The organism is Nguyenibacter vanlangensis (assembly GCF_038719015.1).
GTDB lineage: Bacteria > Pseudomonadota > Alphaproteobacteria > Acetobacterales > Acetobacteraceae > Gluconacetobacter > Gluconacetobacter vanlangensis.
Genome location: NZ_CP152276.1, coordinates 3,712,223 through 3,769,423 on the forward strand (window position 1 = coordinate 3,712,223; position 57,201 = coordinate 3,769,423).

A 57,201-nucleotide genomic window follows, 5' to 3' on the forward strand; every position below is an offset into this window, starting at 1 on the left:
AGGTGAGGAGGCCGATCAGGATCGCCGTCCGGCGGCGAGTGCCGGACGGGGCTTTCAAGGGCGGGGCCTTCAAGACTGCGTGCGCGGGCGAACGTTTCGCGTGGCGTTGCCTTGGGATGCGTGTCCCTGTGATCCCGGGATGCAGGTTGAGGGGATGGGTCATGGTGACGGCAGTTAATGCCGGGCGAATGAAATATTCAACATGCTATAATAAAAAGCATATGCAATTTTATTTGCTTTATCTGCCCTATGGAGCATCTGCCGCTGTGGAGCGGCGTGACCGTCCGGTGACCTGCCGGGGCTCGCATGTCGCGGAGGCGCGGGGTTGGTCCGGTCATCGCGGCACGGTCGTCATTGCTGTGGGACCGGCCTCCTGGCCATGCCGTGCGGGCTGGCCGGCGCGTCGCCGAACCACCGAGAAGCCGCCAGCGTTAGTCCGGCTTCGTCGGCTTCGCCTTCGTTGATCCAGGCGACGATGCCATCGGGCCGGACAAGCAAGGCGCTGATTCCCAGCCGATCGGCGGCATTGCATCCGATATAGGATAAGCGGCTCCGCCAACGATCGGCCATGGCGGCAAGTGATGGCCGGGCCTCGAAATCGAGGAGCAGTCCCGTGCCGGTACGCAGACGCTCGCCGACGGTCGTCCCATCCATCAGCCTGAACTCCGGGACACTGGTGCCGATCAGGGGATGGGCGCCGCCGAGGTCATATCCGAGCGACACGCCTGACACCCGCCCCGCGAAGTAAGTCGCGCCGTCGCGCGTTGCGATCAGGTCGCGCATGATGGCTTCGATCGCGCGCGCGCTCGGGGATGGCCGCATGATCGCCACTTGCGCGCGTGACCAGTCGAGGACCTGCGCTCCGACCGGGTGGCGTTCGCCGGCGTAGCTGTCGAGAAGTCCTAAGGGCGCGTCGCCACGGATCGTGGCCGCGAGCTTCCACCCGAGGTTCATCGCATCGCCAATGCCCAGGTTGAGGCCCTGGCCGCCCAATGGTGAGTGGATATGCGCGGCATCGCCTGCGAGCAGGACACGACCCTGGCGATAGGTTGTCGCCTGATATGCGCGGTCGGTCCAAGTGGTCACGAGGGTAATGTCCGCCAGCGCGACGTTGGTGCCGGAGATGCGACGCAACACCGCTTCCAAATGATCCGGCCCGATGTCCGCCGACCGGTGGGATGCACCGCCGTCGAAATCCACCATCGTGACGATGCCGGCCGGCGAATACGTGTACATACCCGTTGGCGTGTAATGCCTACCCGGCTGAAGTGCCTGGGGATCAACGAGCCGGGCGCCGATCGTATAGCCGGTGAACTCGGGCTCTGTTCCGACGAAACCGAAGCCTGCCAGCTTGCGGACAGAGCTGCGGCCGCCATCGCATCCGACGAGCCAGCGTCCCCGGAACGCCCCGCCGCGCGTATGGACGATTACATGATCCTCGCTCTGATCGATCGTCTCGAGTCTCGTCCCACGGCGGATCGCGACGCCGAGTGCGACGGCGCGTGTAGACAGAACGGTTTCCAGCGCTTCCGTTTCTCCCATCATGCCGAGGGCGGAAGAACCGGGCAGGCGATAGGGCCATTTCGCCGTGTCGATATCGCCATTATAGAATGGGATCCCGGCGAAATGCCCCGCCAGCTTGCGTTGCGGATTACCAGCGAAGTGCGTCGGCGCTTCCGCCTGCATCTTCTTGCGCAGCGTCTCGGTAAGTTCGTCGAGTAGTCCGCGACGATGAAGGGCGTCCAGCGTAGGCACGGACAGGCCGCGCATTCCGAACGGCAGTCGTTTTACGACCCCATCGGGTGTCGCCGAAGCCTCCAGTATCAGCACCGACGACCCGGCAAGCCGCAGCTCACAGGCCAGAAACAGGCCGACCGGGCCAGCGCCGGCGATGACGACATCGTAAAGCGCATCGTGAAGACCAGGCATGGGAAGCTCCTTGATCGACGTTCGATCGGAGCGTTTCCCAACATGAGATCCACACGAACGAACGCCCCGCGCCCATGGGGCACGTGGTTTTCGTCGCGGGGATCGCGGCCGAAGCCGTCGATCAGAGCCTTCGCTGAAGCGAAGGGACCTGGACTACCCACACCAGGTTCTGCCGTTTTTCGACACTTCCAACATAACGGATAAAGGTCTGCCAGCAAGCATCGACATCACCGGACCAGCATGTTTGGCTGGGAACCGTTTCGGCCCGTCTCCAGTTACCATTTCCCGTCATAGAGGCAGCCGTTGTCAAACGAATTGAAGAACTGACCCCTTTGGCGAAGCGAGGAACTGACCCCGTCATGAAGTGGTTGTCTCGGCTTCTCTGATGGACGCTCCGGCCTTCTGCAGAAGGCCGGAGCGTCGTTTCTCCCGCAGACGGTAGCTGTCGCCGCGGATGGTGATCACGGTGGAATGGTGCAGCAGGCGGTCCAGGATGGCGGTGGCCACCACCGGGTCGCCGAAGACCTCGCCCCATTCTCCGACCGAGCGATTGGAGGTCAGCAGGATCGAGCCGCGCTCGTAGCGCCTTGAGACGAGCTGGAAAAACAGATGCGCGGCGTTGGCTTCGAACGGCAGATAGCCCAGTTCGTCGATGATCAGCAGCTTCGGTCGCGATAGGAGCGCCAGTTGCTTGTCCAGCGCGCCGTCCGCATGCGCCTTGGCCAGCATGGCGACCAATGTCGCGGCGGTGACGAACTGCACGCTGTAGTTTCGCCGGATCGCCTCGCGCCCGAGCGCCACGGCCAGATGCGTCTTCCCCGTTCCCGGCGGCCCCAGCAGCAGGATCGTATCGCCGTGCGCGACCCAGCGGCACTCGGCCAGATCGCGGACCTGCCGGGGATCGAGGGACGGCTGGGCGTCGAACTCGAAGCCGTCGAGTTCCCGCACGAACGGGAACTGCGCCATCTTGCTCGCCATGGCGATGCGGCGCTCGTCGCGTCGCGCGATCTCGCGCCCGACCAGGAATGCCAGTGCCTCGCGTAACGTCATGTCCGAGCGCGCCGCCTCGTCGAGCAGCGTGTCCAGCTGGTCGCGGATCGCCGTCAGCTTGAGCCGGTCCAGCATCCCGACCAATGCCGCATGGTCCACGCCCGCCATCACCAGGCCCCTCCCGCGACAGCCTCATATTCGGCCAGCGGCCGGAGCAGGTCGGGCAACGGGGTCGGTAGCCCGGCAAGTGATGGGCCGTTCGCGGCCGGTCCGCCGACCACGCCGGCGAGATGGGAGCGATCGACGATCCGCTGCCGGCGTCCCGCGCAAAGCGGATGATCCGCCACGACCTGCCCGGCATGACGCACGACGACGCGTCCGCCCAGCACCACAATCTGGACGCTCTCGCCGATCAGCCGCCACGGCACGGAGTAGCTGTTGGTGTCCAGGTCGATCGCGCAATCGGCCTGAACCTTGCGCACCAGATCGCGCAACTGGCCGAACGGCGCGCGTCCACCGAGCGGGCGCAGGGCCTCGGCCTCGCCGGCGAAACGCTCCGACGGTGCAACGCCCGTCGTGCCATGCACGCGCCGGTCGGCAATCTCGCGCGTCCATTGGTCAAGATGCGCCTCGAACATCGCCCAGTTCGCGAAACGCCGTCCCGCGACCGCGTTCTTCTTGACGTAGCCGACCCCGCGCTCGTCCTTGCCCTTGGTCCGGGCGCGATACGGCGCGCAGGCACGCGGCGCAAAGCCCCAATACCGCGCAAAGGCGTGCAGCCGCCCATTGAAACGAACCTCCCGCGTCGTCGCGTCGTGATGCTCGACCAGAGCTTTGGCATTATCGAGCAGGATCTCCGCCGGAACCCCGCCGAACCGCAGGAATGCGCCCTCCATGCCCGCGAACCAGTCCGCCTGTCCCTGCCTCAGCGACGCGCGGATATGCAGGCGGCGCGAATAGCCGAGCGTCGCCACGAACAGATACACCCGCAGCCGCTCATCGCCGATCCACACCCGCGTCTCGCCGAAATCGATCTGCAACTGCCGCCCAGGCGGCGTCTCGAAGCGAACCGTCGCCCGCTTCCGGGCCAATAACTCCCGCCGCCACGGCCGGACCTTCAACTCGACCGAGCGAAGCCCAATGACGATCCCATGCTCGCTCGCCAGTTCCTGGCGGATCACGTCGGCATTGCCGTCGTGCCGGAAGAACCGCTCCCGAAGCCAATCGTCCAGACCATCGAACGCCGACCGCCGCTCAGGCTGCCGATACGCGATCGCCCCGCCAGCACGGACATATCGTCGCGCCGTGTTCCGCGAACAGCCAAACTCCCGCGCCAGCCGCTTGGCTCCCCAGCCAAGCCCGTGCAGCCGCATCATCGCGGCAACCTCCTCGGGTTGCAGCATCCCCGTTCCCCGCATCGTTCCAGACAATGCGGAAATCATGCTCTTTTCTTCCGTCATCGGTGCCCCTTTCAAAAACGAAGGGGGGTCAGTTCCTCATTGCGACAGGGGGTCACTTTCTCACTTCGCCTGACACTAGTGTCCCGATTCCGAAATTCGCAAGCGAATTTCGGGATCGAAAGGACACTAGAATCAATATTTTAGTGGCCTGCTGATCCGAGAAATTCTCATAAGAATTTCTCGGGCAGGACACTAGGGTCTGTGGGGATTTAGCGTGAGTTGATGACACCTGCGGCGAGATATATCATCGCCTCGAAGCTCCGGTCGGTTTTGCAGGCTCGCATGGCGATGCGCTTGAACTCCTTGAGTTTGCAGAAGAAGTTCTCGATCAGGTGACGCCATTTGTATATCTCTTCGTCAATGGCGCGCGGGTTCTTGCGCTGTGACCGTTGTGAGATGACGACTTTCGCGCCTCGCTGGTCGAGTTCTTCGATGATCCAGTTGGCATCAAAGGCCTTGTCGCCCAGCAGGGCTTCGAAGTTGATGCCATCGATCAAAGGGGCGACGCCGATCGTGTCGTAGCGGTTCCCCGGTAGCAGTTTGAAGCGAACAAGGTTGCCCAAGGCATCGGTCAGGGCCAGGATCTTGGTCGTTATCCCGCCTTTGGAACGACCAATGGCCTGGCTCTGAGTCCCCCTTTTGCGCCTTGGCCGTGCCGGTGGACCTTGACGATAGTGGCATCAACCATGGCGTATTCCATGTCGGGGTCTCCCGACAAGGCATCAAAAATCCGCTTGAAAACATCGGCTTCGCGCCAATCACGAAACCGGCGGAATGCCGTATTCCAGTTGCCGAATGTGGCAGGAAGGTCCCGCCATGGGCTGCCTGTTCGGACAATCCAAAGAACCGCCTCAATGAATAGCCGGTTGTCGCGGCCACTGCGTCCGGGATCAGACAGCTTACCCAGGCAATGCGGTTCTATCTTCGCCCATTGGGCATCGGTCAGTACTAAGCGATCCATCCAGAGGGTGAATCACATCTCCGCTAAAATAGGAATCCCAAATCCCCACAGACCCTAGACTGGAAAGGAACCCACATGATCCACGGCACCCTGCCGGAAGCACCGGCCGGCTTCGCCCACCGTTTCACGACCGTGAGCGGGTTGCGTTTCCACTTTGTCGAGGGCGGCGTCCAATCCGGGCGCACGATCGTGCTCGTCGCCGGATTCCCCGAGAGCTGGTACGCATGGCGCAAGGTCATGCCCGCTCTGGCTCGGGATTTCCGCGTCGTGGCAGTCGATTTACCGGGCCAGGGTGACAGCGACCGCCCTCTCGATGGCTACGACACTGCGACCGTCGCACGGCGCCTGCATGATTTCGTCGCGCAGCTCGGGCTCGAACGATATTGCCTGGCCGCGCATGATGTCGGCGCCTGGGTCGCCTTTCCCTACGCGCTGATGTTCGGCCGGGAGATCGAGGCGCTGACCCTGATGGATGCCGGGATTCCAGGCATCACGTTGCCCGACATGCTGCCCTCATCCTCCGATAAATCCTGGAAAACCTGGCATTTCGGCTTCCACGCGGTCCCGGATTTGCCGGAAATCCTGCTCGAAGGACGCGAACGGCCATATCTCGAATGGTTCTTCTGGAACAAAACAGCCAACCCGGCCTGTTACGGGCAACAGGAGATCGACGAATATCTGCGCATCTTCTCCGCACCTGGCGGTATGCGCGCCGGGCTCGCCTTCTACCGCGCTGCGGCACGTTCGGCTGAACAGAACCGGGCGCTGGCGGCCGAGCGCCAGCTCGAAATGCCGGTGCTCGGGCTGAGCGCCGATCAAGGCTCGATTCCCGACATCGCGGCCATGATCAGTCCGTTCGGCCGGGACGTCCGCGGGGAGACGATCAGGAATTGCGGCCATTTCCAGCCCGAGGAACAGCCAGAAGCCGTGGCGGACGCATTGGCTCGCTTTTTCGGTGCGATCTGAAGCAAGGGTCGAGCGTGGCAGGAAAGCAAAGCCACTCAACCAATGTTTGTGGCGCGATATCGAACTTTTCGCCCGTTTTCGCGCTCGAAGAAGGATTGAATGCGGATATGTCGCGGGCGTCCATGTTTGGAAAGCAGGCAGGTCCATGCGGACTGCGACTTATCGGGCCGGAACTCCGCCGCATCACAATCCGCACAAGGACAACATGCGAGAGCGACATCGAATGTCCGGATAATATTGCTCATCACGTGGGGAGATAAGAAATGCCCGTTCCCCTTATGACGGTTCGCCAGATCGCCGCGATCTCCGGACTGATCATTGCAACAGCCTGCACTCACCCAACACCGTACCAGCCGGCAACGAAGGCTGGAGAGGGATATACGACGCAACAGATCGAGACAAATCGCTTCAGAATATCCTTCCGGGGCAATGCGGAGACATCACGCCAGACTGTCGATACATATATGTTGTATCGGTGCGCGGAGGTGACTCTGGAAAATGGCTATGATTATTTTGTCATTGTAAACAAGGCCGTCGACAAGAATACAGCCTATGAGAGCTATGGCGACAATCTGGCCTGGGGTTGGCGCGGCGGCTGGGGGTGGCGCCATGGAAGGGGCGGCGTTGGTCCGTGGGGCGGCTCCGGAACAAGCTATTCCCAACCCATCAACAGCTATGATGCGATAGCCGATATCGTCCTCTATCACGGAACCAAGCCGCTCAACGACCTCTATGCCTATGACGCGCGTGAGGTCATGCACGAGATCGGACCGACCGTCATCCACATCGAACCCGCACCGGGCGCTCCAACCTCCCCGGCTCCTTCGTGACGGCAATGCCGATCAAGCCGACCTAAGGCGGTCGCGGGGCCGATGAAATGGCCGGGCCTGACAGTCCGATGATTTTCCCTGCTGCGTCATAGAGAGATGATCGAGGCTCCCCTCGACTGAAACTCCCGCCCGGCGGCGGCAGAGAATCCGGGAAAAGCGGTCCCGCGTTGTCGTGGAAGACTGCGGCGGGGCTCCGTGATGGAGGGACGTGATGATGCTGGCTCCTAAGATCCCCGCAATCTGCGACCTTTCAGTAACGAATGTCTGCAACGCAGCTTGCGACTTCTGCGGTTTTTCGCGGAACAACACGCTGATCGGCCCCAGACGATACGTTGATGCGGAAGACTTCGCACGCGCGCTGCCGATCTTGCACCGACGGGGCATACGGTACGTAACATTCCAGGGTGGCGAGCCTCTTGTGCATCCGGACATCGTTCGCCTCGTATCGGATACGGCCGCATCCGGCATTCGGGCAACTCTCATCACGAATGGTTGGTTTTTGCCTCGATATGTCGACGCCCTGGTTGCGGCTGGACTCACGAATCTGATCGTCTCGATCGACAGCGCCGAGTTTGATGTACATGAGAAAAACCGAGGTCTGGACGGACTTGCCGCGCGTATCGCAGAGGGCATCGCGCGGGCGCGATCTCTTGGCCTGCGGGTCCAGGCCTCTGTTACGGTCAGCCGGCTCGTTCATTACGACAAACTCCCCGAAACCCTGAAGCGGCTCGGGTTCGACGCGGTCGAATTTTCGTATCCGCGTCGCGAGCCATTTGGCTCAACATCCCTGGTGTTTGGCGGGGAATCGAAACTGGTCGACTTCAACCGCGCTGAACTGCTCGATGCCCTTGCGGCAATCGCCAAATTGAAGAAGCATTTCCCGGTTATGAACTCTCAAGCATCGCTCGAAGAAGTCGCACGTTTTGTACGTGGCGAGCCGCAGCGAGTACCCTGTGTCGGCGGCTACAAGTATTTCTACCTCGATTGGAACCTCGACATCTGGCGTTGCGAGGCGTGGAGCCACCCGATGGGCTCAGTCTTCGACCTCGACGGAATTCCGGATCAGCGCGAGCCATGCAATGCTTGTATGATGGCGTGCTACCGGAATGCGAGCATGTTGATGCACGCCGGGGTCGCCGCGTTGGATGCGGCCCATGCTTTGGAGGCGGGTCACGTCCGATCCGCCATAGCAACCCTCTTCCGACGCGAAGTCGCGCAATCCCTCGGATCGATTATGGAGGAAATGCCGCACATACGTCGCTTGGCGGCACGCAAACGCAGAGCAATTGCCGGTCGCGTTGAGGCCCAACCGGGGCTGCGGCGGGGCCGGAGAGGCCGGGTGACGCGGCCCCCCGCCGCAGCCATCGGAGGACCTCCTCACGCCCCGTGACCAGAAGACCGTCCGCGCCAAAATCGGCCTGCCGGAACTGTCGAAGCAACTGGGCAACGCCTCCCGGGCCTGCAAGACGATGGGCGAAGCCGCCGAAGGTTCCGACGATGCATGGCATCGTTGGAATGGTTGCGGAGGGTACCCCGGACGCAGGTCTCCTGTATTCCGGCAAGCAGAGCTTTCTCCGCCGCCTTGCGCCGCTGATTTTCAGGTGCCGGACCGACCGCCTGCGCTGCATGTAAGGTGCCGGCATTGGCTTCCCGTGCGTGCCACCAACATGTGCCACACACTGCCGAAGCCAGAAAGCCCAATGAAATCAAGCACATGGCGGAGAGAGTGGGAGCTTTTTCCCGCCTGTCCGACAACACACTGATTTCATTGCGCTTTTTTTTGACCTGCATTTCAGCCGCAGGCAGGTGTGTGCCACATTTGTGTGCCACAGACCTCAGATTCTAGCAAGCCCGACCCCGATGGCCAACACGTCGTCAAGGCGGTGAACTGTGATGTCACGCCGACCCATCCCCAGCACGCGCACCATACGCCTTATTATCTGCGCATCGCCCATGCGGCGGCATCGCTCCAACGCGTCAACGATTGGTCCGTAGTAAACATCTATTACACCATCAATCCCGGCCCCAGGCTTCGCGACCCAAAGCACAAACTCTCTGTATTCAACCTGCATCGCTAGTCCCTCCTTGGTTGCGACACGAAAAACGTAGTACGACCGCCTCCAGTCCGTCAAACACATCTTCCAAAGATGATTGTTAATTGCAGGGAATATCCAATTTTTATTTATGAAGAACGCCATGACGATTCATGAGAACTTTCATAAATTCATGAAGACTGTCATGAGAATGAGATGGGCGCGCCCATAAACTTGCGCATCCATCACGTTATCGTGAGTGGTCAGATTTCCAGACCCCTCAAGATGTCCGTCTCCGGCTCGAAATCCGGCAGGTCCACTTCGACAGCCCCCCTCTCCTTGGCCGCCAAGGCCGCCGCTTGTCGGGCTTCCTCGGCCTTGGCGCGGCGCTCTGCCTCGATGCGCTCCGCTTCCAACCGGGCTTCGATTTCCGCGAGCTTCATGCGCGCCGGTGCGGTGCTGTCCATCCATGCATCGTGTTCCGCCTGCCGTGCCGCCGCGACCTCGGCGGCCTTGGCCCGGATGGCGTCGGGGGTTGCCATCTGGACCAATTTTTCGCGGATTTCCTCGGCGTCCCTATGGGCGGCCTCATGTGCGCTGGGGTTGCCGGGGTTCTGGCCGATGATGCGGGCCGCGCCCATGCTCGGCTCCCAAGTGATGGGGATGCCGAGGGGGCGCAAGACCACATTCAGGAGTTTGATGGTCAGACCGGCGGCGATGTCGGCGAGTTTGCCGAGGGCCTTACCGTCTGCAATCTTGTCCGATGGAGCGGTGCGCTCGATTGCCGCTTCGGCGCGCTCAAGCTGGGCTTCGGCCTTCTCGCGGGCTTTGTTGACCTGCCCCTGATAGGCGGCGGCGATTGCGTCAGGGTCGCGATTCCGCTCCGACCAGCGTGGCACCCCGATTATGCGGCGTAGGGCTGCGGGGTCGTCGGGCAACGGCAATGCCTTCGGTGCCTGGGGCTCGGGACGGGCGGCAGGAGCCTCGGGAACCTTGGCGGTCTCTGGCCGGGCGGCGCGCTCATGGTAGGGCTTGCGCGCCTCCTGCTTCTGGCACCACTGCACATAATCATGGAGACCATGAGGATATTCATGACCCCTGGCCTTCTCATAGACCTGCCGGAAGGTGACATATGCGGCTTCCGCGCGCTCTTTGCCCTGCGGACTAAGGGCTTCATACCCGCCCTCTTGCCTTGTCCAAGCCGGTGCCTGCCTCTTCTGTGCCTTTGCCATCTCTGCCTCCACGTCTACTTGCTTGACCCTGAGTAGCCGGTGAATTGCTGTGATTTCCACGCCACCCACGGCAGCGACCCACGCCCCAGGTCTGCGGCCAGAGATGAGGTCGATTCCGCAAGCATGAAGCATGCCTTTGAAAGAGAGAGGGTTTTCGTCACTTCTAGCCTGCCATGCCGCCGTTATGGCTGCCTTCACCTGGGGGGTTTTGAGGCCATTACGGCGAAGGATTTGATGCGTATTGGCGCTATAGGCCGCCTTGGGCTCGCCAGCCCCCGGCCCAAACTCCCGCCACCGAACCGCCTCGGCAAACGCCTGGGCTTCGGGCAGATTTTCTTTCTCCATTGCGGCCAACACCGCCCGGTCGTGCTTGCCTTGGGTTATTGGATGGCCCAGGCGGATTTCCGCGAGCCGCCCAAGTTTCTCCTGGCGGGGCTTCATAAAACGGCTGTCGAGCGTGGTGCCGTCCCGGCGGATTTCAGGGACTATCATATGCCAATGGCGTTCGTAGCCCTGGTCGCCTTCCCGGGGCTTGTGATGTTCAACGATGGTCGCGTCAGCGAGATTGAAACCAAACTCGCCCGCGATTGACGCAAAAACCCCATGGGCTTGTTCGCGCGTCGTCGATTCCTCGGGCGAGACTGAAAAATGGCGGTTGCTGTAGGTCCGACCTGCCGCCCGAGCATCTTCGTGGGCGGCCCTGACAGCGTATTTGCCGCCCTGGATTATCTTGATAGATTCATTATCGGTGCCGTGGAACACATGCCTGATGAGGGCATGCGGACCATTACGAGAAGCGACCTTGATTCTAGTCGCGCCGATAATCACCCCGCCGCCCTCCCGGCCTTAGCCGCCTTCTTCCTGCGGGTGCCGCCCACCCGAAGGGGAGCATGGGCATCATTCAGGAAGTCGGTCGCGGTTTTTGCCGCCACCTCGAACGCTTCAAGGGCTGGGGCTGGGTCGGCATGGTCACCTGAATTGAGGCGATGCGCGATTTGGTTGAGGTTATTGCCGCATGCGAATAACTCCCGGCGCAGAAGGCGGAGTTCATCAGCAAGCGCGGCCGGGTGTCTGGTGCCAGCCGAGGCGTCGGCGGCCAGGGCGCGGAGCCATGAAGTGCGAGGAAGTCCGGCGGCCTCTGCGGCTGCGGCCCATCGGTCGAGGTCGGCCCTCGAAGCGCGGATGCGGAATGAGTGAAGTCGAGCGGTGCTGGCCATCGGTCTGCTCCTGTGCCGACATCATACCGTGATGGCGGCAGCTTAGATGGTGGGGGTCCACGGGGGAGGTTTCCTCCCCCTGGCCAGCCTGCTTTTTGGGTCCGCAGGGCCCAAGAAAGCACGCCTGGCTATGTCGCAGACATTATTATGGGCGGATGCAAGCGACGGAGATTCAGTGCGTCAGGAGGTGAGGCAGGATGACGAAGAACACCCCGAATAACCCCCCGGCCCCGGCCAGCATCCACCCCCATTCCAAGAGCGGCCTCAATCTCTCCCGCCTGCGGCGCTTCTCACATTCCGCGTGCGCCCGGCCTTCGTATATTTTTTGGAATACCGCCTGAGCCGACCCCTTCTTTGCGGCGGCCATCTGCAGCCCATGGGCGCGGGCGCTGGCGTAGTGCTCAAATGCCCTTGCCGCTCGCTCGCTATCACTATCGAGATAATCAGAGCCCCAATCGTCCCCGCGCCTCACTTCACGATAAACGATTTCACACTCCGCACGGGAGGCAAGACGGCTCTCGGCGTGGTGCCAGAGTTCGTGAAAAAGAGTTGACTGACTATAGATATGGGGTTTCCCGAATACTGTAATCCGACCGCCCCTCTCTCCATCATGGAAGCCGAGAAAGTCGTTGGGCTGACGGTCGAGCATGAACGCCGGGGCGTCTGGGGCGATGCGGCGGTGATGGTGCCAGAAGTTAAGATAACAGGGCGGCCAGAACCCGCCATCGCGTCGCTCCTGCTCGATTTCAATCTCTTCCTCTTTCATCGTTGCGATATTGACCGCCCGGCGCGTCGCCATATTCCGCCCCCTTCTACTGTGGCCCTCCAAATAATGGCGTCGTGGCTTGCAAGAGACGGTGGGAAAATATGGGGAAACCTATTTTTCGGGAGTTTTCTGCCGTGATAAAAGAACCGACGCCCGGCGCTCACGTAGCCGGGATTATCGAACACATGTTGCCGTTCGCTGCCGTGGGAATCGAGCTATGGCGTATGCTTATCGACAGGCTGATTCAGGATTTCGGAGCGATGCGAGAGGCCGATTTACTAATTATGTCTGCCCGGCCGGAGCGGCTGGACACCCGCCCCGACCGCGACGCGCTTTATCAGAAAGTGCGGGACCGGACGGCGACACTGACGGAAGCCGTCAACAAGGCCGAGGCGATGCCGCGCGGATGGTTCGGCTGGACCACAACGAACAAGCGCAGGCTGTCAGCGGTCAAAAAGGCGGCGGCAGAACTGTCGGCCTGGGACAAAGAGGGAGCTATGAAGCTGCTGACGTCCGAAGCGGCTCGGCTGGAAAACAGGGTCAGACGACAAGACAAAAAGATTGCGGAGTTCGACAAAAAACCGGAAGTCCAAGCGGCCGCCCGCCGCCTTGACGATTACCCCGGTGCAATCCGGATGCTCGAAGGCGTCCGCGAAATCAAGCCTGATAAAGAATTGCACGAAGCAATGCGGCCGGAGATTCGCCAAGATGGCAGTATCCTGCGCGTAGACGCTCCGGCCGCCCTGGCATTGCTCCGGAAAAGAGTCGCGATTGCCGCTGCGCTTCGGGTGGCGGGTTCCGGAAAGTCGGGCGGCGGACCGAAGGAAGTTCCTACGCCTGACCTGCCGGACATCGCGCCAGATGAAGAAGTCAAGCCGGATGACGACCGGCCCGAGCCGGACCCGCTGGCTGGACTGCTGATGTGATGGCGCTGATGGTGCCGGGCGAGGCGAAGCCGACCCCGACACCCCTTGCGAGCCGGAGCCGCACCTTGGCGGCGATGGGCGAGCGGGGTGAACTGGCTTGCATAAGGTGGTGCGATGATTCCAGTGCCCGAAAGAAAGGGGGGCACCACATGTCTATGCTCGAAGTAATCCGGAAAGACCGCTTGCCGTGTCTTCACAGTGGCAGCGACGAAAAACTAGAAAACTCTGTACTCAAGGCTGCTCAAAAAGTCGAGAAAACCGCAACTTTCGACAAAGCTGCGATGCTGGACCTTGAGAAAAATGGCCCAACAAAAAACTTCCGACTCCCTGTATTTGATGCCCCGATTTATTTAGAATTGTGGGCGCACGATGCTGCGGATAACGAATATGCCCTCGGCGTCATGTATCACGATTTGAGATTCGTAATCACCTTCGGCCGTGGCTGGCCAGGGAGCAATCCCGCAATTATCCCCGTCATTTTCGAGATACTGCCTGACGCAGACGGACACGATGTAACTATCAATATAATTTCCGGAAAGACTACCACAGACCGAGACCTGAACCTTGGCAAAAGCGCGGCCCTTGCCTGCCTGCTGGCGCTCGACGCCTATGCACGAAAAGAAGAGGAAAACGTCAATGCGTGACAATCCTGAACTCGCAACCGTGATAATGAACATTCTTAGCGACCGGCCGACCAACATCGACGCAATTCTCAACAGCGGACCAATTGACTGCGAACTCTATATGCGTGCTGGACGGCCACACGTGCGCCGACTGACCGTTGGCAAACTGGACTTGCTGTCACCGGCCACGATGCTGCTGTCAGTGCTGGGTGATGCCAAGCTGGAGGTCCTGATGCCGGCCCCCGCGCTTCGGGCGACCCGTGCCGCCCTGATGGAAACTGGGCGGAGACAAGGGCAGCTTCTTGCGCTTGCGTCAATGCTATCCATGATTCCGACAAGCGATGATTCAGCCACAAGCGGCTCAACCATCATTCTGGACGAGAAGGAGTATACGATATGAGAATGAGGAAGTCGGGTGTGTCGGTGATGGCCGGGGCGGTCGGTGTGATGGCAGTGGCTGCCCCGGCCGATGCGGCGACAAGCGTGGGCGACGTTGCTGGTGGCTGGACATCACAAATGCAGCGGATTGGCCAGTTCCTCGTCGAGTTCTTCTTCATGGGAGGCATCGGCCTGACGGGCTATGGCCTGTGGACGCTGTATCAGGCGTCCAAACCCCAGAGCCAGCAAACTTATAAATCCGCATTCACACAACTCGGCGTAGGCGGTGGTCTCTGCTGCCTGCCGAGCATTACCGGCGTGTCCATCGGTGGCATCTTCAATGGAGGCAGCGGGACGGCGCGCCTACCATCCAGCAACCGACGTTTTCGGGGTGATTCCGCTCGCGGCCCAGCGGGTCGCGTTGTCCAGGCACATGGTTGCAGGTTGTCCACGATTTCCATGGCGAAGCCACGGAGCGAAGCGGAGCATGATATCCTCGGCGGAAGCGCCCTGTGTCGAGCGCAAGGAGCCGAGGATATCATGTGGTAATCGCGGACAACCGGGGGTTAGGCGGCAAGAAGGCCCCCCTGCCGGGCGAGGACACGGTATACGTGCGCCCTGGTGATGCCAGCGGCCCTCGCGATTTCCGTCGCGCCCAGACCCTGCGCTTTGAGATTGAAGACACGCTCAACCATCGGCATGTCAGCCGGTCGGCCTTTGTATTTTCCAGCCCTTTTTGCCTTCGCGATTCCTTCGGCCTGCCGCTCCGCACGGATGGCTGTTTCGAGTTCGGCAAAGACACCCATCATCTGCAAGAACGCTCGGCCCGCAGGGCTGGACGTATCTACCGGCTGCTCCGTAGCCCGTAGAAAGCTGCCCTTCTTCTCCAGTTCTGCAACAATGCTGGTCAGGTCATGAACGGAGCGCGCGAGACGGTCAATGCGGGTCACTAGCAAGATGTCACCGGCACGCATGAACGCGAGAAGGGTCTCAAGTTCCGTCCGGCCCGCCCGGCTTGTCGCCGACACCCGCTCGGAGCGGACCAGTTCCGCCCCGGCATCACGCAACGCCTTCTCCTGGATTTCGGTTGACTGGTCGGTCGTGCTAACTCTCGCGTATCCGTAAATCATGATGTGTATCCTTTGGGTCTAGGCCCTGCGACGGCATGTGTCGCATAAGTAAATTATAACCCACCGGATACACGAATTGCCTCATAAAAGAACAATGTAAGAACATTGTCCAAGGGTATACCCAAAGGAGACAGGTAAATCACGGAGCGATGACCTTCTTTACTGTGCTCGCCCCCCCTGGACGCGGGCTGCGCAATGGGCACCGGGGGTCGGCTTCGCCTCACCCCTGCGCCGGATGGTCGTCAGGCGGCCTGGCTGTAGATTTCGTCGAGGACCGCTTCGGTAAAATGGCGAGTGCGGCGGGGGCGGACAGGCGGGGTCGGCAGGGCGATGACCGTGGCCTGGGCGGATTCCACGGTGACGGTCGGCCTGGCTGGGCGGAGATAGCGGGGCACCAGTGCTGACGCGGGCAGAACGGCGACCTGATTGGCCGGGCCAGGAACATAGAGATTATGCTGAATGCCGCCGACTGCCGGAACTACGGACAGTTCTGGCAGGTGGGCGGTCTCTCTGTCAGTAATCTCGCCCGTCGCCCGGTCAACGCGGACCCAAGATGGCGATTCAGAAGACAGATTTTGAAGGCGTTCTTCCTCATCTTGACCTTTATCATAATTGAGGTCGGCTGGGCTCAGGACAGTTAACCGGGTAATGTGAACAAGGTCAGGACGGCCATCATGCACGGATTCTTCCGGCGTGACTGTCTTCCCGGCGTCAGATGCGGACAACACCCCCTCAAGCTCGGCAAATGTGGTCAGTTCCTTCTCAAGCTCATTCTCAATTCGCTCGACCTGCTCCGGGTCGGCCTCCTGCAACCACGCCGCAATACGGAGCGCGACGGCCGGGTGAGGCGCACCCTTCCGGTCCCACTCCTGCCGTGCATACACAATCTCGTTGCCCGCCTGCGCCCATAGCTCTTCGCACGACCGGTCATACTCATTGTAGTTTCGAACCAACATATGAGGTTCTTTCCATGGCGAGAACCGTGCGCTTGGCAGCGTATAGCCCAGGAGCATGTTGCACGCCGGACCGCCTCCGTCCGCCCGCTCTGGTGCTGGGGTCGGGGCGGCCGGTTCGGGAGCAGGGGTATGGAGCCCGGCAGCAATCTCGCGCTCGTAGTCGTCGTCCAGGCCGTCATCATGGCCGTGCCCAGCGAGTGACGCAGATTTCTCGACAAGAGAGAGTTCGCCGCCCGATATGGCGACTACCTTGCGGCCGCTGGCCTTGATGGCCTTCTGCACCCCCGCGAAATCGTTGTATGCAGAGATTGCGCGCAACCTGCGAGACTGCGCATAGAGCCAGCACAGTTCGTCCCCCGACGCTGTATAGAGGTCTGCTGGCTTAATGGCGTATCGCACATATTTCTTGGCATCGCGAACCTCGCCGCTGCTGTGAACGTGTGCCCCCATGAATTCGTTAGCATACGCCATGAATTCGTCCCACACCACCGCGTCAAAGTCCTCCATCCATGCGGCACTATTTGCATGGATATGGTAGGAAAATTGATTGCTACCATCGCGCTGCTTGCGAGAGTATTCGACGGCAGCAAACTGCAACCGGATGCGCCCGCCGAATTCCTGATTGACTTCACTCGATAGCCTGGAGATTCGGCGCGTAAACGCCTGCCTGGCGCGCCGGAAATCTCCGAATGCCGGGACCGGCTGACCGGCAGTAAATGTAAGGTCCATCGCCCTGCCGACACCCCGGCTCCCAAGGTCGGCCAGATGTAGCTCAAGGACATTTAAAATCGGGTACCGCTGCAATGCCGCCACGATTGGGAGAAATCTATCCTCCCTAAACACGCTTGCGGGCAGCAATTCGATTTGGCGAGTGACCAGACCAATCTTAGTCACCCCGCCATCGGCAGGGTCCGCGAACAGGTCGATGGGGTCGCGGCGCTCGGGGTTCAGCAGCTTTTGCGCAACGTGATGCGACTGGCGGAGCAAGGTTTCTTCGCTCTCTCTGCCCCCCAGCCAGTTCCTGAAATCTACGCGCCTGCCGGTCAACAGGTCTGTTGCCGTATCGTGGTCGTAACGACGAACATGGGCGGGCAGTCGGGGCGCGTCATACCGCTCCGCTCTTCTTTCTGCTCTCTGTCGTCCGTTCCGCTCGGGCACCTGAAACAATCTCCGCCACCACCTGATGACGGAAAGGTTTTGAACAGGCCGGAATGACCTGCTACAGTGCCTCTACGTCACCAATACCCGCCGTCCATGTCGTAAGCCTGCCAGGGCCTCGATGTGCGGCGGGTAAATTCTTTGAATTGTGATGAACGAGAGTCCCGGAATTCAATGTTCTCGTGACGTTCTCCGTGTGACAAAGTGTAACAGTCTGGTCAGCGCCGGTCGAGGTGGTCAAGCGGAATGGGGAACCTGACCTTGCTCACTACTTGCCGCGCCTCTTGAGATGACAATTGCTTGCCGTATCCAGCGCCGACCTCTCCGGTTTCGTGGCCGAAGACCCTGTTGACTACTTCATGGTTCAGGTTGGCCGCGCGGAGCATCTGCCTAAATGAGTGCCGAAGGGAATATGTCACTAGGGCGTCGTCTGTGAGGCCGATATCGTCAAGATAACGATTCAGTCTCTTGGACCATGCATCCGGGGACCGCTTCTCCCGGCCATCATCCATCAACAGCCTCCCGGCCTTTGCCTGGCGCTGGGCATATTCAATGAAGCCCAGCTTGCGAAGCCCAGGGATAATCGGGACCAGGCGGCGGGCGTTCCTCGTCTTCGACCCTGCGTCGATAAGGTCGAGGCAAGGGACGTCATCAAGATATTTCAGAACTGCCGGTGCCGTCGCGATTTCAGCAATGCGTGCGCCAGTATGGGCCATGATGATTAGGAACCATGCATCTGTCCCCCTGGCCATCATAGGTCCAGGCGTGGCCCGTTTGGTGGGGCTCTTGTATCCGGTGAAGAGGGGGCTCTGAAAAAGGGTCTGCAACTCATCAGGCGTGAAAGCCCGCCGGATTTCCTCCGGTAGCTGGCGCTTCTCGGCCTGTGTCGCTCCCCGGATTTTCACATCATCAAAGCCCCGGTCTTCCAGGTATCCGCAGTCACATGCCCACCGGAGGAACACCTTGGCTTCCGTGACCTGACGAAGGATTGTATTCCGTTTGAGAGTGCCGGTCTTGGAGCGGGTGGACGGCTTGTCGCGCAGGAAATCCGCAAAATTCTTAATGTCTCCCTTCGCGATTTCCCGGACAGGCTTCCGCCCTATGACTTCTTCAAGGTGCCGGAAGGTAGTGCCATACCCGATGAGGGTTTTTGGCGCGAAGTCAGGGCGGTCCCGGTAGAACTCTGGAATGAGGTCCGGCCATGGGTCTGCCCGACCCTCCTGTTCCGGCTCAATAGCCCGGATTTCAGCGATGGACGGCGCGACCCTGGCACCGGCCCCCTCCCTGATGGCACGCGCCATCCCCTCGACCTCACCCTGAAGGCGCGCCGCTTTGATGGCTTCAATGATATTGGACTGGTGGTCGTGCCACGACTGGTCCTGGCGGTTCCGCCCGGCCTCAAGGTCGCGGACACCTCGGAGCGCACGAATAAATTGCTCCGTAAACTCTTTCGGCTGGGCGGCCAGTTCGTCCGCGTGGTCCTGCAAGAACTGGCGGAGTTCTGCCAGTGGTCGCTTGTCGTCCTTCACGCCCGCAATGATTTCCAGGGCCTGCCGCCTGATGTCCATGAATATCCCGTTCATTGCCGAGGCCGCCTCTATGGCGCGGGCCTGCGCAATGACTTTATCGGACGTCTTCAGTGACCGGACAACGTGCTGCTTCAGCAGCGGGCGCAGGTCGGCCGGAACCCGAATTTTCAAGTGCCAGACCGACCGTCTGCGCTGCATGTAAGGCGTCGCCATTCTGGCTTCCCGTGTGTGCCACCAACGTGTGCCACACACTGCCGAAGCCAAGAAAAAAGCCCAATGAAATCAAGTGGTTATGGTGCTGGCGGAGAGAGTGGGATTCGAACCCACGGTACGCTATTAACGTACACACGCTTTCCAAGCGTGCGCCTTAAGCCGCTCGGCCATCTCTCCGGCGCACAAACGGGCCCACCTGCCGGGCGGCCCGCCGTATGGGCGCGGAACATAGCAACATTTCCGCCCGGCGCAAGGGGCAAAGCCCCGATGCGCTCCTCCGGCTCCAGGCTTTGCCGGCGGCCTTAATGATCCATCTTCAGCGCGGCCAGGAACGCGCTCTGCGGGATCTCCACCTTGCCGAACTGGCGCATGCGCTTCTTGCCTTCCTTCTGCTTTTCCAGCAGCTTGCGCTTGCGCGAGATGTCGCCGCCATAGCATTTGGCCGTCACGTCCTTCGACATCGCGCCGATCGTCTCGCGCGCGATCACCCGGCTGCCGATCGCCGCCTGGATCGCGATCTTGAACAATTGCCGGGGGATCAGCTCCTTCAGCTTGGCGCAGATCGACCGCCCGCGCGTCTCGGCGGCCGAGCGATGCGCGATAAAGGCCAGCGCATCGACCGGCTCCTGGTTCACCAGGATCGAAATCCGCACCAGGTCGCTCTCTTCATACCCGTCCATCTGGTAATCGAAACTGGCATAGCCGCGCGACACCGATTTCAGCCGGTCGTAGAAATCGAACACCACCTCGTTCAGCGGCAGGCGATACACCGCCATCGCCCGGTTCCCGACATAGGTCAGGTCCTTCTGGATGCCGCGCCGCTCGGTGCACAGTGTCAGCACCGCGCCCAGATACTCGTCCGGCACCATGATGGTCGCGACGATCCACGGCTCCTCGATCTTCTCGATCACCGACCCGTCCGGCATGTCGGCGGGGTTGTGCAGCTCCTCCATCCCGCCATTGGTCCGATACAGGCGATAGACCACCGACGGCGCGGTGGCGATCAGGTCCAGGTTGAACTCGCGGCTCAGCCGCTCCTGGATGATCTCCAGATGCAGCAGCCCCAGGAACCCGCAGCGGAAGCCGAAGCCCAGCGCGGCCGAGGTCTCGGCCTCGTAATGGAACGACGCGTCGTTCAGCCGCAGCTTCGCCAGGCTGTCGCGCAGCTTCTCGAAATCGTCGGCATCGATCGGATACAGCCCGCACCACACGACCGGGATCGACGGCTTGAACCCCGCCAGCGGCGTCTCGGCCGGCCGGCGGTCATCGGTGACCGTATCGCCGATATTGCAATCCGCCACGGTCTTGATCGCCGCGTTGATATAGCCCATTTCGCCGGGCCCCAGATCGTCCACCGGCACCATGCGCGGCGCGAACACCCCCACCTGGTCCACGTGATAGACCGCGCCGTTCGACATCATGCGGATGCGCGACCCCTTGCGCAGGCGCCCTTCCTTGATGCGCACCAGGATGATCACGCCCAGATACGGGTCGTACCAGCTATCGACCAGCAGCGCCTGCAACGGCTTGCTGTCGTCGCCCACCGGCGGCGGCAGGCGGGTGACCAGCGCCTCCAGCACGCCTTCGATGTTCAGGCCGGTCTTGGCCGAAATCTCGACCGCGTCATCGGCCGGAATGCCGATCACCTCCTCGATCTGCGCCTTCACCCGCTCGGGCTCGGCGGCCGGCAGGTCGACCTTGTTCAGCACCGGGACGATCTCGTGGTTGGCGTCGATCGCCTGGTACACGTTGGCCAGGGTCTGCGCCTCGACCCCCTGCGACGCGTCGACCACCAGAAGCGACCCCTCGCACGCCGCCAGCGACCGGCTGACTTCATAGGCGAAGTCGACATGGCCCGGCGTGTCCATCAGGTTCAGCACATAGGTCTTGCCGTCCTTGGCCGGATAGGTCAGGCGCACGGTCTGCGCCTTGATGGTGATGCCCCGCTCGCGCTCCAGCTCCATGTTGTCCAGGACCTGGTTCGTCATCTCGCGCGCGCTCAGCGCCCCACAGGCCTGGATCAGCCGGTCGGCCAGGGTCGACTTGCCATGGTCGATATGCGCGATGATCGAAAAATTGCGGATCAGCGAGAGCGGTGTGTCGGTCATGGGCGGAGACATAGGCCAAAACCCCGGGAAAGTCAGCGGGCCCGCATCGAAATTCTCCGTCCCCGCCCCCTTGGCCCATCCCGTCGGGCCGCCCCGTCGGCACACCACGTTCAGGGTCCCGTCAGCTTCCTGTGATAGAGCCCCTTTCCTGCAGGTGCGGCACGGGGCCGCCGGATCGCGTGGGATGCCGCATGAAGCAGGGCAGGGGACACGACAGGCACGACAGGGACCGGCACAATGGGAATCGGCACGGCGGGACAGCCCCCTCCGTCATGGATCGCGGCAGCGTCCCGCCGGCCCGCACGCTGGGCGCCGCCCTGCTGGCCGTCGCGTGCCTGGCCGCCGCGCCGCCGGCCCACGCCGCCGGCCTGGCCTTCCACGACGCCGTCAGCGCCGCCTGGGCGATCGACCCGATGCGCGCGGAACTGGCGACCAACCGCCAATCCGCCGATGACCGCGCCGATGCCGCGCGATCCTGGTTCCCCGGCGGCCCGGTCGTCTCCGCGCAATATTACGACGACCATTTCATCGGCTCCAATCTCGGCTACACGACCTATCAGGGCAGCATCTCGGTGCCGCTCTGGCTGCCGGGGCAGGGCACCGCCACCCGCCGCGTGGCACAGGCCGACGCCGCCGCCATCCAGGAACGGATGAACGCCGAACACATGGCCGTCGCCGTCCGGGTGCTGGACGCCACCGGCGCGCTGGTCATCGCCCAGCGCCGACAGGCGGTCGCCCTGTCGCTGCTGCAGGCGATGCGGCGCCTGGACGCCGCCACCGCCCACGCCGCGCGGGTCGGCGAATCCCCCCTGTCCGACCGCCAGGCCGTGGCCGCCGAACTGGCCGCCGCCCGTAACGAGGTCGCCCTGGCCCGCGAACAGACCGCCACCGCCGCCGCCGCGCTGCAGGTGCTGCTGGGCCGCGACGGCGTGCCGGACATCCTGTCCTGCGATGCGCGCCTCCTGGCCCGCACGCGCTTCGGCACCCCCCAACTGGTCGAGGACAACGATCCCCGCGTCCGCGCCGCCCGCCGCGCCGTCATGGCGGCCCAGGAAAGCGTGCGCCTCGCCCGCGCCTCCTTCATGCCCAACCCCGAAATCGGCGTCGGCGTGATTCACCAGGGCCAGTACGGCAGCCCGTGGGACGACCAGGTCGGCGTCAACGTCATCATGCCGCTGCCCAGCGCGGCGCGGAACGTGCCGCAGATGGCCGCCGCGCGGGACAGGCTGGCCGCCGCCGGCAGCCAGGAACTGCAGGCCCGCCGCGCGGTGCGCGTCGAACTGGCCCAGGTGCGCGCCCGGCTGGACGCCTCCGCCGCGACGCTGGATGGCGCCCGCGCCGCCGCCGGTGCCCTGAACCGGCGCGCGGATGAAATGGAACGATCCTGGCAGGTAGGAGAAACATCGTTGGTCGAGGCATTGCGGGCGCGACAGGCCGCCTATTCCGCCATCCTCACGCTGAACAGGGCCGAAATCGAATGGCACGCCGCCATCATGCGCGCCGCCATCGCCGCGGGCACCACGCCATGAGAAAACGCCTCGCCGCCCTGCTGCCGGCCACCGCCCTCATCGCGATCCTCGCTCCCGCCCAGGCCAAGACGCCCGCTGCCGATACGCCCGCCGCCGAGACACCCGCCGCCGACGGCCTCGCCCCGGTGACCATCGGCGCCGACGCGCAGAAGAACGAGGGCCTGACCGTCGCCACCGCCCGCGCCGGCACCGTCTCGCGCGTGCTGCCCGCCCTCGCCCGCGTGATGCCGGACGAAACCCGCGTGGTGCATATCCGCCCCGTGGGCTCGGGCAAGGTGCTGGCCGTCCATGTCCTGGCCGGGCAGCGCGTCGCCCGCGATACGGTGCTGGTCGATTACGTCGATCATTCCCTGCACGTCGCCCGTCTCCAGGCGGTGCAGATGCGCGCCGCCCTGAACGCCGCCATCGCGGCGCGCGACGACGCCGCGGCCGCCTATCGCCGCGCCCGAGACCTCGCCGGCGCCACGATCGCCGCCGGCGAGGTCCGCCGCCGCCTCGCGGTGCTGCAGGAGGCGCAGAACACCGTCCTGGCCCGCCAGGCCGACGTCGCGACGATGTCCCACCGGTTCCAGGAGGAATTCAATTCCGTCACCGAACGCGACAACGGCGACGAAACCTCCCAGGACGAAACCTCGTCCCTGATCGCCCCGGTCGACGGCACGGTGCAATCGGTCTCGGTCGCCGTGGCCGGCGATATCGAACCGGGGCAGGACGCCGCGACATTGGTCGATCTGTCCTCGGTCTGGATCGTCTCCGACATCCCGCCCCAGGACGCGGCGCATATCGTGCCCGGCGGACGGCAGGTCACGCGGCTCGGCGACCGGGCGCTGGCCTCGCGCATCGGCTCGGTCGACGGCATGGCCGCCCCGGCCACCGGCCTGGTCCGGGTCATCAGCGCCGTGCCCAATCCCGGCGGCGCGCTGCGGCCGGGCATGATGCTGGACACCGAACTGCAGACCGACGACCGCGCCACCGGCATCGTCATCCCGTCCGAGGCCGTGCAGCAGGTCAATGGCCGCGACGTGGTCTTCATCCGCACCGCCCCCGACATTTTCCGTCCCGTCCCGGTCACCGTGGCGCTGGACAGCGGCGGCAGCGCCGTCGTCACCGCGGGCCTCGCCGCCGGACAGGCCGTGGCCGCCCAGGGCAGCTTCGCCCTGAAATCCAGCCTGCTGCTGGCCGGAACGGGTGGCGGCTGACATGCGCGGATTGCTCGAACGCCTGCAGGCCAGCCGGTTCGTTGTGATCGGCGGCGCGATCGCCATCCTCCTGGCGGCGATCGGCGCCATCCTCGGCCTGCCCGTCGAATCGGTGCCCGACATCTCGCCGCGCCAGGTGCTGGTCTCGGTGGTCGCCCCCGGCCTGGCGACCGAGGAAGTGGAACGCCTGATCACCTTCCCGATCGAGACCAGCATGGCCGGCATCCCGGGCATGAACGACCTGCGCTCGGTCTCGCGCTCGGGCGTGTCGGTGGTCTATGTGCAGTTCGACGACGACACCGACATCGATCTCGACCGCACCCGCGTCAACGAACGCATCCAGCAGGCCCGGTCCCTGATCTCCGTCCCGGGACTGTCGATCAACATGGGCCCGCTCGCCACCGGCATGGGGGAAATCATGCAGGTCCAGATCCGCGGCCCGCGCCTGTCGCTGATGGATCTCAACCGGCTGATGAACTGGGTGGTGGTGCCGCAGCTCAAGCTGGTGCCCGGCGTGGTGGACGTCAACGTCAATGGCGGGGCCGAGGAAACCTACCAGGTCGCCATCGACCAGGCCCGGCTGACCGCCTACGGCCTGTCGGTCAGCGAAATCTATCGCGCGGTGGATGCCAACAACGCGGCATCCGGCGGCGGCTGGATCGAACATCACGCCGAACAGCAGATCGTCGTCGGCCGCGGCCTGATCCGCAGCCTGGACGATTTCGCCGCCCTGCCGGTCCGGCAGAACCCCGACGGCACCGCGATCCGCCTGCGCGATATCGGCCGCGTCGCCATGGGCCCGCGCACCCGCCTGGGCGCCGTCACCCGCGACGGCAAGGGCGAAATCGTCAATGGCGTGGTGCTGATGCGCATGGGCGCCAGCTCCGACGCCACCCTGGCCGGCATCCGCGCGGCGCTGCCCGGCATCGCGCGTTCGCTGCCCGCCGGCGTCACGCTCGACCCCTATTACAGCCGCTCGGACCTGACCGACCGCACCATCGCCACGGTGCGCGACAACCTGATGATGGGCGCCGCGCTGGTCGTGGCGGTGCTGGTGGTGGTGATCGGCGACTGGCGCGCCGCGCTGGTCATCGCCTCGGTCATTCCCTTCGCGCTGGCCTGCGCCATGGCCGGCATGCGGCAATTCGGCATCTCGGCCAACCTGCTCAGCCTGGGCGCGATCGATTTCGGCATGATCGTCGACGGCTCGCTGGTGATCGTCGAAAACCTGATCGCCCACCGCCGGCGCGGCGATACCGCCGACCTGCGCACCCAGGTCGTGTCCTCGGTCATGCAGGTGATCCGTCCCGTCGGCTTCGCGATCCTGGTCATCATCATGGTCTACCTGCCGATCCTGACCCTGCAGGGGATCGAGGGAAAGATGTTCCGCCCGATGGCCCAGACCATCATCATGGCGCTGCTGGCGTCCCTGGCCTACTGCATGGTCTGCGTGCCGGTGATCGCCGCGCTGGCCCTGCGCCACGCCCCCGCCCATGGCGACACGCGCCTGGTGGCGATGCTGCGCCGCCGCTACCGCCCCGTCGTGCTGTGGGGCGAGGCCCATCCCGGCCCTCTGTTCGGCGCCACCTTCGCCGTCTTCCTCCTCTCGGTGTTCCTGGCCACCCGCCTGGGCGGCGAATTCATCCCCCAGTTGGGCGAGGGCGCGCTGGTCGTCACCTCCACCCGCCTGCCCAGCGCCTCGCTGCCCACCGTGCTGCACTCCGTCCAGCGCGAGGAACAGATCCTCAAGCGCTTCCCCGAGGTCGCGACCGTGGTCAGCAACACCGGCACCTCGGCCATCCCCACCGACCCGATGGGCGTCAACGAAACCGACAGCTTCATCTTCCTCAAGGACCCGTCGCAGTGGCGCACCGCCAGCACGCAAGAAGGGCTGGTGACCGCCATCGACAAGGTCCTGCGCGACCAGTTGCCCGACGCCCAGTTCTCCTGGAGCCAGCCGGTGCAGATGCGCATGGACGATCTGCTGTCCGGCGTCCGGACCCAGATCGCGGTCTCGATCTACGGTCCCGACCTCGACATGCTCTCCCGCCTGGGCGACCAGGTGGCCGCGGCGCTGAACGGCGTGCCCGGCGCCGCCGACGTGGCGCCGCAGGGCGACGGCACGCTGCCCTTCATCCATGTCGATGTCGACCGCCGGCGCGCGGCGCAGATGAACGTGCCGCTGTCCGAGATCCTGGACACGGTCGAGGCCGTGGGCGGCCATATCGGCCGGCCCGTCATCGTCGACAACGCCGTGGTCAACACCCAGATCCGCTTCGACCCCGCCCAGGTCGGCTCCCGCGACGCCATCGCCCGCCTGCGCGTCCGCCGGGCGGACGGGCAGGGGACGGTGCTGCTGTCGCAGGTGGCCGACATCGCGGTGGCCGACGGCCCCCCGCGCATCAGCCGCGACCGCATCCAGCGCCGCCTGGTGGTGCAGGCCAATGTGCGCGGGCGCGACCTCAGCTCCTACGTCGCCGCCGCCCAGGCCGCCGTCGCGGCGCGGGTGCATCTCCCCCCCGGCTACCGTATGATCTGGCAGGGCCAGTTCCGCAACCTGCAATCGGCCATGGCCCGGCTCGACATCGTGGTGCCGATCGCGCTGGCGCTGATCTTCGCCCTGCTGGTGGTGGCCCTGGGCGCGGTCCGGCCGGCGTTGCTGGTGTTCGTCAACCTGCCGGTGGCCGCGACCGGGGGCATCCTCATGCTCTGGGCGCGCGGCCTGCCCTTCAGCATCTCGGCGGGCATCGGCTTCATCGCGCTGTTCGGGGTGGCCATCCTCAACGGCGTGGTGCTGGTCAGCTACATCCAGCATCTGCGCGCGCGCGGCATCCCGGTCGCCCGCGCGGCCTTCGAGGCCGCCGAGGAGCGCTTCCGCCCGGTCATCGCCACCGCCCTGGTCGCCAGCCTCGGCTTCTTCCCCATGGCCTTCTCCACCAGCGCGGGGGCCGAGGTCGAACGCCCCCTGGCCAGCGTGGTGATCGGCGGCCTTGTCTCATCGACCCTGTTGACCTTGCTGGTGCTGCCGTCGCTCTATGCACGGGTGATGCGCGACAGAAGCGACGCATGACGCGGACGGACATCCGTCCGCGCGGGCAAGGAGGGCATCGGTGCGGATCCTGATCGTCGAGGACGAAGCCGCCCTGGGCTCGGCGGTGCGGGACCGGCTCCGCCGCGCCGGCCACGCCGTGGACTGGTTCACCACGCTGGACGATTCCCGCGCCGCGCTCTCCGCCGCCGCCTATGATTTCCTGCTGCTCGATCTCGGCCTGCCCGACGGCAGCGGCCGCGACCTGCTGCGGCAGGTCCGGCGCGGCGGCTCGGCCATGGCCATCCTGATCACCACCGCGCAGGACCAGATCAGCGACCGCATCGCCGGCCTGTCCGACGGCGCGGACGACTATATCGTCAAGCCCTACGATTTCGACGAACTGCTCGCCCGGCTCGACGCGGTCTCGCGCCGCTACGTCGCCCTGGTCGACAACCGCCTGGAACTGGGCGAGGTCGAAATCGACCTCGCCCGCCGCCGCATGTCCCGCCTGGGACAGGACGTGGCACTGACCGCGCGCGAATGGGCGGTGATCGAATTGCTGGCCCGCCGCGCCGGCGCCATCTGCTCGCGTGAACAGATCGAGGACGCGCTCTACGGCCTGGGCGAGGAAATCGAAAGCAACGCGATCGAGGTCTTCGTCAGCCGCGTCCGCAAGAAGGTCGGCCCCGGCCTGATCCGCACCGTGCGCGGCCGCGGCTACTGCCTGGCGCGCGGGGCCGGGGCATGATGACGGCTGTCCCCGCCGCGCCCCGCTGGACCCTGGCCGCGCGCATCGTCGCCTGGGTGCTGGCCGTGGTGCTGGGCTGCCTGCTGCTGCTGGGCGCCCTGGTCGCCGGCTTCACCCGCTACGAGGTCACGGAACGGCTGGACAATTCGTTGCAGGAGGTCGCGGAACGGCTGGAATTCGTCATCTCCGCGATCGGCGCCGCCCCGCGCGGCGACGACGTCGCCCGCCTGCCCCAGGTCGGGCCGCGCACGCTCGCCTACCAGATCGCGACCCCGGACGGACGGCTGGTGCTGCGCTCGCAGAACGCGCCGGACCATCCCTTCGTGCCGCTGCTGCAGCCGGGCTTCTACGACCGGCCGCGCTTTCGGGTCTATGTCGTCCAGGCGACCGACGGCGGCCATTACATCCTGGTCGGCGAACCCACCTTCCACCGGCGCGAGGCCGTGCGCCGCGCCACGCTGATCTCCATCCTGCCGATGGTGGTCTTCCTGCCCTGCGTGTGGCTGCTGGTGCGCTGGGTGGTGCGCCGCGCCCTGCGCCCCCTGACCGACCTCCAGGTCGAAATCCGCGCCCGCGGCGGCGGCAACCTCACCCCCATCCCGCCTCTGAACCTGCCCGACGAGTTGCTGCCCATCCACGCCGCGCTCAATTCCCTGCTGGACCGGCTGAAGAAGGCACTCTCGACCGAACGCGCCTTCGCCGCCAACGCGGCGCACGAGCTGCGCAACCCGATCGGCGCCCTGCTGGCCCAGGCCCAGATGCTGCGCGAACAGATGCACGACCGGACGCACGAACCGGGCGCCCCCCGCCGCCTGGCCGGCATGATCGCGCAGATCCGCCGCCTCGGCCGCATGACGGAAAAGCTGCTGCAACTCTCCCGTGCCGCCTCGGGCGCGGCCATCGCCGACGACCGGTTCGACCTGATCGCCGTGCTGCACGTCCTGGCCGACGAATTCCAGGATACGCCTCCCGCCTTCCGCGAGGTCGTGGTGACCTGCGACGGCATGGATTCGCTGATCGTCCGGGGCGACATCGACGCCGCGGGCATCCTGTTCCGCAACCTGATCGAAAACGCCGCCAACCACGGCACGCCCGGCACGCCGATCACGGTCGCGCTGTCGCGCCCGGGCCATGTCGACATTATCCATGTCGACATCATCAACGATTGCCCGGCCCTGCCGCCCGCCATCCTGCGCCGCCTGACCGAACCCTTCGTGCGGGGCGACAGTCCGTCCGACGGCAGCGGCCTCGGCCTGGCCATCGTCGCCAGCATCGCCGGCCAGATGGGCGCCGGGCTGGACATCGCCTCCCCCCTGCCGGACCACGACCGGGGGTTCCGCGCCCGCATCACACTGGCCGCCCACCAGCCCGTGCCCGCGGCACGCCCCGGCCCGGCCGCCCGCGCGCTCCGCGTCGCTACAGCACAGCCATCATGATCCGGTGCAGGTGATCCTCCGCGCCCACCGCGATCTCCATGCCCTCCTGCGCCCCGATCCCGCCCAACACCGCGTCACCCGCGTCACCGGGCCGGCGTTCCAGCACGATGGCGCACAGCACCCCGTCCCCCCGGTGCAGGATCACCCGGTCCTGCCGCCGCACCGGCGCCCCCGGCGAGACGATCAGCATCGCGCCCAGGCGAAAGACCGGGTCGAACGCGTCGCTGTCGATCGTCACGGCATACAGGTCGGGCTCGGCCAGCCCCGGCACGTCCCAACTGTCCCAGTGCCGCCCGGCCGGATGGCCAGCGGCATCGAACATCCCCCCCTGCTCCAGTTGCGACAGGTGCGACAGGCGCAGCCGCGACCGCCCGGCCGGGCGGTGCGGCGCGCGGGGCACGGCCTGCCCCGCCATCAGCCGGCCGAACGCCTCCAGCGTCAGGCCGGTGGCATCCAGCACCCGCGCCAGGCTCTCGGTCCCCGGCCAGCGCGGCCGCCCCGCCGGGGTCGCGCGCTTCGACGGGTTGAAGCTGGTGCCGTCCAGCCCCGCCGCCCGCGCCAGCCCCGACGGCGTCAGCCCCCGCTCGGCGGCCAGCACGTCCAGCGCGTGCCAGATATCGTCATGGCGGATCATCGCCCGGCGCCGCCGCCGGAAGCCGTGGTTGCCCGGGCCGTGATCGCCGGGGCCATGATCTCGGAGTCATGGCGCGCCACCCCCGCCGCCGTGGCCCGGTACCGCCCGGCCGCGTCGCGCGCCACCAGCCCCATGCCCGCCATCCGCTCCAGGCAGGGCTGGTCCTTCAGCCCCTCGGGCCGCCCCGCCGCGCCGCACAGGATCAGCCGGTGCAGCGCCGACCGGCAGCAGGTCTCCAGATAGGGTTCGCTCCACATGGCGCGCAGGATCGGCGTTTCCGCCGCCGCTGGCAACAGGCGCTCACGCCGTTTCGGTCCGCCCCATGGCCGCCCGGTTGGCCTGCTTGATCGCCGCCGCCGCGTCATCGAACACGAAAGGCAGGCAGGCATGGCGCCGCCCCCGGGTGACGGGCGTCACCGCATGCAGCAGCCCGCAGGAAAATACCAGCGCCCCGCCCGCCGGCGGGCAGAATCCCGGCCCCCCGAATTCCGGAAAGGACACCGCGCCGCCCTCGAATCCGTCATTCAGGTTGATCGACACGGCAAAGCGCCGATGCGCCGCCGCCGCCACCGTATTGTCGCGATGCGGGCCGAAACAGCCCTGCTCGCCGGAATCGTAGCAGGCCAGGATCAGCCGATCCATCTGCGTGGCCTGGAACTGGAACGCCTTGTGGATCTCCGGCACCACGCGGCGGATGATCCGCGCCTGCACCTGCCCCACCAGCCCCCGGTCCCGCAGCCGGCAATCGCGCCGCCGCTTGAACCCCGGATCGGCCACCGCCACCGACCGCCCCGGCACCTGCTCGGTCAGCATGCCCGACGGCACGCTCTCCTGCGCGTGATAATACGCCATCAATTGCCGGCAGAACGCGGGCTCGAACACGTCCGCCAGCATCAGCGCCGGCACGGGCACCGGCGCGGCCGGGGCGATCGGCCTCATGCGGCACAGCAGACCGACCATCCGCTCCGCCACCCCCGGCCCGTCCGGCTGCACCGCGGCAATCCGCAGCATCGGATCGACGACCATCCAATACGGCGCCTCCTGCTCCGCCAGGCCGTACAAGGTGGTCACCGCACGGTCCGCGTCGCGAAAGAACCGCATGCCCGGCGGCATTTCGCCCAACCGCGCCTCGTCCTCCGGATCGGTCGAAACGCCGAAGAAATGGCTGCGCACCCCATCCAGCACCGCCCCCGCCGCGCGCAGATGCGCCAGCGCCGCGCCCACCCCCGCCTGGGTCGACGAGCGAAAGAAATACAGCAGGACCGACCGCCCCGCCGCCATGTCGAAACTATAGGTCCCGAACGGCGTGGTGCAGCGCTGCACGAACCAGGGCGCCGGATCTCCGACAAGCAACGCACGGGCGGACGACATCACGGGGGGCCTCGATCACACGGTCCCGAAACACTAGGCCGATTCGCCCATCCCGCAACATCGGGGAAAATGAAGCGCCCCCTCACGGCCTTGGCCGGCCGGACATCGCCGTCGCGGCCAGAATGCCTGCCAGCCAGTCGGCAAAGACCTGCAGGCGGCGCGACAGGTGCCGCCGATGCGGGTACAGCAGCGCCATCGGCAGCGGCGCGGCCCGCCGGTCCGCCATCACTTCCACCAGTTCTCCCGTCTCCAGATGGCCCCGCACGTCATAGGCCGGCACCTGGATCAGCCCCAGCCCGGCCAGGCAGCAGGCGATCAGCCCCTCGGCGCTGTTGACCGTCACCCGCCCGGCCGGCGCCGCGCTCCGGATCTGCCCCTCGGCCATCCATTCCCAGTCCTCGACCCGCCCCGTGGCGGGCGAGGCATAGCGCACCACCTGATGCGCCGTCAGGTCGGCCGGCCCGCGCGGCACGCCATGCCGCGCCAGATAGGCCGGGCTGGCGACGTTGATCAGCGCCAGTTCGCCGATCCGACGCGCGATCAGCCCGGACTCGTGCAGCGGTCCCACCCGCAGCGCGCAATCGATCCCCTCTTCCACCAGATTGGCCGCGCGGTCGCTTACCCCCAGCACGATCTCGATCCCCGGATAGCGGTCCAGGAAATCCGGCAGGGCAGGGGCGACGATCAGCCGTCCGATCCGCCCGGGCATGTCCACCCGCAGGACCCCGCGCGGCCCGACCGCGTCCCGCCGGAACAGCGCCTCGGCCTCTTCCATGTCGGCGATCAGCCGCACGCAATGCTCGTAGAACGCCGCCCCGTCCGGTGTGGGCGCGACCGAACGCGTCGTGCGCGCCAGCAGCCGCGCGCCCAGCCGCGCCTCCAGTTCCTGGATGGCGGTGGACACCGACGAACGCGGCATGTTCAGCCCGTCCGCCGCGCGGGTGAAACTCGCCGTCTCCACCACCCGGGCGAAGACGCGAAACAGTTCGATCCGGTCCAAGGCACCTCCCGGTCAATTCCCGTTATTGTTCGATTTTTACGACATCTGTTGTCGATGTCGCGACGTTTATGCCGAAACGCGCAACGCCTATCGTCCCGGGCAGGAACGCGGATGGCAGCAGGGAACCCAGCCATGATCGATCACAGCATTGCGGACCACGGCATTGCGGACCACGGAATCGGGGGAAAGACCGTCCTCATCGCCGGCGGTGCCAAGAATCTCGGCAGCCTGATCGCGCGCGACCTCGCCGCCCACGGCGCAAAGGCGATCGCCATCCATTACAACAGCGCCGCCACCCGGCCCGACGCCGACCGCACCCTGGCCGACCTCAGGGCGGCAGGGGTCCAGGCGGTGGCGCTGCAGGCCGACCTGACCAGCGCCGGGGCCTGCGCCAGGCTCTTCGCCGACACGGTGGCGGCGATCGGCCGCCCCGACATCGCGATCAACACGGTCGGCAAGGTCTTGAAGAAGCCCATCGCCGAAACGACCGAGGCCGAGTTCGATTCGATGTTCGCCATCAACGCCAAGGCGGCCTATTTCTTCATCAAGGAAGCCGGCATCCATCTCAACGACAACGGCAAGCTGGTCACTTTGGTGACCTCGCTGCTGGGGGCCTACACCCCGTTCTATTCCACCTATGCGGGCGCCAAGGCCCCGGTCGAGCATTTCACCCGCGCCGCGTCCAAGGAATATGGCGCACGCGGCATCTCGGTCACCGCCATCGGTCCCGGCCCGATGGACACGCCCTTCTTCTACGGCCAGGAAGCGCCGGACGCCGTCGCCTACCACAAGCAGGCCGCCGCCCTGTCGGCCTTCACCAGGACCGGCCTGACCGACGTCGCGGACATCGCCCCCTTCGTCCGCTTCCTGGTGTCCGAAGGCTGGTGGATGACCGGCCAGACCATCCTGGTCAACGGCGGCTATACGACGAAATAAAGGCGGCGAAATAAAGGGCAGCGAAATAAACGGAAGCGAAATAAACGGCTTGGCCGGAACGCGCCGGCGTCCCCGGCGCGGCTTTGCGGCGTGCCGGATGCCGCGATACGCTCCTCGCGCAAACCCGCGCAGGAGAGCCGACATGCTGACCATCGACGACCCCGCCACCGTCGCCGAACTCACCGAAATGGCGGACCGGTACGAAACCGCCCTGATGGCCAACGACGTCGAAACCCTCGACGCCCTGTTCCGCAACGCGCCGGAAACCATCCGCTACGGCGTGGGCGAGGTCCTGTACGGTTTCGCCGAGATCGCCGCCTTCCGCCAGGGCCGGGTCGGCGGTTCGCCGCAGCGCCGCGTGCTGCGCCGCGTCGTCACCAGTTTCGGGCCGGATCTGGGCACCGTGAACCTGGAATTCCAGCGCGAGGGCGGCACCCGCATCGGCCGCCAGAGCCAGACCTGGGTCCGCACCGACGCGGGGTGGAAGATCACCTGCGCCCATGTCTCGCTCATGGCCGACATCTCCTGAACCTGTCCGGGCGTCCCGCCGGCCGGCCGCGTCACACCTCCAGCAGGGGCGGCGGCGTCACCACCCGGTGGCGCACTACCTCGCCCACCAGCACCAGCGCCGGGCTGCCCACCGCCTGGGCCCGGGCCATCTCCGGCAGGCTGGCCAGCGTGCCGGTCAGCACCCGCTGGTCGGGCCGCGTCCCCCGCTCGACCAGCGCCGCCGGCCAGTCCGGCGGCAGTCCGTGCCGCACCAGCATGGCGCACAATTCCGGCAGCGCCGTCACACCCATATAGATCGCGATCGTCTGCCCCGGCCGCGCCATGCTCTCCCAGGGCAGGTCCAGCGTGCCGTCGCGGCGCGCATGCCCGGTCACGAACAGGCAGGATTGCGCGCAATCCCGATGCGTCAGCGGAATCCCGGCATAGGCCGCGCAGCCGCTGGCCGCGGTGATCCCGGGCACGACCTGGAACGGAACGCCGGCCGCCATCAGCGCCTCGATCTCCTCGCCGCCCCGGCCGAAAATGAACGGATCGCCCCCCTTCAGGCGCAGCACCCGCTCGCCCGCCCGCGCCCGGCGGATCAGCTCGGCATTGATCTGCTCCTGCGGCATGGTGTGCCGGTCGCGCTGCTTGCCCACGAACACGCGCTCGGCGTCGCGCCGCACCCGGTCCAGCAATTCGGGCGGCAGCAACTGGTCGTACAGCACCGAATCCGCATTCTGCATCAGATGCAGCGCCCGCAGGGTCAGCAGATCGGCATCCCCCGGCCCGGCACCCACCAGCCACACCTCGCCGCCCACCGCCACGCCGTCCAGCAGCGCGTCCAGCACCTGCCGCGCGGTCGCCCGGTCGCCCGCCGCCGCCGCCGTCCCGCCCGGCCCGTCCAGGAACGCCTCCCATACGCGCCGCCGCCGGTTCACGTCGGGGCAGCGCCCCACCACATGGGCCCGCTCGGCCTGCAGAAACCGCGCCAGCCCGTCCAGGCCGGCGGGCATCACCGCCTCGATCCGCTCGCGCAGCCGCCGCGCCAGCACCGGCGCGGCCCCCCCGGTGGAAATCGCGATCCGCACCGGCCCGCGATGGATCTGCGCCGGGGTGATGAAGGACGACGGCTCCGGATCGTCCACCGCGCAGACCGGGATGTTCAGCGCCTCGGCCTCGGCCGCCACCAGACGGTTGGCCGCGCGGTCGTCGGTCGCGGCATAGACCAGCCGGCAGCCCGGCAGCAGCGCCCCCAGCCGCTCCCGCGTCGCCTCGCCCGCGACATGCGTCAGGGCGCCCGCGTCGCGCAACGCCGCCAGCGCATCGTCCAATACCGGCGCCACCACCTCGACGCGCGCGCCATGGGCCAGCAGCAGCCGGATCTTGTTCAGCGCGATCCCGCCGCCGCCCGCCACCAGCACCCGCGCGCCCTGCAGCCGCAGCGCCAGCGGAAACCAGCCGGGATCGGGCGCCGCGCCCGGCCCGGTCCCGTTCGCCGCGCTCATGCCGCACCTGCCCCCGGGCGCCAGGGCCGCGCCCGCGCCATCACGAAATCGCCGATCGCCGCCGCATCGGCCAGGTCCAGCCGCGCGATGCCCGGCGGCAGCGCCAGCGCCGCGTCGTCGGTCGCCACCGCCAGCACCTGCGGCGTCACCGGCCATAACGGCCCCTTGCCCGCCCCGTCCAGCGCCCCGGACGGCGCCCCGGACAATGCCTGGGACAACGAGGGACGATACACCTCGATCGCCGCCGGCATCGCCCCGCGAAACCCTTCCACCAGGATCAGGTCCGCCGGCCCCATCCGGCCGATCAACTCGGGCAGGCCCGGTTCGGCTTCCCCGTCAGGCGCCTCGTGCAGCAGCGCCCAGCGCGTGCCTGACGCCACCAGCACCTCGCGCGCGCCCGCCGCCCGGTGGCGCCAGGAATCCTTCCCCGGCCGGTCGATATCGAACCCGTGATGCGCGTGCTTGATGGTCGAAACCCGCACCCCGCGCCGTCCCAGCACTGTCAGCAGCCGTTCGATCAGCGTGGTCTTGCCCGCGCCGCTGCGTCCGGTAATCCCCATGATGGCGGGTGCGTGCATGCGCGGCGGCATCCTCGTTCCTGTGGTCCGGCGCCGATGACGCGCCGTTGAATATCGCGTACAGGTGCCCCCAATCCCCTATGATGACAAGTATCGGGGCAGGCGGCGTCGTACGCTCCCCAAACGGACGCCCGCCAAAACGGGCACCCCCAAACGGGCGGAGGACGAAACCAATGCGCTTTGCCGTGGTGATTCTGGCCGGCGGCCTGGCCACCCGCATGGGCGGCGGGGACAAGCCGCTGCTCCGGGCGGGCGGGCGCAGCCTGCTGGCCCACCTGCTGGACCGGCTGGGCGGGGCAGGGGGGCCGCTTGCGATCAATGCGCGGGGCGACGCCGCGCGCTTCGCCGCCTTCGGCCTGCCGGTGCTGCCCGACGGCCCGGTCGGCACGGGCCCGCTGGCGGGCGTGCTGGCCGCCATGGACTGGGCCGCCGGGCTGGGGTGCGACGCGGTGCTGACGGTGCCGGGCGACACGCCCTTCGTGCCGCGCGACCTCCCGGCCGCCCTGGCCCCCGCGCCGGCGGTGGCCGTCTCGGCCGGGCGGCGGCACCATCTGGTGGCGCTGTGGCCGGTCGCCGCGCGCGACGCCCTGCGGGCCCGCCTCGCCGCCCTGCCGCCCGACGGCCCGCGCGCAGCCTTCGGCGTCCGCGCCTTCGCGGTCACGATCGGCATGCGCGACGTGGATTTCAGCGCCCGTCCGTTCGATCCGTTCCACAATGTCAACACCCCGGCCGACCTGGCCGAAGCCGACCGCCTGGCCCCCAGGGACGCGGCACGCGGATGACGATCTTGCACCTCACGGCACGCAGCTATGGCGACGCCCGCGCGCCGGAACGCCACCCTTACGCCCAGTTCGTGCTGCCCGTCTCCGGCTGCCTCGATCTCGAAATCGCCGGCCATGGCGGCCGCCTCGCCATGGGCTCGGCCGCCTTCGTCGCCGCGGGCACCGACCATGCCCAGGCCGCGACCAGCCGGAACCGCTTCCTGATCCTCGACATGGACATGGCGCTGGTCGGCGACGCGGCGGCGGACATGCTGGGCCGCCGCCGCTTCCTGCCGCTCTCCCCCCAGGCGCGCCATCTCATCGACTTCATGCGCCTGCATCTCGATGGCGGCGCGCGGCCCGCCGCCGTGCTGGCCCATTGGGCCCCATTGCTGATCGACGCGCTGACCTGTGACGCCCCGCCTTTTACTCCCTCCCGTCTCGCGCCGCTGCGCGACGCCATGGCCGCCGATCCGGGCGCGCCGTGGACGGCCGCGGCCATGGCGCGCATGGCGGGCCTCAGCACCAGCCGCCTGCACGCCGTCTTCCGGCGCGAAACCGGCCGCACGCCGCAGGCCTGGCTGTCCGACCTGCGCCTGCGACAGGTCCAGGCGTGGCTGGCCGACAGCGACCAGCCCATCGCCGAACTGGCCCTCCGCGCCGGCTTCGCCGATCAAAGCGTTCTGACCCGCGCCTTCCGCCGCGCCACCGGCACCACGCCCGCCGCCTATCGCCGGGCGCACCGGTAAAGCGCCGGGCCTCATCCGCACAGCGACAGCCTGGGACCAGAAAACGACAGTCCGGGCCAAGACGCCGGCCGCGCGCTCGGCTATGCCGGATGCGACCATCGCTCCGCCCGGACCCTTTCCTGGACCCTTTCATGAAATCCGACGCTCCCCTTCTTTCCGGCCTGCTCAATGGGCTCGCCGCCGGCGCCTGCTGGGGCACCATCTTTCTGGCCCCCGAACTGGTGCCGGATTTCGGCGCGCTCGCCCTCTCGCTGGCCCGCTATCTGGCTTATGGACTGCTCTCCGCAGCCCTGCTGGCGCCGCGCTGGCGCACCGTGCTGCCGCGCGTGCCGGCGTCGGGCTGGTGCGGGCTGTTCGGACTCGGGCTCGCCGGCAATCTCGCCTATTACGTGCTGATCGCCAGCGCGGTGCGGCTGTGCGGCATCGGCGCCACGTCGATCGTCACCGGCTTCCTGCCGGTCACGGTCGCGCTGCTCGGCACGCGCGACGCCGGCAGCCTGCCGCTGCGCCGCCTCGCCCCCTCGCTGCTGCTGGCCGCCATCGGAATCGGCCTGATCGGCCTGCAGGCGGCCGGCACGCCCGCCGCATCCGCCGCCGGGGCCGCCCCCCACCGGGTGCTGGGCCTGCTCTGCGCCCTGGCCGGACTGACATCCTGGAGCCTCTTCGCCGTGTCCAATGCCCGCTGGATGCGCCGGCTGCCGACGATCGGCGCCGGGGATTGGGGCCTGCTCACCGGCCTGGTCACCGGCGCGCAATCCCTGGTCCTGCTGCCCGTCCTCGCCCTCGCGGGCCCAGGGATGGCGTTCGGGTCGGCGTTCGGGACGGTGTTCGGGACGGCGCCGGGCGCGGGACCGGCCACGCACGATGCCCGGCAATGGCTCGTCTTCGGGGCGGTCAGCGTGGGGGTCGGGCTGCTGGGCTCGGTCCTGGGCGGCATGTTCTGGAACCGCGCCAGCCGCCAGCTTCCCCTGACCCTCAGCGGACAGATGGCGGTGGGCGAAACCCTCTTCGCCCTGTTCTATGGCTGCCTGTGGCACCAGCGCTGGCCGACGGCGCTCGAAATCGCGGCGGTCGGCTTCCTGGCCGCCAGCGTTGTCACCTGCGCCGCCCGCCACGCCCGTCCGCCGGCGCCCCGCGCCGCGTGACGGGTCACGCGCCCTCCCGCCGCCCCCGCCGGAGCGACGCCATGGCCGGAAAGACCCCGTCGCGCAGGATCAGCCCATGCAGCAGGGCTGCCCCCACATGCACGACGACCACTCCGAACAGCGCGAAGGCCAGCCAGCTATGCAACTGCCGCAGCAGCGCGAACAAGGTCGGGTCGTGCGGCAGGATCGGCGGTAGCCGCACCGCCCCCCACAGCACGACCGGATAGGCCCCGGCCGACAGCATCCCCCAGCCCACCAGCGGCATCGCGATCATCAGCGCATACAGCGCGATATGCGACCCCAGGGCCGCCACTCGCTGGATCGCCGGCATCGCGGCGGGCAGCGGCGGCGGCCTGACGATCAGCCGGTTCGCCAGGCGGATCGCCGCCAGCAGCAGGATGCCGATCCCCATCGGCCGATGCAGCGCCACCAGCGTGGCATAGGCCGGGCCCTCGGTCGCGGCCATGAACACGCCGACCAGCAGCATGCCCAGGATCAGCGGCGCCATCAGCCAGTGCAGCACCCGCGCCAGGGCGGAAAACCGTACGACCCGGTTCATTGGCCTCCTCCGGTGGCGACCATGGCGGGGCTGACCGCGCTGGGTATCCTGGCCTCGCCCGACCGCAGCCAGAACGAACGCATATAGGCCGCCGACCGCGCCGCCGGGATCGGATCGTCCGACGCCGCCATGCCGGGCGGCAGCACCATCGGGTCGAAGGTCAGGCCGGTGCAGGCGCCGTCATCCTCGCTCTCGGCCCGGTCCAGGGTCAGCGTCCCCGCATCGATCTGCCGCCGCCCCGCGGGCCAGGGCAGGGTGGGGTCCGCCGTCGGGTCGCCCGGACCGGCCACCGTCACCACCAGCCGCCAGCGCAGCGGATGCTGCCGCAGCGCCACGATCAGGTCCTCGAACAGATAGGACCCGTCCCGTCCCGCCCGCGACGGCGCCACCGGCTGCAGCGGCACCATCGCCCAGCGTACCGCCACCGACCGGCCCGCCGCATCGATCCAGCGGAACGTATCCAGGCTGTTATAGGTATCGTCGCCGAATCCCGACGTCAGCGGCCGCGCCGCCACCAGCGCCAGCGCCCTGGCCACCGCCGCATGGCCGGCCAGGAACGGCCCGATGCGCGCCGGATCGGGCTTGCCCGTCGCCGGGTCGGGGCGGCCGGCCAGCAGCAGGTCATGGAATTCCCGCGCGTCGCGCGCGACGAAGACCGGAATGTCGTTGATCCCCATCCGCCATTCCAGGCCGTCGGGCGGCCTCAGGCGCAATGCCATGCTGCGGACCTTGCCCGGCGCATCGGGCTGGAACGGCATCCCGCCCGCCAGCGCGAACCGCCCGGTCACCCGGCTGCGCCGGGGCCCCAGCACCGACGCCGTGCTCAGCACCTGCGCCTGCCCGCTGCCGTCGAACCAGCCGCTGACGCATAGCCCTTTGGCATGGTTGCGGCGAAAGCCCGGATGCCGCCCGTCCACGACGCGAAACGCCGTCATGAAGGAATGCTGCGTCAGCCTGTGCGGCGTCAGCCACCCGGCGCTCAGGGCGAACCCCGCGACCAGCGCCAGCATCACCCCGCCGATCGCGGCCAGACGCAGGATCGTCGTGCGCGGGGGCAGCGGGGGCACGGCAAGCGGGGGCGGCGTACGTGTCACGTCGCTCGGTTCGTTCATGAGGGAGTCCGGCTTATGGCGATGCCGCAGATGGCGATACCGCAGACTAAGCCGAATTTTCCCGCGAAATCCTGTGCTTTTTTATTCACGGACCCTGTTGCGCGGCTGCCGCATCGTCCCGCCCTTTCCGTAACTCTACGAAACGACCGCGTCGAACAGCAGCTTGAAATTCAGCGCCAGGATCACCGCCGCCACCAGCCAGGACAACGCCGCCAGCGGACGCGAGATCGCGAACGTCCCCATGATCCGCCGGTCGGACACGAACAGCACCAGCGGAATGACCGCAAAGGGCAGTTGCATCGACAGCACGACCTGGCTCAACACCAGCAGCGCGCCCACCCCGCGATCACCGTAAAGTGCGATCACCGCCAGCACCGGCAGGATGGCCAGCCCCCGGGTCAGCATCCGCCGCGCCCAGTGCGGAATGCGCAGGCGCAGAAACCCCTCCATGACGATCTGCCCCGCCAGCGTGCCGGTGATCGTCGAATTGGTCCCCGCCGCCAGCAGCGCCAGCGCGAACAGGGTCGAGGCGATTCCCAGCCCCAGGATCGGCGACAGCAGCCGGTACGCGTCCTCGATCTCGGCCACGTCGCCATGCCCGCTGCCATGGAACGCCGCCGCCGCCACGATCAGGATCGCGGCATTGATGAACAGCGCCAGCATCAGCGCGATCGTGCTGTCCCAGCTCGCCCAGCGGATCGCCTCGCGCCGCCCCTCGACCGAGCGGTCATAGGCCCGCGTCTGGATGATCGAGGAATGCAGGTACAGATTGTGCGGCATCACCGTCGCCCCGATGATGCCGATGGCGACATACAGCGCCGCATGGTCGGTCACGATCGTCGGGGTGGGGACGAACCCCCGCATCACCGCGCCCAGCGGCGGCGCGGCGGCGGCGATCTGCACCGCGAAACAGATCGCGATCACGCTCAGCATGGCGATGACGAAGGCTTCCAGGTAGCGAAAGCCCCGGTTCATCAGCAACAGCACGATCACCGCGTCCAGCCCCGATATCACCGCCGCGATCATCAGCGGAATGCCGAACAGCAGCTTCAGCGCCACCGCCGTGCCGATCACCTCCGCCAGGTCGCAGGCGATGATCGCCAGTTCGCAGGCCAGCCACAGCGGAATGTTCACGATCGGCGGAAAGCGCTCGCGGCAGGCCTGCGCCAGGTCCCGGCCGGTTGCGATGCCCAGCCGCACCGACAGAGCCTGCAACAGGATCGCCATCAGGTTCGACAGCATGATGACCGCCAGCAGGCGATAGCCGAACTGCGCGCCGCCTTGCAGGTCGGTCGCCCAGTTGCCGGGGTCCATATACCCGACCGACACCATGTATCCCGGCCCGACGAAGGCCAGGAACCGCCGCGGCCACGACGCCCCCTGCGGCACCCGCACGCTGGCGAAGGCCTCAGGCAGGCTGGGATTCTCCGCATCCGTCCGCCGGGCGAAACGCGCCCGCCCCGCCGGAGCAGCCGGCAGGCCGGCCATCCGCGCACTGTCGGGGGAAGAGGTCATGACATCGCCACTCTCACCAACGCTCCCGGAACGTGGGCCCGCTCACCTGTCCGCGCAGGTGCCACGTCCACCGGATACTCACCAGAGACTCAGAAATATGCATAATGCTATATAAGGTTGCAATCGGGAATCTCCCACCCTCGAACGACTCTTTCCCGCGCCCTCCAACGACCCGTCCACCGGCGGCAATCATGAGGCGATCATTATTCGTGCGGGAATAACGTTTTCACTGCGGCTAAGAAGTTGAGCCCCGTTGACGAGTCTGCAAGAAAGGGCCGTCACACGCCGCCCGGTTTCCGCCGCGCCGGGCGGCAGGCCGATCGGGGGAGGGGAAAGATCTTGCGCAAGACACAGCCGCCGGCGCCCGCGGCGGACCTCATGCCCGACGCCGACATCCAGTCCGAAGGCTTCCGCCAGAACCGCGCCGCCCGGCGCAACGCGCTGGTCGAGGATTACGTCGAACTGATCGCCGACCTGCTGGCCGAGGGGCAGGAGGCCCGGCAGGTCGACATCGCCTCCCGGCTCGGGGTCTCGCAGCCCACCGTCGCCAAGATGCTTTCCCGCCTGGCGTCCGAGGGCCTGGTCAGCCGCCGCCCCTATCGCGGCGTCTTCCTGACCGACGCCGGCCGCGCGATCGCCGAGGACGTCAAGTCCCGCCATCGCATCGTCGAGGAATTCCTTCTCGCCCTCGGCGTGGGCCAGGACAGCGCGCGCATCGACGCCGAAGGGATCGAACATTACGTCGGCCCGGAAACCCTCGCCGCCTTCGCCCGCGCGCTGGATCTCGGCCTCGCCCGCCTCTTCGCCGATACGCGCGCCCATCCGGACGGCCCGCGCTGAACCCATACGCCCTTCCGAAAGAAACCACGGTGCGCATCGCGATCCTCGTCGTATCCCTCCTCGGCCCCGCGCTCCTGGGCCTCGCGCTCCCGGGCCTGGCCGTCCCCGCCGCTCGGGCGGCCGGCTGCACGGTCACGCCGGGCGGGCCCGAAACGGTGATCGACGCGATCGTGCTGACCGACGGGCCGGCGCCGGGGTACGGCCGCGTGGTCGTCGGCGCCGATGGCCGCATCGCCTGCGTCGGCGCCGCCTGCCGCGCGGCCGGCCCGTCGCCCCGCCGCATCGCCTGTCCCGGGTACGTGCTCTCCCCGGGCCTGATCAACCCGCACGACCATATCGACTTCACCGGCATCGCCCCGCTGCCGGATCGCGGCGAACGCTTCGTCCACCGCCATGAATGGCGCAAGGGGCTGGACGGCCACACCGAACTCAAGGACGCCGTCCCCGACCACGACCCCGAACTGATCGCCTGGGGCGAACTGCGCATGCTGCTCAGCGGCGTCACCGCCATGGTGGGCGAGGACATGGCGCCCGGCCTGGTGCGCAACCTCGATTTCGCCACCGGGCTCGACGGCGTGCCGATGCGCCCCGTCACCTACCAGATCTTCCCGCTGGACGACGCGCCCGGCATCATGCGCACCCGTGATTGCGACTACGGCCACCACCCGTCCGGACCGGACGACGTCGCCGCCTCCCAGGCCTTCCTCGCCCACGTGGCCGAAGGCACCGGCGACGCCGCCCGCAACGAATTCCGCTGCCTCAGCACCGGCCTCTACGACACCACGCCCCAGCCGGGCGGCGGCGGCACCAGCCAGGATCTGATGCAGCCGCACATGACCATCCTGCACGGCGTCGGCCTCCGGCCCGACGACCTGGCGGTGCTGCGCCGGCGCGGCGTGCGCCTCGTCTGGTCGCCGCGCAGCAACCTCGCGCTCTATGGCCGCACGCTGGACGTCCTGGCGGCCCGGCGGCTCGGCATCCCCGTGGCGCTGGGCACGGACTGGCTCCCGTCCGGCTCGATGAACATGAGCCGCGAATTCGCCTGCGCCCTGCAGTATGACGACCAGTCCCTGCATGGCGCGCTCGACATGCGCGACCTGTGGCGCATGGCCACGATGGGCGGCGCCCTGGCCACCCACGCCGACGCCTGGCTGGGCAGCATCGCCCCGGGCAAGCTGGCCGACCTGGTCCTGTTCCATCCCGGCGCCGACCCCTTCGCCGCCGTGGTCCGCGCCACCCCCGCCGGCGTCGCCCTCGTCCTGCGCGGCGGCCATGTCCTCTACGGCGACGCCGCGCTCATCGCCGGGCTGGCCCTGCCGGATTGCGAATCCCTCACCGTCGGCGGCGTGGCCAAGGCGCTGTGCATCCGGCGCGACCAGCCCTTCTCCTACGCCATGCTCCGCGCCGACATGGGGCGGCGGCATGTCTACCCGCTGGCCACCGACGGCCCGCCCCCCAACGAACCGCCCTGCGAAACGCTGGCGGAAACCAGCGCCCGCCTGCCCGATGCCCCGCTGACCGCCGGCCGCTCAGGATCGCGCCCCTGAATCGTCCCTCTCTGAATCGTCCCCGACGAACGCGCGCGACAGCCGCTCCATCCGCCGGGCCAGCCATGACGCAAAGAGCCGGCGCCGCGGGTCCCGGTCGAAGGGTTCGCGCGACAGACAGACATAGCGCGTGCCGTCCGGCACGAAGCGCCGCGGCGCGACCAGCAGCCCGGCGGCAATATCTCCCGCGGCCATGTACACCGACGCCAGCGCCACGCCGTGCCCGGCCTGCGCCGCTTCCAGCGCAAGGTAGAAATGCTCGAATATTTCCCGCTTCGCCCGTACCGGCCTGACGCCGGTCCGGCGGAACCAGTCCCGCCAGGCATCCGGGCGGGTCATGGAATGCAGTTGCGGCAACCGCCGGAAATCTGAAACCGGCCGGTCGTCCGCCATGCGGGGCGACAGCACCGGGCCGGTCGCCTCGTCGGCCAGGGGATGGACGTACAGATCGTTCGGGATCGGAAAATCGTCCCGCCGTATTGCAAGATCGATGCGGTCGCGCGCGAAATCCACCGGACCGCCCGCGGCGAACAGCTTCACGTCCAACCCGGTCTCGCGCTTCAGCGCGCCGAGATCGCGGATCAGCATCTTCAGGCACAAGGTCGGCTCGCAGGAGATCGAAAGCGGCTGCATGACGTCATCCTGGCGGAAATCGTCGATCGCCTGCGCAAGATCCGCGAAGATCTCATGCAGCCGGCCGGCCAGAAGATGACCGCGCGGGTTCAGCGCCTTCCCCCGCCCGTCCCGCAGAAACAGCGTCTCCCCCAGTTCCTCTTCCAGCAGCCTGATCTGCCGGCTGACCGCGCCATGCGTGACATGCAGCTCCTCGGCCGCGCGCGCCAGCGTCACATGCCGGGCAGCGGCCTCGAACGCGCGCAATGCGTTGAGCGACGGCAGACGCAGGCGGGACATGGGCATCCGTTCCTCTTGATGGAATATGTGAGAAAATCTCACATCAATGCGTCAAATCAAATCGATTTTTCCCCGGCTCCAGCTCTGACAGATGAGTAGGGCTCCCCCACGCCGGAGCGATTCACAGGCAACGAGCACGTTTGTAATGCCCGCCGATGACGCAGTTGACGTCCGTCCCACGCCGCAGAATCTGGTCGCCGCGCGCGGCTTCGCCACGCTCGACAGCGCCGGGATCCTGAAGGCGCTATGCACGATCCGGCCTTACACGGGCAGGGACGTGGAAACATTCTGCGCATCCTGGGAGAGCATGCCCCCGGATACGGACATGGCGGATGGCGGTCCGCCCCGGCGGCGGCGCCACGCGGTCTACCGGGTCGCTCCAGGCGGCGCCATCGAACGGCTGCATCATCGGCCGCGCGTCCGGACGATCGATCATGACCCGCTCAACGGCGGCGGCGTCCGGCATGTCGAACCGATCGCCGACGCAACGAACGCCAATCCGTTGATGCAGGGCTTCCTGGGCCTCGCGGATCAGATCGTCTGCGGGCTGTCGCCTTGGACCGCATGGCGTGTCGACGCATACCAGTTCCGGATCACCGCCTCAGCCAACGGCGGCAAGCCGACGCCCGAGGGCGCGCATCGCGATGGCGTGGCCTACGTTCTGATGGCGCTGATCGACCAGCGCAACGTGCGGGGTGGCGAAACGACCATCTACGACCTCTCGCGCAATCCCCTGGGATCATTGAATCTGAAATCGCCTTTCGAAACAGCAATCATCGACGATGAACGAGTTTATCATGGCGTCAGCCCGATCCACGCATGCGATCCCGGCCAGGCAGCCTATCGCGATGTCCTGGTGCTGGCGTTCCGGCGGATTCCGGCCGAACCGCGGCGCCCCCGCCCCCGAAAAGCCTCGAAAAACAAGGACCGGATCCTATGGCGCACTATCTGATCGTGCTCGCGGTGACGTCGCTCGCCGTCATAAGCCCCGGCGCCGACTTCGCCATGGTATCACGCAACAGTTTCCTCCATGGGCGTCGCTCCGGCGTCCTGTCGGCCTTCGGAATTGCGGCATCGTGCTGGATTCACGTCTTCTACGCCGTCTTCTTTCTCGCCACGGTCCAGGGCGTCGTTCCCGACCTGCTGACATATGTCCGTTTCGCGGGGGCGGCCTATCTCGCATATGCGGGCATGCGCACGATGCGGTCAGGTCTGGCGGTCGAGGACGACGACGGCGCGCGGCCGGCAGTGTCGGCGTCCCAATCCTTCCTGGCGGGCTTTCTGACCAACGCCCTCAACCCCAAGACCGCCGTGTTCGTCATCAGCCTCTATACCCAGGTGATCGGCCCGCATGCGACCGTGCAATATGCCCTGCTGTGCGGTGCCACGATCTCCCTGTGTCATCTGGCCTGGTTCGTCCTCGTCTCCTGCGGCCTGTCGCGCAACGACACGCGGCGCTGGGTCATGGCGCATGCGGTCGGGTTCAATCGCGTCATTGGCGCGATTCTTCTGCTGATCGGCGCATCGCTCGTGTTCGTCGAAAGGGGCTGAGCGCATGGATCACCGGCCTGATGGCGCAACAAGGATGCGCATCGTTCAGCCGCGCACGACGGCCCGGCCGAACGCGATGGCCTTCATTGATCTCGAAGGCGTTCTGTGTCCCGAAATATAGCCCTGTCTGGGCGCACGGCCCGCCATCGCATTGCGTCGCGCTGGGCGACGTGTTCAACGATGTCGCGCTGTGCGCGGCGTTGGGTGCGGAATCCTGTTCCGCGCTTCGGCAACAACGCAAAGACACGCGCAGGATCTGCCCCGGGCCACCATAGTACGATGCCGTCCGCGACGCATTCGACCGGCATCTCGATGCGCTTGGATATCCCTATCTCCGATAGCGCAGCGCGTCGACCACCAGGGCAAAGGCCGGCGATGACTGCCGGCGGCTCGGATAATACAGGTGGAAACCGGACCAGTAGGGACACCAATCCTCCAGAACCCGCTTGAGCCGACCCGTCGCGATATGGGGGTGCGCCAGTTCCTCGGGCATATGGGCAAGTCCCGCCCCCGAAAGGCAGGCATCGAGACTCTGAAGGCTGCTGTTGAAGATGGCCTGTCCCTGGACACGCACCCGCAATTCGCGACCGCCTTTCTCGAATTCCCAGGCATAGATCCCGCCACGGGTCGGCTGCCGAAACGTGATGCAATTGTGGTTCAGAAGATCCTGCGGCGTCCGCGGCACGGGGTGGCTGTCGAAATAGGATCTGGATCCGACGACGGCAAAGCGCACCTCCGGTCCGACAGGGACGGAAATCATGTCTTTTGCGACCTGTTCGCCCGGCCGGATACCCGCGTCATAGCGTTCCGTGACGATGTCGGTCAAACCGGGCTCGATACTCAGTTCGACCTTGATGTCGGGGTAGGCAGGCAGCAGCTTGGCCAGTTGCGGCCACACGATATGCTTGATCGCGTCGTCGGACGCCGTGATCCGAACCGTCCCGGCAGGCTTTGCCCGCAACTCCGTCAAGGCCGCGAGTTCGGTTTCGATCCGCACGAAATGCGGACCGATCCGCTGCGCCAGGCGCTCGCCCGCCTCGGTCGGGGAAACACTGCGCGTCGTGCGCATCAGCAGGCGGATGCCGAGACGCTCCTCCAGGCCGCGCATCGCATGGCTCAGCGCCGACTGCGACACGCCCAGCTTCCCGGCTGCCCGGGTGAAGCTCCGCTCCTCGGCCACGGCTAGAAAGGCCCGAAGGTCGTTAAGATTGTCACGCATATTCATGAATCGACTTCATGGAGCAGGTCGCGATCAGGTGGAATCACTTCATCATGGGGCGATGGTATCCCGAATTTCAAATCGAAGATTTTAAATTCATAATGGACACACGCTGACGCCGTCCAGGCGCGAATACGATGTCCGGCATTCATGAGCCGGATTCATGACGACATACGGAAACGGGCAGCTTACGGAGGGCCGGCCTCGCCCTTATGCTGCATATGTCCCCCTCGCGCGGCCTGTCGCGCACCCGGAGAATATCGTGGAATTCGTCAGCCAGGACATCGCCTCGCCCCCGGAAGAGAGCGGGCCGGTTCACCCTTGTTGGAGCGCCGTCTTTTCGCTGTCCCTCAGCGTCGTCGGGTTCATCATCTCCGAAATGCTGCCGGCCAGCCTGCTGACCCCGATCGCCTCCGATTTGCGCGTGACCGAGGGGATGGCCGGCCAGGCCGTCACCGCCACGTCCATGGTGGCCGTCTTCGCCAGCCTGTTCATGGCCGCCATCACGCGGCACGTCGATCGGCGCGTCGTCCTTCTGGCCTTCGCGGCGTTGCTGATCGCCTCGAACCTGCTGGTCGCCTTCGCATTCAGCTATCCGATGCTCCTGGCTGGTCGGGTGCTCCTGGGGATCGGCCTTGGCGGCTTCTGGTCGATGGCGGCGGCGGTGTCCATCCGGCTGGTTCCCCCGGCAATGGTGCCGCGCGCGCTTTCGATCATCTTTGGCGGGGTTTCCGTCGGCATGGTGGCGGCGGTGCCGGTGGGCAGCTATCTCGGCGCGCTCATCGGCTGGCGCGGCATCTTCATGGGGTCGGCGCTTCTCGCGCTGATCGCCTTCTGCTGGCAGTTCTTTGTCCTGCCGTCGATCAGCCCGCGCGGGCAATCCCGCCTGGCGACGCTGTTCGAACTGCTCAAACGCCCGCAGGTCGGTGTCGGTAAGATCGGCATGGTGCTCGTTTTCGGCGGGCATTTCCTCTTCTTCACCTATCTGCGCCCGTTCCTGGAAGGCGTCACCGGTGTCGGCGCCGACGGTGTCGCCGCCATCCTGCTGGGGTTCGGCATCACCAACATCGCCGGCACCGCGCTTTCCGGTGCCATGATCCGCGCGAGCCTGCGCATGACGCTGGCGGCCATGCCCCTGCTGATGGCGTCGCTGGCGCTGGGCCTCGTCACGCTGGGCGGCGCGCCGCCGATGGCAACGCTCTTCGTGGCCGGTTGGGGCTTTGCCTTCGGCGTCTTTCCGGTGGCGTGGACCACCTGGGTCACGCAGACCGTTCCGGACGAAACCGAAAGCGCGGGCGGGCTGCAGGTAGCCGTGATCCAGGCGTCGATCGCGGCCGGCGCGGGTATCGGCGGCGCGCTTCTCGACGCGCATGGTCCGCGTGGCGCCTTCGCCGGCGCCGGGATCGTTCTTCTGGCCGCCGCGGCCACGGTCCTCCTGTATCTGCGTCCGCAATCCGCGTGGACTGCGGCAAGCGCGGCCGAACCTGCGCCTCTCATGCAGCCCGGCCGCGAGAATGGAAAGTGACGGCGCGATGCGCGGTCAGAGGCGCGCCCGCGGGCTGGGCATCCCATCCCGCAGCGGTTACGATTCCCCATCGAATCACGGCACAGGACTCAGCAACCGGACATGTCGATGCGGATCGCAGCCTTCGTCGCCGCCACCACCACTGTGGTGGCCCTCGCGGCGCCCCTCGCCGCCCACGCGGCACCCATCCACCAGCAGGCCGACGCCCAGGCCCTCTCCCTGGCTGAGCAAGCCATCGCCCTGCGCTCGGTCGCCGGCCCCGGCAACCAGACGCCGCAGGTCGCGGCGCTGTTCAAATCGGCCCTGGTCGCCGGCGGGTTTTCCGCGCAGGACATCACCATTACCCCGGTCGATGACACGGCCTACCTGATCGCCCGCTGGCACGGCACCGATCCCACGCTCAAGCCCCTGGTCATTTCCGGCCATATGGACGTGGTCGAGGCCCGGCCCGCCGACTGGCAACGCGATCCGTTCACCCCGGTGGTCGAAGGCGGCTATCTCTACGGCCGCGGCGCCACGGACATGAAGCTCGACGACACGCTGGCCATCGCCGCACTGGTCGAGCTGAAACGCCAGGGCTACCGGCCCCGCCGCGACATCATCCTCGAATTCTCGGGCGACGAGGAAACGACGATGAAGACCGGCGCCCTGATCGCCGATCGGATTCCCGACGCCGAACTGGTGCTGAACGTCGACGGCGCCAACGGCGTGCTCGACGAACGCACCGGCAAGCCCGCCTATTTCACCTGGGAAGGCGCGGAAAAGACCTATGCCGATTATCAGATGGTCGTCACCAATCCGGGCGGCCATTCCTCCGAACCCCGCGCGGTGAACGCGATCGACGAATTGGCGGCCGCCCTGCTGCGCATCCGGCACTACCAGTTCAAGCCCGAATTGAACGCGCTGACCCGCGGCTATTTCATCAGCGCCGCCAGATGGGAACGCCCGGCCACCGCCGCGGCGATGCGCGCCTTCGCCGCCGATCCCACGGACCGCAAGGCGATCGCCGCGCTGTCGGCCGACCCGTCCCTGGTCGGCAAGATCGGCACGACCTGCGTCGTGACCATGATCTCGGGCGGCCATGCGCTGAATGCCCTGCCGCAGCGCGCCACCGCCAACATCAATTGCCGCATCTTCCCCGGCCATACCCGCGCCGCGATCATGGCCGAACTGCAGAAGGTCGCCGCCGATCCGGCCATCGCCTTCACGGACGTCACCGCCGGCTCGGTCGCCACCGACGCGTCGCCCCTGCGCCCCGACTTCACGGCAGCGGTGGACAAGGCCATGCACGCCGCCTATCCGGGCGTGCCCGCCTTCGCCGCCATGACCTCGGGCGCCAGCGACAGCATGTGGTTCCGCAACCATCACGTGCCCAGCTACGGCGCCAGCCCGATCTTCATCAAGGCGTCCGACGACTTCATGCACGGGCTGAACGAACGCACGCCGGTCGCCGCCATCCCTCCGGCGATCGACATGCTGCTCTCTCTCGTCACCGACCTGTCGCACTGATCCAGCCCCGGGCAAGCCGCGGCGGCGCGCTGCCGCCGCGGCTTGCCCCGTCCCGTGACGATCAAACCCGTCCCACGACGTTCAAAAAGAACGGCTCATACCAATCCACTTGGACATTGACCGTATGGGAAGACAGGTCGGGCTCTGCCCGAACCCGGCAGGGGTCACGGACCCCTGCACCCCATTACGTTGATAAATAATCGGTTTCCAAAGGCTCTGTTGCCGTTAAGTGTTGGTGGCTTTTCTCAGGGCGCTGCCCTGAAACCCGCCAGAGGCTGCGCCTTTGGAAACCGATTGATGGATCAATGAGTCGGGGTGCAGGGGCCTGCGGTCCCTGCCGGGTCCGGGCAGAGCCCGGGATTTCGCCAGCCCTTTGAAAAATCACACTTCAACACGTAACAACAGAGCTTTTCCAAAGGCACCGCCTTTGGCTTGGTTCGGGGCAACGCCCCGAAAAAGAGAGCACAAGACGGTCAATCATGACATGCGCCGGTATCATTTCCGCTTCCGTGGCGCGGGGCTCCGCGTTTTCCGGCCCCGGGACGGGCCGCGCGTCGCCGCAGGGGCGGCTGCGACGGCATTCATCAGAAAATCCATCAGCGCCTCATCGAAATCCAGAGGCACGCCGTCACCCGCCGGGGCGCCCGCCGCCGAACGCGCCTCCAGCGTCTGGTCCGCGATCGCGGACATCACCGGAATGCGCCGCAACGGACGGTCGCCGGAAATCTCACAGGCGGTCACCGCGAAGGAATCCGCCATAGGATCGCCCCGATCCTGCAACAGAAGGGCGGTCCGCATCACGATCGGCGACCAGAACGCCCGCCGCGTCTCAAGCCAGGTCCACAGCGCCTTCTTCCGGGCTGCCGCCGAGGCGCCGGCTCCGATCGCGTCGAACATGTCGTCACTGTCTTCGAACCAGCTACCGAGAACCGGATAGATCGCCGCCCACTCCCCACTTGCCGCGACCAGCCCGTCGCGCGCATCCGCAGAAAGGGACCGCAGGCGCTCTTCCGCATCGTACTGGCCCAGCAGCCCCGCCGGTGACGAATCATCCGCCGGCCGCAGGTCGGATAACGCACAGACATCCACGACGTCGATCAGGCCGGGCGCCGGATACACGCCGTTCCGGATGCCATCCGCCAGCGCGACGCGCAAAGCCGTCCGGACATAATCCAGCGAGACGCGGCCATCCTCCCCCGGACCAGCCATCTGCTGGAGAATGCCGCGCTGCTCCGCCACGCTGCCGCACGGCGCGGCATAGGCATCCTTCACGTTCAGCAGCACGACGGCAATCGAGCGCGATCGCCCCCGTTGCAGGCCGATCCCCAGGCTTTGCGCGCCGGCCCCGTCGACCGGGCTCGACACGCATCCCGTGATCCGATAGCGCGGCACCTCCGCCGGCTCCGAAGGCACGCCGGAGCGGATCGCCTGCCGGATCAGTCCGTCCACGCATCGTCGATGCGGCTCATCGACGATCCAGGTGCGCAGCATGGCCAGGCGGCCCAGCGCCGATGCGCTCAGATGGCCCGCGGCAATACGGTCGCCCAACCCTTCCGCCGCGCCGGCCCTGACCAGTTCGGACGAATCGAGCAGCCAGGCACAGCCCAGCGGCTCGAAACGCGGGTCGGGGTTCGCGGCGGTGATCCGGCATACCATGCGTCGCGCATCGGGCGGAATCCCCGGCAGCGTTTCCGCAAAGACATGATGCAGCATCGATGGATCGTCATCGACGTTTTTCACCAGGTCGCCGAGAGAATCCACAAAGACCGCAACGGGATCCCTACCTTCATCTCCCCTGCCTTCATCTCCGGCTAGGGAAGACGCCTCCTGCCTGACGCTTTGCGCGCCGGGCGCGATGTCCGGCACGGCAAGATTCGCCCGGACATAACATCGCGTAATCGCCATGTTGCCGCGTATGGTGATCTCGCCTTTCCGGGACATGTCGGCAAGATGGCGGCTCAAGGCATCCAGGCATCGTTTGCCGGCACGCTGCCCGCCTTCCTGCGCCATCCTGGCTTCGTCAAGCGCCATCGTCAGCAGGTTGCAAAGCTCCTCGTCCGGCTCGCCGCCGTTCGCCGTGGACACGATGTCGTCCGCAAGCGCCACGAACTTCTCGGGCTCCGCGAGAAGCGACCGCGCCATTTGCGCCTGGATGTCATGAAGAAACCGTCCCGCATCCAGCGCCGGAACAGGGGCTGGCGGAACGGCGGACTTCTTCCTCGTCATGATGGCCTCTCCGTGCTGCCGGGCGAGAGAGTCCCGCGGGAAAGACCACGCGCGGCGATCTCCCGGCCAGGGACTCCATGCAGCGGACTCTATGCAGCCGTCCCGAACCGGGTCAACCGGCAACGCCGCCTGTCGCGCAACGCCGGCCCCCCAACGCCAGCCCCATCCTCACCCCACCGGCACGGCCTGCATCCGCCGCGCCAGGCGCTCATGCGCGCGCAGGATCTCGGGCAGGTGCGGCGCGACCGGATAGCCATCCTCCAGCAACACCCGCCCATGGACGATGGTGGTGGCCGCCTGCGCCGGGCCGCAGCGCAGCCACGCCTCCACCGGGTCGCTCAATGCGCCCGCCAGCGCGACGTCCGACAGGTGCCAGATCACCAGGTCGGCACAGGCCCCGGGCCGCAGATGCCCGATCTCGTCGTCCCAGCCCAGGCAGGCCGCCCCGCCCCGCGTCGCCAGGTCCAGCGCGTCGCGCGCCGTCATCGCCGTCGGCCCGTTGCGATACCGGCCCAGCAGCATCGCCGTGCGGGTCTCCAGCCACATCGACGCATGGTCGGTTGATGCCGACCCGTCACAGCCCAGCCCCACCCGCATGCCCAGCCGCCGCAGCCGCATCGCATCGGCCGACCCGCCGCCGATCATCATGTTCGAACACGGGCATTGCGCGCTGCACACCCCGGCATGGGCCAGCCGGCCGATCTCCGCCTCGGACGGATAGATGAAATGCGCCACCCAGGACCGTGGCCCGGCCCATCCCACGCGCTCGAAATATTCCACCGGCGTGCAGCCATAGATCTCGGCGCAATACCGGTCCTCGTCATGGTCCTCGGCCAGGTGGGTATGCAGCCGCAGGTCATGGGCCTCGGCCAGTCGCGCCGATTCCACCATGATCCGCTCGGAGACCGAGAACAGCGAACACGGCGCCAGCGCCAGCCGCGTCATCGCCCCCGGCGCCGGATCGTGATAGGTCTCGGCCAGCCGCACGCTGTCCGCCAGGATCGTATCCTCGTCCTGCACCACGCTGCGCGGCGGCAGCCCGCCATCCTCGACCGACCGGGTCATCGACCCTCGCGTGGCATAGAACCGGAACCCGATCTCCCGTGCCGCGCGGATCTGCGCGTCGATCAGAAGTGGGCGCGGATGGACATACATATGGTCCATCGACGTCGTGCAGCCACCCATCAGCAATTCCGCGATCGCGACGAAGGTCGAGACATAGACCGACTCGTCCGTCAGCATCGCCCAGCGCGGATACAGCCCGCGCAGCCAGTCGAACAGGCTGGCGCCCGTCACGGGCGCGAAGGCCCGGGTCAGGTTCTGGTACATATGGTGGTGGGCGTTGATCAGCCCGGGCGTCACCAGCCGCCCCCTGGCCGAGATGACCCGCCGCGCCTCGGGCCGGTCCGCGCCCGCGCCCACGGCCTGCACCCGCCCGTCTTTGATGGCGATCCACCCGCCGGCGATCTCCCAGCCGCGATCGACATACAGGTACGCGTCATCGATCAGCAGGTCCGCAACCATGCCCCGTCTCCTCTCCCAACGCATGACGCCCACGGCCTGCGCCGTGCGATGCAATGCGCCCTGTCCCGGGAAGGCGTTCGGTCCGGATCGTCATCTGCACAAGGCAGAACGGGCAATCACCCGGATGTAGCGCCCCCGGCCGCACGGGCGCAAGCCCGGGCGGCCCACCTCAATGCGTGTCCCACCTCACGCTTGTCCGGCGCTTCCGTCCCCTGCTATGCCGAACCCAGCCCCGGAGGCACCCGCATGACGCCCGACCGCATCGAAAAGCAGGTCATCCTGCCCGCCCCGCTCCAGGCCGTCTGGCATGCCGTCGCCGATGCCGGGCAGTTCGGCACCTGGTTCGGCGTCCGGTTCGACGGGCCGTTCGCCGCCGGCGCCACGGTGACGGGGCATATCGTCCCCACTCGCATGGACCCCGACATCGCCCGCCTGCAGCAACCCTACGCAGGCGCCGCCTTCGCGCTCCAGGTCGACCAGATCGTCCCGATGCGGCGCATCGCCTTCCGCTGGCACCCGTTCGCCGTCGAACCCGGCATCGATTACGCCGCCGAACCAATGACGCTGATCGTCTTCGCCCTCGAACCGGTCGCGGACGGCACGCGCCTCACCATCACCGAATCCGGCTTCGACCAGCTCCCGCCGGCGCGCCGTGCCCGCGCCTACGCGGCCAATGACGGCGGCTGGACAATGCAGACCCGCCTGATCGCGACATACCTGGCCGGCGGCCCATCCGGCCCAAAGACAGGGCAGGCAACAACAGGGCAGGGGACGACGTGAACCGGCTCTCCCCCACCCCCGGCCCGCGCGGAACGCGGGCGGTGACCCGCCTGCTGGCCCTGCTGCTGCATCTCGCGCTGCTGCTCGCACCCGTCCGCGCCGCCATGGCGGACCCGGCGGCAGGCTGCGCCATGCCTGCCACCGCCATGGACCGGATGGACCAGACGGACGGCATGCACGCCGAAACCGCGCCCGGGGCGATGGCGGCCGCGACGGCGGCCCATTCGGCCACCCCCCATTCGGCCACCCCCCATTCGGGCGCCCATCCGTGCTGCCCCCCGCACGCGGCCTGCCGGCATGACGGCGCCTGCCTGCAGCCGGGTCACTGCCCCGCCGCCTGGCTGGTGCCGGCGCCGCCGGTCCGCTTCCACCGCGCGCCGGTCGTCCCGGCCGCCTTCGCGCCGCCACGCCCGTCCGGACGCGACGGCCTGGCCCACGCGCCGTCCATCCCCCCGCCACGCCCGCCGGTCTGACCGCACCCGCCACGGCCGCCCGGCCATCACCGCCGGACGGCCGCGTTCCTCTCCTTTCGCGGACCGATCATCATGACCATCCCTTCCCGCGCGGGACGGGGCGCCGTCGGGCGCCGCCGTTTCGTCCTCGGGGGCGGGGCCTGCGGCGCGGCACTCTCCGTCGCCCGCCCGGCGCGCGCCCTCGCCTCCGCCATCCTCCCGCCCGACCCACCGCCAGGCCCCCCGCCAAGCCTCCTGCCGGGCCAGGTGCCCACCCTGTCCGGCACCCGCTTCGCCCTGGCGGTCGAACAGGTCCCGGTGGCCATCACCGGCCGCCGCGCGCTGGCTACCGGCATCAACGGCACGATGCCCGCGCCCACCCTGCGCTGGCGCCAGGGCGACAGCGTCAGCCTCACCGTCACCAACCGGCTCGCGGTTCCCACATCGATTCACTGGCACGGCATCCGCCTGCCCGCCGCGATGGACGGCGTGCCGGGCCTCAGCTTCGGCGGCATCGCGCCGGGCGGCAGCTTCACCTACCGCTTCCCGGTCCGGCAGAGCGGCACCTACTGGTATCACAGCCATTCCGGCTTCCAGGAACAGACGGGCCTTTCCGGCGCCCTCGTCATCGATCCGCCGGACGGCGCCGCGCCGCGCGCCGACATCCCTCCCGCCGACCGCGACTACGTGCTGCTGCTGTCCGACTGGACCGACGTCGATCCGGCGGACATCGTCTCCAACCTGAAATTCCAGAGCGACTATTATAATTTCCGTCAGCGCACCCTGGGCACGTTCCTGCGCGATACCGCGCGGCAGGGGCTGGGCGCCACCCTGCGCGACCGGCTTGCCTGGGGGCGGATGAACATGGCGCCCACCGATATTTCCGACGTCTCGGGCATCATCTACACCTACCTGCTGAACGGCCGGCCCCCCGGCGCCAACTGGACCGGCCTGTTCCGGCCCGGCGAATGCATCCGGCTGCGGGTCATCAACGCCGCGTCCATGACCCTGTTCGACGTCCGCATCCCCGGCCTCGCGATGACGGTCGTCCAGGCCGACGGCAATGACGTCGACCCGGTGCCGGTCGACGAATTCCGCATCGCCCCGGCGGAAACCTACGACGTGCTGGTCCGCCCGGACCGGCCCGGTCCCTTCACCATCTTCGCCCAGTCCGAGGACCGCACCGGCTTCGCCCGCGGCACCCTGGCCACCGCCCCCGGCCAGTCCGGCCCGATCCCGCCGATGGACCCGCGCCCGATGCGCACGATGATGGACATGGGGATGGGGATGGACACGGGCATGACGATGCCCCGCGCGCACACGCCCCCCATGGCAATGCCCGCGCCCCCGGGCTCCACGCCGGGATCCTCCACATCGCCGCGACCGGGCGTCGAAGTCCAAAGCGTCGCCC

The 57,201-nt window shown here is 66.9% G+C and carries 52 protein-coding genes and 1 tRNA gene (2 of these 53 only partly in view); 26 read left to right on the top strand and 27 right to left on the bottom strand.

Annotated elements, in window-relative coordinates; all coding sequences use genetic code 11:
• The 5 genes from AAC691_RS17315 to AAC691_RS17335 all read right to left on the bottom strand — a co-directional run.
• Positions 1–58, bottom strand: partial view of a carbohydrate porin gene (locus AAC691_RS17315; RefSeq protein WP_342627822.1) — the start only. The gene continues 1,349 nt to the left of window position 1, outside the view; only the first 58 of its 1,407 coding nucleotides appear in the window; it begins with the start codon at positions 56–58; its stop codon lies beyond the left edge, outside the window.
• 293 nt (positions 59–351) lie between these two features.
• Entirely contained in the window at positions 352–1,929 is a 1,578-nt protein-coding gene (locus AAC691_RS17320) for an FAD-dependent monooxygenase (protein WP_342627823.1), read from the bottom strand.
• 357 nt (positions 1,930–2,286) lie between these two features.
• Positions 2,287–3,087, bottom strand: a complete 801-nt coding sequence (gene istB / locus AAC691_RS17325) for an IS21-like element helper ATPase IstB (protein WP_342626975.1) — start codon at positions 3,085–3,087, stop codon at positions 2,287–2,289.
• The gene (gene istA, locus AAC691_RS17330) at positions 3,087–4,379 is read right to left on the bottom strand and encodes an IS21 family transposase (protein ID WP_176639677.1); all 1,293 of its coding nucleotides are present in this window, start codon (positions 4,377–4,379) and stop codon (positions 3,087–3,089) included. Before istA ends, istB begins: the two co-directional genes overlap by 1 nt.
• Positions 4,380–4,588: 209 nt before the next feature.
• A protein-coding gene (locus AAC691_RS17335; RefSeq protein WP_176641871.1) for an IS5 family transposase occupies positions 4,589–5,340 on the bottom strand; the annotation gives its coding sequence in 2 pieces (ribosomal slippage) (positions 4,589–5,010 and positions 5,010–5,340; 753 coding nt in all).
• A gap of 75 nt (positions 5,341–5,415) precedes the next feature.
• Between AAC691_RS17335 and AAC691_RS17340 the strand changes: the two genes are divergently transcribed.
• The 3 genes from AAC691_RS17340 to AAC691_RS17350 all read left to right on the top strand — a co-directional run bounded on the left by AAC691_RS17340 (position 5,416) and on the right by AAC691_RS17350 (position 8,526).
• Complete coding sequence (locus AAC691_RS17340) at positions 5,416–6,306, top strand: alpha/beta hydrolase (RefSeq protein WP_342627824.1); 891 nt, start codon at positions 5,416–5,418, stop codon at positions 6,304–6,306.
• A 263-nt stretch (positions 6,307–6,569) separates the two neighbouring features.
• On the top strand, positions 6,570–7,136 hold the full coding sequence (locus AAC691_RS17345) for a CC0125/CC1285 family lipoprotein (RefSeq protein ID WP_176639124.1): 567 nt from the start codon (positions 6,570–6,572) through the stop codon (positions 7,134–7,136).
• Between the two features lie 211 nt (positions 7,137–7,347).
• A complete protein-coding gene (locus tag AAC691_RS17350; RefSeq protein ID WP_342627825.1) occupies positions 7,348–8,526 on the top strand; it encodes a radical SAM protein in 1,179 nt (392 codons plus the stop codon).
• Between the two features lie 445 nt (positions 8,527–8,971).
• Here the strand turns inward: AAC691_RS17350 and AAC691_RS17355 are convergent, their stop codons facing one another.
• From AAC691_RS17355 to AAC691_RS17370, 4 genes are all read right to left on the bottom strand, one after another.
• Entirely contained in the window at positions 8,972–9,208 is a 237-nt protein-coding gene (locus tag AAC691_RS17355; protein ID WP_342627826.1) for a hypothetical protein, read from the bottom strand.
• A gap of 224 nt (positions 9,209–9,432) precedes the next feature.
• A complete protein-coding gene (locus tag AAC691_RS17360) occupies positions 9,433–11,229 on the bottom strand; it encodes a hypothetical protein (protein WP_342627827.1) in 1,797 nt (598 codons plus the stop codon).
• On the bottom strand, positions 11,226–11,618 hold the full coding sequence (gene mobC / locus AAC691_RS17365; RefSeq protein ID WP_342627828.1) for a plasmid mobilization relaxosome protein MobC: 393 nt from the start codon (positions 11,616–11,618) through the stop codon (positions 11,226–11,228). Before mobC ends, AAC691_RS17360 begins: the two co-directional genes overlap by 4 nt.
• A 172-nt stretch (positions 11,619–11,790) precedes the next feature.
• Entirely contained in the window at positions 11,791–12,417 is a 627-nt protein-coding gene (locus AAC691_RS17370) for a hypothetical protein (RefSeq protein ID WP_342627829.1), read from the bottom strand.
• A gap of 68 nt (positions 12,418–12,485) precedes the next feature.
• Here AAC691_RS17370 and AAC691_RS17375 point away from each other — a divergent pair, with 68 nt between their 5' ends.
• Genes AAC691_RS17375 through AAC691_RS17390 form a run of 4 tightly spaced genes read left to right on the top strand, consistent with a single transcriptional unit; the run spans position 12,486 to position 14,860 of the window.
• Entirely contained in the window at positions 12,486–13,310 is an 825-nt protein-coding gene (locus AAC691_RS17375; protein WP_342627830.1) for a hypothetical protein, read from the top strand.
• The gene (locus tag AAC691_RS17380) at positions 13,310–13,954 is read left to right on the top strand and encodes a hypothetical protein (RefSeq protein WP_342627831.1); all 645 of its coding nucleotides are present in this window, start codon (positions 13,310–13,312) and stop codon (positions 13,952–13,954) included. The genes AAC691_RS17375 and AAC691_RS17380 overlap by 1 nt, the downstream gene beginning before the upstream one ends.
• Positions 13,947–14,333, top strand: coding sequence for a hypothetical protein (locus AAC691_RS17385; RefSeq protein ID WP_342627832.1), 387 nt, complete (start codon positions 13,947–13,949; stop codon positions 14,331–14,333). Before AAC691_RS17380 ends, AAC691_RS17385 begins: the two co-directional genes overlap by 8 nt.
• 17 nt (positions 14,334–14,350) lie before the next feature.
• Positions 14,351–14,860: a hypothetical protein gene (locus tag AAC691_RS17390; RefSeq protein ID WP_342627833.1), complete on the top strand. Its 510-nt coding sequence runs from the start codon at positions 14,351–14,353 to the stop codon at positions 14,858–14,860.
• Positions 14,861–14,877: 17 nt separating this feature from the next.
• Here the strand turns inward: AAC691_RS17390 and AAC691_RS17395 are convergent, their stop codons facing one another.
• The 5 genes from AAC691_RS17395 to lepA all read right to left on the bottom strand — a co-directional run bounded on the left by AAC691_RS17395 (position 14,878) and on the right by lepA (position 21,405).
• On the bottom strand, positions 14,878–15,441 hold the full coding sequence (locus AAC691_RS17395) for a recombinase family protein (protein ID WP_342627834.1): 564 nt from the start codon (positions 15,439–15,441) through the stop codon (positions 14,878–14,880).
• Between the two features lie 242 nt (positions 15,442–15,683).
• Positions 15,684–17,444, bottom strand: coding sequence for a hypothetical protein (locus AAC691_RS17400; protein ID WP_342627835.1), 1,761 nt, complete (start codon positions 17,442–17,444; stop codon positions 15,684–15,686).
• A gap of 329 nt (positions 17,445–17,773) precedes the next feature.
• Positions 17,774–19,297 carry a DUF6538 domain-containing protein gene (locus tag AAC691_RS17405; RefSeq protein WP_342627836.1) on the bottom strand — a complete coding sequence of 508 codons (1,524 nt, stop codon included), beginning with the start codon at positions 19,295–19,297 and terminating at the stop codon, positions 17,774–17,776.
• Positions 19,298–19,383: 86 nt separating this feature from the next.
• Positions 19,384–19,474: transfer RNA gene (locus AAC691_RS17410), tRNA-Ser, on the bottom strand.
• Positions 19,475–19,599: 125 nt separating this feature from the next.
• Entirely contained in the window at positions 19,600–21,405 is a 1,806-nt protein-coding gene (gene lepA / locus AAC691_RS17415; protein WP_342627837.1) for a translation elongation factor 4, read from the bottom strand.
• 272 nt (positions 21,406–21,677) lie between these two features.
• On the opposite strand from lepA, the gene AAC691_RS17420 reads away from it, so the two are divergent.
• From AAC691_RS17420 to AAC691_RS17440, 5 genes are read left to right on the top strand one after another with little or no spacing between them, the layout of a single operon-like run.
• On the top strand, positions 21,678–22,934 hold the full coding sequence (locus AAC691_RS17420) for a TolC family protein (RefSeq protein ID WP_342627838.1): 1,257 nt from the start codon (positions 21,678–21,680) through the stop codon (positions 22,932–22,934).
• Positions 22,931–24,133, top strand: coding sequence for an efflux RND transporter periplasmic adaptor subunit (locus AAC691_RS17425; RefSeq protein WP_342627839.1), 1,203 nt, complete (start codon positions 22,931–22,933; stop codon positions 24,131–24,133). Before AAC691_RS17420 ends, AAC691_RS17425 begins: the two co-directional genes overlap by 4 nt.
• 1 nt (position 24,134) lies before the next feature.
• Positions 24,135–27,203, top strand: a complete 3,069-nt coding sequence (locus AAC691_RS17430) for a CusA/CzcA family heavy metal efflux RND transporter (RefSeq protein WP_342627840.1) — start codon at positions 24,135–24,137, stop codon at positions 27,201–27,203.
• A gap of 40 nt (positions 27,204–27,243) precedes the next feature.
• A complete protein-coding gene (locus tag AAC691_RS17435; RefSeq protein WP_323989743.1) occupies positions 27,244–27,912 on the top strand; it encodes a response regulator transcription factor in 669 nt (222 codons plus the stop codon).
• A complete protein-coding gene (locus tag AAC691_RS17440; protein WP_342627841.1) occupies positions 27,909–29,348 on the top strand; it encodes a HAMP domain-containing sensor histidine kinase in 1,440 nt (479 codons plus the stop codon). The genes AAC691_RS17435 and AAC691_RS17440 overlap by 4 nt, the downstream gene beginning before the upstream one ends.
• Here AAC691_RS17440 and AAC691_RS17445 read toward each other — a convergent pair.
• The 4 genes from AAC691_RS17445 to AAC691_RS17460 form a co-directional block, all read right to left on the bottom strand.
• Positions 29,329–29,982, bottom strand: coding sequence for a helix-turn-helix transcriptional regulator (locus AAC691_RS17445; RefSeq protein ID WP_342627842.1), 654 nt, complete (start codon positions 29,980–29,982; stop codon positions 29,329–29,331). The genes AAC691_RS17440 and AAC691_RS17445 overlap by 20 nt on opposite strands.
• Positions 29,979–30,275 carry a hypothetical protein gene (locus tag AAC691_RS17450; RefSeq protein ID WP_408906010.1) on the bottom strand — a complete coding sequence of 99 codons (297 nt, stop codon included), beginning with the start codon at positions 30,273–30,275 and terminating at the stop codon, positions 29,979–29,981. The genes AAC691_RS17445 and AAC691_RS17450 overlap by 4 nt, the downstream gene beginning before the upstream one ends.
• Before the next feature lie 7 nt (positions 30,276–30,282).
• Positions 30,283–31,353: a 2OG-Fe(II) oxygenase gene (locus tag AAC691_RS17455; RefSeq protein WP_342627843.1), complete on the bottom strand. Its 1,071-nt coding sequence runs from the start codon at positions 31,351–31,353 to the stop codon at positions 30,283–30,285.
• An 82-nt stretch (positions 31,354–31,435) separates the two neighbouring features.
• Complete coding sequence (locus tag AAC691_RS17460; protein WP_342627844.1) at positions 31,436–32,353, bottom strand: LysR family transcriptional regulator; 918 nt, start codon at positions 32,351–32,353, stop codon at positions 31,436–31,438.
• 162 nt (positions 32,354–32,515) lie between these two features.
• On the opposite strand from AAC691_RS17460, the gene AAC691_RS17465 reads away from it, so the two are divergent.
• The gene (locus AAC691_RS17465) at positions 32,516–33,289 is read left to right on the top strand and encodes an SDR family oxidoreductase (protein WP_342630262.1); all 774 of its coding nucleotides are present in this window, start codon (positions 32,516–32,518) and stop codon (positions 33,287–33,289) included.
• A 142-nt stretch (positions 33,290–33,431) separates the two neighbouring features.
• Positions 33,432–33,818, top strand: coding sequence for an oxalurate catabolism protein HpxZ (hpxZ, locus tag AAC691_RS17470; RefSeq protein ID WP_342627845.1), 387 nt, complete (start codon positions 33,432–33,434; stop codon positions 33,816–33,818).
• 31 nt (positions 33,819–33,849) lie between these two features.
• Here the strand turns inward: hpxZ and cysG are convergent, their stop codons facing one another.
• Positions 33,850–35,286, bottom strand: a complete 1,437-nt coding sequence (gene cysG, locus AAC691_RS17475) for a siroheme synthase CysG (RefSeq protein ID WP_342627846.1) — start codon at positions 35,284–35,286, stop codon at positions 33,850–33,852.
• Positions 35,283–35,864, bottom strand: coding sequence for a molybdopterin-guanine dinucleotide biosynthesis protein B (gene mobB, locus AAC691_RS17480; protein WP_342627847.1), 582 nt, complete (start codon positions 35,862–35,864; stop codon positions 35,283–35,285). Before mobB ends, cysG begins: the two co-directional genes overlap by 4 nt.
• A 173-nt stretch (positions 35,865–36,037) precedes the next feature.
• Here mobB and mobA point away from each other — a divergent pair, with 173 nt between their 5' ends.
• The 3 genes from mobA (at position 36,038) to AAC691_RS17495 (ending at position 38,519) form a co-directional block, all read left to right on the top strand.
• Positions 36,038–36,646 (top strand): molybdenum cofactor guanylyltransferase, encoded by a 609-nt coding sequence (gene mobA, locus AAC691_RS17485; RefSeq protein ID WP_323989754.1) that lies wholly within the window; start codon positions 36,038–36,040, stop codon positions 36,644–36,646.
• Entirely contained in the window at positions 36,643–37,374 is a 732-nt protein-coding gene (locus tag AAC691_RS17490; RefSeq protein ID WP_342627848.1) for an AraC family transcriptional regulator, read from the top strand. Before mobA ends, AAC691_RS17490 begins: the two co-directional genes overlap by 4 nt.
• Before the next feature lie 131 nt (positions 37,375–37,505).
• Positions 37,506–38,519 carry an EamA family transporter gene (locus tag AAC691_RS17495; RefSeq protein ID WP_323989756.1) on the top strand — a complete coding sequence of 338 codons (1,014 nt, stop codon included), beginning with the start codon at positions 37,506–37,508 and terminating at the stop codon, positions 38,517–38,519.
• A gap of 4 nt (positions 38,520–38,523) precedes the next feature.
• Here AAC691_RS17495 and AAC691_RS17500 read toward each other — a convergent pair whose 3' ends face one another.
• The 3 genes from AAC691_RS17500 to AAC691_RS17510 all read right to left on the bottom strand — a co-directional run bounded on the left by AAC691_RS17500 (position 38,524) and on the right by AAC691_RS17510 (position 41,678).
• Complete coding sequence (locus tag AAC691_RS17500) at positions 38,524–39,078, bottom strand: cytochrome b/b6 domain-containing protein (protein WP_342627849.1); 555 nt, start codon at positions 39,076–39,078, stop codon at positions 38,524–38,526.
• Complete coding sequence (locus AAC691_RS17505; protein ID WP_342627850.1) at positions 39,075–40,190, bottom strand: catalase family peroxidase; 1,116 nt, start codon at positions 40,188–40,190, stop codon at positions 39,075–39,077. Before AAC691_RS17505 ends, AAC691_RS17500 begins: the two co-directional genes overlap by 4 nt.
• A 135-nt stretch (positions 40,191–40,325) precedes the next feature.
• A complete protein-coding gene (locus AAC691_RS17510) occupies positions 40,326–41,678 on the bottom strand; it encodes an Nramp family divalent metal transporter (RefSeq protein WP_342630263.1) in 1,353 nt (450 codons plus the stop codon).
• Positions 41,679–42,083: 405 nt separating this feature from the next.
• On the opposite strand from AAC691_RS17510, the gene mntR reads away from it, so the two are divergent.
• Together mntR and AAC691_RS17520 are read left to right on the top strand one after the other, a co-directional pair.
• Positions 42,084–42,545, top strand: a complete 462-nt coding sequence (gene mntR, locus AAC691_RS17515) for a manganese-binding transcriptional regulator MntR (protein ID WP_323993502.1) — start codon at positions 42,084–42,086, stop codon at positions 42,543–42,545.
• Positions 42,546–42,574: 29 nt separating this feature from the next.
• Complete coding sequence (locus tag AAC691_RS17520) at positions 42,575–44,092, top strand: amidohydrolase family protein (protein ID WP_342627852.1); 1,518 nt, start codon at positions 42,575–42,577, stop codon at positions 44,090–44,092.
• Here the strand turns inward: AAC691_RS17520 and AAC691_RS17525 are convergent.
• Complete coding sequence (locus AAC691_RS17525; RefSeq protein WP_342627853.1) at positions 44,075–45,004, bottom strand: LysR substrate-binding domain-containing protein; 930 nt, start codon at positions 45,002–45,004, stop codon at positions 44,075–44,077. The genes AAC691_RS17520 and AAC691_RS17525 overlap by 18 nt on opposite strands.
• A 145-nt stretch (positions 45,005–45,149) precedes the next feature.
• Here AAC691_RS17525 and AAC691_RS17530 point away from each other — a divergent pair, with 145 nt between their 5' ends.
• Positions 45,150–45,956, top strand: coding sequence for a 2OG-Fe dioxygenase family protein (locus AAC691_RS17530; protein WP_342627854.1), 807 nt, complete (start codon positions 45,150–45,152; stop codon positions 45,954–45,956).
• Complete coding sequence (locus AAC691_RS17535; RefSeq protein WP_342627855.1) at positions 45,941–46,555, top strand: LysE family translocator; 615 nt, start codon at positions 45,941–45,943, stop codon at positions 46,553–46,555. Before AAC691_RS17530 ends, AAC691_RS17535 begins: the two co-directional genes overlap by 16 nt.
• Positions 46,556–46,883: 328 nt before the next feature.
• On the opposite strand, the gene AAC691_RS17540 is transcribed toward AAC691_RS17535, so the two are convergent.
• Positions 46,884–47,774, bottom strand: a complete 891-nt coding sequence (locus AAC691_RS17540; RefSeq protein ID WP_342627856.1) for a LysR family transcriptional regulator — start codon at positions 47,772–47,774, stop codon at positions 46,884–46,886.
• Positions 47,775–48,036: 262 nt separating this feature from the next.
• On the opposite strand from AAC691_RS17540, the gene AAC691_RS17545 reads away from it, so the two are divergent.
• Positions 48,037–49,299: an MFS transporter gene (locus tag AAC691_RS17545; RefSeq protein ID WP_342627857.1), complete on the top strand. Its 1,263-nt coding sequence runs from the start codon at positions 48,037–48,039 to the stop codon at positions 49,297–49,299.
• Positions 49,300–49,407: 108 nt separating this feature from the next.
• Positions 49,408–50,808, top strand: coding sequence for a M20/M25/M40 family metallo-hydrolase (locus tag AAC691_RS17550; protein WP_408906111.1), 1,401 nt, complete (start codon positions 49,408–49,410; stop codon positions 50,806–50,808).
• A 495-nt stretch (positions 50,809–51,303) separates the two neighbouring features.
• Here AAC691_RS17550 and AAC691_RS17555 read toward each other — a convergent pair whose 3' ends face one another.
• Both AAC691_RS17555 and AAC691_RS17560 read right to left on the bottom strand, forming a co-directional pair.
• Positions 51,304–53,034, bottom strand: coding sequence for a hypothetical protein (locus AAC691_RS17555; RefSeq protein ID WP_342627859.1), 1,731 nt, complete (start codon positions 53,032–53,034; stop codon positions 51,304–51,306).
• Positions 53,035–53,202: 168 nt separating this feature from the next.
• A complete protein-coding gene (locus tag AAC691_RS17560; protein ID WP_342627860.1) occupies positions 53,203–54,558 on the bottom strand; it encodes an 8-oxoguanine deaminase in 1,356 nt (451 codons plus the stop codon).
• 246 nt (positions 54,559–54,804) lie between these two features.
• Between AAC691_RS17560 and AAC691_RS17565 the strand changes: the two genes are divergently transcribed.
• The 3 genes from AAC691_RS17565 to AAC691_RS17575 all read left to right on the top strand — a co-directional run.
• The gene (locus tag AAC691_RS17565) at positions 54,805–55,338 is read left to right on the top strand and encodes an SRPBCC family protein (protein ID WP_342627861.1); all 534 of its coding nucleotides are present in this window, start codon (positions 54,805–54,807) and stop codon (positions 55,336–55,338) included.
• Complete coding sequence (locus AAC691_RS17570) at positions 55,335–55,811, top strand: hypothetical protein (protein WP_342627862.1); 477 nt, start codon at positions 55,335–55,337, stop codon at positions 55,809–55,811. Before AAC691_RS17565 ends, AAC691_RS17570 begins: the two co-directional genes overlap by 4 nt.
• Positions 55,812–55,883: 72 nt before the next feature.
• Positions 55,884–57,201 carry the 5' portion of a copper resistance system multicopper oxidase gene (locus tag AAC691_RS17575; RefSeq protein ID WP_342627863.1) on the top strand. The gene runs 467 nt beyond the window's last position, so the window shows 1,318 of its 1,785 coding nt (coding positions 1–1,318); the start codon lies at positions 55,884–55,886; its stop codon lies beyond the right edge, outside the window.

Coding starts and splice junctions, on each gene's coding strand:
- mobA (WP_323989754.1), top strand. CDS start 36,038: ATGCGCTTTGCCGTGGTGATTCTGGCCGGCGGCCTGGCCACCCGCATG.
- AAC691_RS17345 (WP_176639124.1), top strand. CDS start 6,570: ATGCCCGTTCCCCTTATGACGGTTCGCCAGATCGCCGCGATCTCCGGA.
- AAC691_RS17555 (WP_342627859.1), bottom strand. CDS start 53,034: ATGACGAGGAAGAAGTCCGCCGTTCCGCCAGCCCCTGTTCCGGCGCTG.
- AAC691_RS17375 (WP_342627830.1), top strand. CDS start 12,486: ATGGGGAAACCTATTTTTCGGGAGTTTTCTGCCGTGATAAAAGAACCG.
- AAC691_RS17525 (WP_342627853.1), bottom strand. CDS start 45,004: ATGTCCCGCCTGCGTCTGCCGTCGCTCAACGCATTGCGCGCGTTCGAG.
- AAC691_RS17425 (WP_342627839.1), top strand. CDS start 22,931: ATGAGAAAACGCCTCGCCGCCCTGCTGCCGGCCACCGCCCTCATCGCG.
- cysG (WP_342627846.1), bottom strand. CDS start 35,286: ATGAGCGCGGCGAACGGGACCGGGCCGGGCGCGGCGCCCGATCCCGGC.
- AAC691_RS17455 (WP_342627843.1), bottom strand. CDS start 31,353: ATGTCGTCCGCCCGTGCGTTGCTTGTCGGAGATCCGGCGCCCTGGTTC.
- AAC691_RS17505 (WP_342627850.1), bottom strand. CDS start 40,190: ATGAACGAACCGAGCGACGTGACACGTACGCCGCCCCCGCTTGCCGTG.
- AAC691_RS17495 (WP_323989756.1), top strand. CDS start 37,506: ATGAAATCCGACGCTCCCCTTCTTTCCGGCCTGCTCAATGGGCTCGCC.
- AAC691_RS17320 (WP_342627823.1), bottom strand. CDS start 1,929: ATGCCTGGTCTTCACGATGCGCTTTACGATGTCGTCATCGCCGGCGCT.
- AAC691_RS17420 (WP_342627838.1), top strand. CDS start 21,678: ATGGATCGCGGCAGCGTCCCGCCGGCCCGCACGCTGGGCGCCGCCCTG.
- mntR (WP_323993502.1), top strand. CDS start 42,084: ATGCCCGACGCCGACATCCAGTCCGAAGGCTTCCGCCAGAACCGCGCC.
- mobC (WP_342627828.1), bottom strand. CDS start 11,618: ATGGCCAGCACCGCTCGACTTCACTCATTCCGCATCCGCGCTTCGAGG.
- AAC691_RS17500 (WP_342627849.1), bottom strand. CDS start 39,078: ATGAACCGGGTCGTACGGTTTTCCGCCCTGGCGCGGGTGCTGCACTGG.
- lepA (WP_342627837.1), bottom strand. CDS start 21,405: ATGACCGACACACCGCTCTCGCTGATCCGCAATTTTTCGATCATCGCG.
- AAC691_RS17340 (WP_342627824.1), top strand. CDS start 5,416: ATGATCCACGGCACCCTGCCGGAAGCACCGGCCGGCTTCGCCCACCGT.
- AAC691_RS17510 (WP_342630263.1), bottom strand. CDS start 41,678: ATGGCCGGCCTGCCGGCTGCTCCGGCGGGGCGGGCGCGTTTCGCCCGG.
- AAC691_RS17355 (WP_342627826.1), bottom strand. CDS start 9,208: ATGCAGGTTGAATACAGAGAGTTTGTGCTTTGGGTCGCGAAGCCTGGG.
- hpxZ (WP_342627845.1), top strand. CDS start 33,432: ATGCTGACCATCGACGACCCCGCCACCGTCGCCGAACTCACCGAAATG.
- AAC691_RS17565 (WP_342627861.1), top strand. CDS start 54,805: ATGACGCCCGACCGCATCGAAAAGCAGGTCATCCTGCCCGCCCCGCTC.
- AAC691_RS17535 (WP_342627855.1), top strand. CDS start 45,941: ATGGCGCACTATCTGATCGTGCTCGCGGTGACGTCGCTCGCCGTCATA.
- AAC691_RS17395 (WP_342627834.1), bottom strand. CDS start 15,441: ATGATTTACGGATACGCGAGAGTTAGCACGACCGACCAGTCAACCGAA.
- AAC691_RS17380 (WP_342627831.1), top strand. CDS start 13,310: ATGGCGCTGATGGTGCCGGGCGAGGCGAAGCCGACCCCGACACCCCTT.
- AAC691_RS17560 (WP_342627860.1), bottom strand. CDS start 54,558: ATGGTTGCGGACCTGCTGATCGATGACGCGTACCTGTATGTCGATCGC.
- AAC691_RS17540 (WP_342627856.1), bottom strand. CDS start 47,774: ATGCGTGACAATCTTAACGACCTTCGGGCCTTTCTAGCCGTGGCCGAG.
- AAC691_RS17370 (WP_342627829.1), bottom strand. CDS start 12,417: ATGGCGACGCGCCGGGCGGTCAATATCGCAACGATGAAAGAGGAAGAG.
- AAC691_RS17440 (WP_342627841.1), top strand. CDS start 27,909: ATGATGACGGCTGTCCCCGCCGCGCCCCGCTGGACCCTGGCCGCGCGC.
- mobB (WP_342627847.1), bottom strand. CDS start 35,864: ATGCACGCACCCGCCATCATGGGGATTACCGGACGCAGCGGCGCGGGC.
- AAC691_RS17385 (WP_342627832.1), top strand. CDS start 13,947: ATGCGTGACAATCCTGAACTCGCAACCGTGATAATGAACATTCTTAGC.
- AAC691_RS17405 (WP_342627836.1), bottom strand. CDS start 19,297: ATGGCGACGCCTTACATGCAGCGCAGACGGTCGGTCTGGCACTTGAAA.
- AAC691_RS17445 (WP_342627842.1), bottom strand. CDS start 29,982: ATGATCCGCCATGACGATATCTGGCACGCGCTGGACGTGCTGGCCGCC.
- AAC691_RS17530 (WP_342627854.1), top strand. CDS start 45,150: ATGCCCGCCGATGACGCAGTTGACGTCCGTCCCACGCCGCAGAATCTG.
- AAC691_RS17350 (WP_342627825.1), top strand. CDS start 7,348: ATGATGCTGGCTCCTAAGATCCCCGCAATCTGCGACCTTTCAGTAACG.
- AAC691_RS17490 (WP_342627848.1), top strand. CDS start 36,643: ATGACGATCTTGCACCTCACGGCACGCAGCTATGGCGACGCCCGCGCG.
- AAC691_RS17430 (WP_342627840.1), top strand. CDS start 24,135: ATGCGCGGATTGCTCGAACGCCTGCAGGCCAGCCGGTTCGTTGTGATC.
- istB (WP_342626975.1), bottom strand. CDS start 3,087: ATGGCGGGCGTGGACCATGCGGCATTGGTCGGGATGCTGGACCGGCTC.
- AAC691_RS17550 (WP_408906111.1), top strand. CDS start 49,408: ATGCGGATCGCAGCCTTCGTCGCCGCCACCACCACTGTGGTGGCCCTC.
- istA (WP_176639677.1), bottom strand. CDS start 4,379: ATGACGGAAGAAAAGAGCATGATTTCCGCATTGTCTGGAACGATGCGG.